The 56,956-nt window shown below is 69.3% G+C and carries 49 protein-coding genes (1 of these 49 cut by a window edge); 23 read left to right on the top strand and 26 right to left on the bottom strand.

Features of this window, described 5'->3' with window-relative positions; all coding sequences use genetic code 11:
• Window positions 1–175: 175 nt before the first annotated feature.
• Window positions 176–1,618: a CCA tRNA nucleotidyltransferase gene (locus ACZ5VD_RS13755; RefSeq protein ID WP_468682314.1), complete on the top strand. Its 1,443-nt coding sequence runs from the start codon at window positions 176–178 to the stop codon at window positions 1,616–1,618.
• Between the two features lie 117 nt (window positions 1,619–1,735).
• Here the strand turns inward: ACZ5VD_RS13755 and ACZ5VD_RS13750 are convergent, their stop codons facing one another.
• From ACZ5VD_RS13750 to ACZ5VD_RS13740, 3 genes are all read right to left on the bottom strand, one after another.
• Window positions 1,736–2,998, bottom strand: coding sequence for an MFS transporter (locus tag ACZ5VD_RS13750; RefSeq protein ID WP_468550074.1), 1,263 nt, complete (start codon window positions 2,996–2,998; stop codon window positions 1,736–1,738).
• A 94-nt stretch (window positions 2,999–3,092) separates the two neighbouring features.
• Window positions 3,093–4,175: an inositol-3-phosphate synthase gene (locus ACZ5VD_RS13745; protein ID WP_468550075.1), complete on the bottom strand. Its 1,083-nt coding sequence runs from the start codon at window positions 4,173–4,175 to the stop codon at window positions 3,093–3,095.
• Between the two features lie 44 nt (window positions 4,176–4,219).
• On the bottom strand, window positions 4,220–4,900 hold the full coding sequence (locus ACZ5VD_RS13740) for a PadR family transcriptional regulator (RefSeq protein WP_468682313.1): 681 nt from the start codon (window positions 4,898–4,900) through the stop codon (window positions 4,220–4,222).
• A gap of 385 nt (window positions 4,901–5,285) precedes the next feature.
• Between ACZ5VD_RS13740 and ACZ5VD_RS13735 the strand changes: the two genes are divergently transcribed.
• A complete protein-coding gene (locus ACZ5VD_RS13735) occupies window positions 5,286–7,988 on the top strand; it encodes a transglycosylase domain-containing protein (protein ID WP_468682312.1) in 2,703 nt (900 codons plus the stop codon).
• 110 nt (window positions 7,989–8,098) lie between these two features.
• Complete coding sequence (locus tag ACZ5VD_RS13730) at window positions 8,099–9,619, top strand: glycosyltransferase family 87 protein (RefSeq protein WP_468550078.1); 1,521 nt, start codon at window positions 8,099–8,101, stop codon at window positions 9,617–9,619.
• A gap of 102 nt (window positions 9,620–9,721) precedes the next feature.
• On the opposite strand, the gene ACZ5VD_RS13725 is transcribed toward ACZ5VD_RS13730, so the two are convergent.
• The 3 genes from ACZ5VD_RS13725 to ACZ5VD_RS13715 all read right to left on the bottom strand — a co-directional run bounded on the left by ACZ5VD_RS13725 (window position 9,722) and on the right by ACZ5VD_RS13715 (window position 12,443).
• A complete protein-coding gene (locus tag ACZ5VD_RS13725; protein ID WP_468550079.1) occupies window positions 9,722–10,753 on the bottom strand; it encodes an alanine racemase in 1,032 nt (343 codons plus the stop codon).
• Between the two features lie 74 nt (window positions 10,754–10,827).
• Complete coding sequence (femX, locus tag ACZ5VD_RS13720; RefSeq protein WP_468550080.1) at window positions 10,828–11,949, bottom strand: peptidoglycan bridge formation glycyltransferase FemX; 1,122 nt, start codon at window positions 11,947–11,949, stop codon at window positions 10,828–10,830.
• Window positions 11,950–12,128: 179 nt separating this feature from the next.
• A complete protein-coding gene (locus tag ACZ5VD_RS13715) occupies window positions 12,129–12,443 on the bottom strand; it encodes a hypothetical protein (protein WP_468550081.1) in 315 nt (104 codons plus the stop codon).
• Window positions 12,444–12,709: 266 nt separating this feature from the next.
• Here ACZ5VD_RS13715 and rpsF point away from each other — a divergent pair, with 266 nt between their 5' ends.
• From rpsF to rplI, 4 genes are all read left to right on the top strand, one after another.
• Complete coding sequence (gene rpsF, locus ACZ5VD_RS13710) at window positions 12,710–13,000, top strand: 30S ribosomal protein S6 (protein WP_007383258.1); 291 nt, start codon at window positions 12,710–12,712, stop codon at window positions 12,998–13,000.
• A gap of 78 nt (window positions 13,001–13,078) precedes the next feature.
• Complete coding sequence (locus ACZ5VD_RS13705; RefSeq protein WP_468682311.1) at window positions 13,079–13,690, top strand: single-stranded DNA-binding protein; 612 nt, start codon at window positions 13,079–13,081, stop codon at window positions 13,688–13,690.
• Window positions 13,691–13,748: 58 nt separating this feature from the next.
• Window positions 13,749–13,985, top strand: coding sequence for a 30S ribosomal protein S18 (gene rpsR, locus ACZ5VD_RS13700; RefSeq protein ID WP_006381652.1), 237 nt, complete (start codon window positions 13,749–13,751; stop codon window positions 13,983–13,985).
• Between the two features lie 18 nt (window positions 13,986–14,003).
• Window positions 14,004–14,450 (top strand): 50S ribosomal protein L9, encoded by a 447-nt coding sequence (gene rplI / locus ACZ5VD_RS13695; protein ID WP_286063466.1) that lies wholly within the window; start codon window positions 14,004–14,006, stop codon window positions 14,448–14,450.
• Between the two features lie 124 nt (window positions 14,451–14,574).
• Here the strand turns inward: rplI and ACZ5VD_RS13690 are convergent, their stop codons facing one another.
• Window positions 14,575–15,912 (bottom strand): MATE family efflux transporter, encoded by a 1,338-nt coding sequence (locus ACZ5VD_RS13690; RefSeq protein ID WP_468682310.1) that lies wholly within the window; start codon window positions 15,910–15,912, stop codon window positions 14,575–14,577.
• 459 nt (window positions 15,913–16,371) lie between these two features.
• Here ACZ5VD_RS13690 and dnaB point away from each other — a divergent pair, with 459 nt between their 5' ends.
• Window positions 16,372–17,853 carry a replicative DNA helicase gene (gene dnaB / locus ACZ5VD_RS13685; protein WP_468550084.1) on the top strand — a complete coding sequence of 494 codons (1,482 nt, stop codon included), beginning with the start codon at window positions 16,372–16,374 and terminating at the stop codon, window positions 17,851–17,853.
• A 61-nt stretch (window positions 17,854–17,914) separates the two neighbouring features.
• Window positions 17,915–19,300: a serine hydrolase domain-containing protein gene (locus ACZ5VD_RS13680; RefSeq protein WP_468682309.1), complete on the top strand. Its 1,386-nt coding sequence runs from the start codon at window positions 17,915–17,917 to the stop codon at window positions 19,298–19,300.
• 56 nt (window positions 19,301–19,356) lie between these two features.
• Here the strand turns inward: ACZ5VD_RS13680 and ACZ5VD_RS13675 are convergent, their stop codons facing one another.
• The gene (locus ACZ5VD_RS13675) at window positions 19,357–19,809 is read right to left on the bottom strand and encodes a GNAT family N-acetyltransferase (RefSeq protein WP_468682308.1); all 453 of its coding nucleotides are present in this window, start codon (window positions 19,807–19,809) and stop codon (window positions 19,357–19,359) included.
• Window positions 19,810–19,838: 29 nt separating this feature from the next.
• Window positions 19,839–20,297: a MarR family winged helix-turn-helix transcriptional regulator gene (locus ACZ5VD_RS13670; RefSeq protein ID WP_468550087.1), complete on the bottom strand. Its 459-nt coding sequence runs from the start codon at window positions 20,295–20,297 to the stop codon at window positions 19,839–19,841.
• A 144-nt stretch (window positions 20,298–20,441) separates the two neighbouring features.
• On the opposite strand from ACZ5VD_RS13670, the gene ACZ5VD_RS13665 reads away from it, so the two are divergent.
• Entirely contained in the window at window positions 20,442–21,647 is a 1,206-nt protein-coding gene (locus ACZ5VD_RS13665) for an MFS transporter (RefSeq protein WP_468550088.1), read from the top strand.
• Between the two features lie 97 nt (window positions 21,648–21,744).
• On the opposite strand, the gene ACZ5VD_RS13660 is transcribed toward ACZ5VD_RS13665, so the two are convergent.
• Complete coding sequence (locus ACZ5VD_RS13660; protein WP_468682307.1) at window positions 21,745–22,611, bottom strand: GNAT family N-acetyltransferase; 867 nt, start codon at window positions 22,609–22,611, stop codon at window positions 21,745–21,747.
• Between the two features lie 200 nt (window positions 22,612–22,811).
• On the opposite strand from ACZ5VD_RS13660, the gene ACZ5VD_RS13655 reads away from it, so the two are divergent.
• On the top strand, window positions 22,812–23,444 hold the full coding sequence (locus ACZ5VD_RS13655) for an HAD family hydrolase (protein ID WP_468682306.1): 633 nt from the start codon (window positions 22,812–22,814) through the stop codon (window positions 23,442–23,444).
• 419 nt (window positions 23,445–23,863) lie between these two features.
• Entirely contained in the window at window positions 23,864–25,582 is a 1,719-nt protein-coding gene (locus ACZ5VD_RS13650; protein ID WP_468682305.1) for a globin domain-containing protein, read from the top strand.
• Between the two features lie 46 nt (window positions 25,583–25,628).
• On the opposite strand, the gene ACZ5VD_RS13645 is transcribed toward ACZ5VD_RS13650, so the two are convergent.
• From ACZ5VD_RS13645 to ACZ5VD_RS13625, 5 genes are all read right to left on the bottom strand, one after another.
• On the bottom strand, window positions 25,629–26,111 hold the full coding sequence (locus ACZ5VD_RS13645; protein WP_468550092.1) for an NUDIX domain-containing protein: 483 nt from the start codon (window positions 26,109–26,111) through the stop codon (window positions 25,629–25,631).
• 156 nt (window positions 26,112–26,267) lie between these two features.
• Complete coding sequence (locus ACZ5VD_RS13640; protein WP_468682304.1) at window positions 26,268–27,317, bottom strand: LysR family transcriptional regulator; 1,050 nt, start codon at window positions 27,315–27,317, stop codon at window positions 26,268–26,270.
• Window positions 27,318–27,536: 219 nt separating this feature from the next.
• A complete protein-coding gene (locus tag ACZ5VD_RS13635; protein WP_468550094.1) occupies window positions 27,537–28,691 on the bottom strand; it encodes a cystathionine gamma-lyase in 1,155 nt (384 codons plus the stop codon).
• Window positions 28,688–29,179, bottom strand: coding sequence for a low molecular weight protein-tyrosine-phosphatase (locus tag ACZ5VD_RS13630; protein ID WP_468682303.1), 492 nt, complete (start codon window positions 29,177–29,179; stop codon window positions 28,688–28,690). Before ACZ5VD_RS13630 ends, ACZ5VD_RS13635 begins: the two co-directional genes overlap by 4 nt.
• Window positions 29,180–29,183: 4 nt before the next feature.
• The gene (locus ACZ5VD_RS13625) at window positions 29,184–29,561 is read right to left on the bottom strand and encodes a phage holin family protein (protein WP_468550096.1); all 378 of its coding nucleotides are present in this window, start codon (window positions 29,559–29,561) and stop codon (window positions 29,184–29,186) included.
• Window positions 29,562–29,618: 57 nt separating this feature from the next.
• Here ACZ5VD_RS13625 and ACZ5VD_RS13620 point away from each other — a divergent pair, with 57 nt between their 5' ends.
• The 4 genes from ACZ5VD_RS13620 (at window position 29,619) to ACZ5VD_RS13605 (ending at window position 31,997) form a co-directional block, all read left to right on the top strand.
• Entirely contained in the window at window positions 29,619–29,936 is a 318-nt protein-coding gene (locus tag ACZ5VD_RS13620) for a cupin domain-containing protein (protein WP_468550097.1), read from the top strand.
• 147 nt (window positions 29,937–30,083) lie between these two features.
• Entirely contained in the window at window positions 30,084–30,296 is a 213-nt protein-coding gene (locus ACZ5VD_RS13615) for a DUF5326 family protein (RefSeq protein ID WP_468550098.1), read from the top strand.
• 429 nt (window positions 30,297–30,725) lie between these two features.
• A complete protein-coding gene (locus ACZ5VD_RS13610; RefSeq protein ID WP_468550322.1) occupies window positions 30,726–31,460 on the top strand; it encodes an IclR family transcriptional regulator in 735 nt (244 codons plus the stop codon).
• 99 nt (window positions 31,461–31,559) lie between these two features.
• Window positions 31,560–31,997: an SsgA family sporulation/cell division regulator gene (locus ACZ5VD_RS13605; RefSeq protein WP_468550099.1), complete on the top strand. Its 438-nt coding sequence runs from the start codon at window positions 31,560–31,562 to the stop codon at window positions 31,995–31,997.
• 330 nt (window positions 31,998–32,327) lie between these two features.
• On the opposite strand, the gene ACZ5VD_RS13600 is transcribed toward ACZ5VD_RS13605, so the two are convergent.
• Window positions 32,328–34,061, bottom strand: a complete 1,734-nt coding sequence (locus tag ACZ5VD_RS13600) for a YibE/F family protein (RefSeq protein ID WP_468682302.1) — start codon at window positions 34,059–34,061, stop codon at window positions 32,328–32,330.
• A 253-nt stretch (window positions 34,062–34,314) separates the two neighbouring features.
• Between ACZ5VD_RS13600 and thiC the strand changes: the two genes are divergently transcribed.
• A complete protein-coding gene (gene thiC / locus ACZ5VD_RS13595; protein WP_468682301.1) occupies window positions 34,315–36,132 on the top strand; it encodes a phosphomethylpyrimidine synthase ThiC in 1,818 nt (605 codons plus the stop codon).
• Between the two features lie 195 nt (window positions 36,133–36,327).
• Here thiC and ACZ5VD_RS13590 read toward each other — a convergent pair whose 3' ends face one another.
• The 3 genes from ACZ5VD_RS13590 to ACZ5VD_RS13580 all read right to left on the bottom strand — a co-directional run bounded on the left by ACZ5VD_RS13590 (window position 36,328) and on the right by ACZ5VD_RS13580 (window position 39,819).
• Window positions 36,328–37,188: a hypothetical protein gene (locus tag ACZ5VD_RS13590; protein ID WP_468550102.1), complete on the bottom strand. Its 861-nt coding sequence runs from the start codon at window positions 37,186–37,188 to the stop codon at window positions 36,328–36,330.
• Window positions 37,189–37,380: 192 nt separating this feature from the next.
• A complete protein-coding gene (locus ACZ5VD_RS13585) occupies window positions 37,381–38,463 on the bottom strand; it encodes a metallophosphoesterase (protein WP_468550103.1) in 1,083 nt (360 codons plus the stop codon).
• Between the two features lie 243 nt (window positions 38,464–38,706).
• Window positions 38,707–39,819 carry a LacI family DNA-binding transcriptional regulator gene (locus ACZ5VD_RS13580; protein ID WP_468550104.1) on the bottom strand — a complete coding sequence of 371 codons (1,113 nt, stop codon included), beginning with the start codon at window positions 39,817–39,819 and terminating at the stop codon, window positions 38,707–38,709.
• 460 nt (window positions 39,820–40,279) lie between these two features.
• Between ACZ5VD_RS13580 and hisC the strand changes: the two genes are divergently transcribed.
• From hisC to ACZ5VD_RS13550, 6 genes are all read left to right on the top strand, one after another.
• On the top strand, window positions 40,280–41,359 hold the full coding sequence (gene hisC / locus ACZ5VD_RS13575; protein WP_468682300.1) for a histidinol-phosphate transaminase: 1,080 nt from the start codon (window positions 40,280–40,282) through the stop codon (window positions 41,357–41,359).
• A gap of 200 nt (window positions 41,360–41,559) precedes the next feature.
• Window positions 41,560–43,068, top strand: a complete 1,509-nt coding sequence (locus tag ACZ5VD_RS13570) for a cytochrome ubiquinol oxidase subunit I (RefSeq protein WP_468682299.1) — start codon at window positions 41,560–41,562, stop codon at window positions 43,066–43,068.
• An 18-nt stretch (window positions 43,069–43,086) separates the two neighbouring features.
• Window positions 43,087–44,091 carry a cytochrome d ubiquinol oxidase subunit II gene (cydB, locus tag ACZ5VD_RS13565; RefSeq protein ID WP_468550107.1) on the top strand — a complete coding sequence of 335 codons (1,005 nt, stop codon included), beginning with the start codon at window positions 43,087–43,089 and terminating at the stop codon, window positions 44,089–44,091.
• Window positions 44,092–44,172: 81 nt separating this feature from the next.
• On the top strand, window positions 44,173–47,757 hold the full coding sequence (gene cydD, locus ACZ5VD_RS13560) for a thiol reductant ABC exporter subunit CydD (protein WP_468682298.1): 3,585 nt from the start codon (window positions 44,173–44,175) through the stop codon (window positions 47,755–47,757).
• Window positions 47,758–47,822: 65 nt separating this feature from the next.
• Complete coding sequence (locus tag ACZ5VD_RS13555) at window positions 47,823–49,508, top strand: GAF domain-containing sensor histidine kinase (RefSeq protein WP_468682297.1); 1,686 nt, start codon at window positions 47,823–47,825, stop codon at window positions 49,506–49,508.
• Window positions 49,509–49,643: 135 nt separating this feature from the next.
• Entirely contained in the window at window positions 49,644–50,717 is a 1,074-nt protein-coding gene (locus tag ACZ5VD_RS13550; RefSeq protein ID WP_468682296.1) for a M23 family metallopeptidase, read from the top strand.
• A 34-nt stretch (window positions 50,718–50,751) separates the two neighbouring features.
• Here the strand turns inward: ACZ5VD_RS13550 and ACZ5VD_RS13545 are convergent, their stop codons facing one another.
• From ACZ5VD_RS13545 to ACZ5VD_RS13515, 7 genes are all read right to left on the bottom strand, one after another.
• Window positions 50,752–51,621, bottom strand: a complete 870-nt coding sequence (locus ACZ5VD_RS13545) for an HAD hydrolase family protein (protein WP_468550111.1) — start codon at window positions 51,619–51,621, stop codon at window positions 50,752–50,754.
• Window positions 51,622–51,765: 144 nt separating this feature from the next.
• The gene (locus ACZ5VD_RS13540) at window positions 51,766–52,677 is read right to left on the bottom strand and encodes an LLM class flavin-dependent oxidoreductase (protein WP_468682295.1); all 912 of its coding nucleotides are present in this window, start codon (window positions 52,675–52,677) and stop codon (window positions 51,766–51,768) included.
• 52 nt (window positions 52,678–52,729) lie between these two features.
• Window positions 52,730–53,188: a hypothetical protein gene (locus ACZ5VD_RS13535; RefSeq protein WP_468682294.1), complete on the bottom strand. Its 459-nt coding sequence runs from the start codon at window positions 53,186–53,188 to the stop codon at window positions 52,730–52,732.
• A 7-nt stretch (window positions 53,189–53,195) separates the two neighbouring features.
• The gene (locus ACZ5VD_RS13530) at window positions 53,196–53,744 is read right to left on the bottom strand and encodes an RNA 2'-phosphotransferase (protein ID WP_468550114.1); all 549 of its coding nucleotides are present in this window, start codon (window positions 53,742–53,744) and stop codon (window positions 53,196–53,198) included.
• Between the two features lie 122 nt (window positions 53,745–53,866).
• On the bottom strand, window positions 53,867–54,781 hold the full coding sequence (locus ACZ5VD_RS13525) for a MerR family transcriptional regulator (protein ID WP_468550323.1): 915 nt from the start codon (window positions 54,779–54,781) through the stop codon (window positions 53,867–53,869).
• Between the two features lie 86 nt (window positions 54,782–54,867).
• The gene (locus tag ACZ5VD_RS13520; protein WP_468682293.1) at window positions 54,868–55,737 is read right to left on the bottom strand and encodes a metal-dependent hydrolase; all 870 of its coding nucleotides are present in this window, start codon (window positions 55,735–55,737) and stop codon (window positions 54,868–54,870) included.
• Window positions 55,734–56,956, bottom strand: partial view of an SDR family oxidoreductase gene (locus ACZ5VD_RS13515; RefSeq protein ID WP_468682292.1) — the 3' portion only. Its footprint extends 538 nt past the window's final position; the window shows 1,223 of its 1,761 coding nt (coding positions 539–1,761); its start codon lies beyond the right edge, outside the window — the gene reads right to left on this strand; the stop codon is at window positions 55,734–55,736. Before ACZ5VD_RS13515 ends, ACZ5VD_RS13520 begins: the two co-directional genes overlap by 4 nt.

Here is a 56,956-nt window from a genome sequence, read left to right as displayed (position 1 = left end):
CCGCGGACTGCTCCACAAGATCGGCGAAGACTGCCGTGCTGTCCCGAATATGCGCGTATAGAGGGGACCGCCCCTGCGGAGCTCACCGTCAGGCCTTGCGCAGGCCGGAGTGGAGAGTCTGTGGGCGTTCAATGGAGGAGCCCCCGGGCGCCCGGGCCACGTACCCTCTTCTGTTGTGCCGAACGCCAACGAAGACAACTCCAGTACCCTGAATCAGGTGCAGCACCGCGCGGTGAGCGAACTGCTGCGCGTCGCTCCTGTGGCCGACGATCTCGCCCGCCGTTTCCAGGAGGCCGGGTTCTCGCTCGCCCTGGTCGGCGGCTCGGTCCGGGACGCGTTGCTCGGCCGGCTCGGCAACGATCTGGACTTCACGACCGACGCCCGCCCGCAGGACGTACTGAAGATCGTGCGGCCGTGGGCGGACGCGGTGTGGGAGGTCGGGATCGCCTTCGGCACGGTCGGGGCACAGAAGGACGGCTACCAGATCGAGGTCACCACCTACCGGTCGGAGGCGTACGACCGCACCTCGCGCAAGCCCGAGGTCTCGTACGGCGACTCCATCGAGCAGGACCTCGTCCGGCGCGACTTCACGGTGAACGCGATGGCCGTCGTGCTGCCGGAGAAGGAGTTCATCGACCCGCACGGCGGGCTCGAAGACCTCGCGGCGCGGGTGCTGAGCACCCCGGGCACTCCCGAGGAGTCCTTCTCCGACGATCCGCTGCGGATGATGCGCGCCGCGCGCTTCGCGGCGCAGCTCGACTTCGAGGTGGCTCCCGACGTGGTCACGGCCATGAAGGAGATGGCCGGACGCATCGAGATCGTCTCGGCCGAGCGGGTGCGGGACGAGCTGAACAAGCTCGTCCTGTCCGCGCACCCGCGCAAGGGCCTCACACTGCTGGTGGACACGGGGATCGCCGATCATGTCCTGCCGGAGCTGCCCGCCCTGCGGTTGGAGAGCGACGAGCACCACCGGCACAAGGACGTCTACGAGCACTCGCTGATCGTCCTGGAGCAGGCCGTCGCGCTGGAGGATGACGGTCCCGACCTCGTCCTCCGGCTGGCTGCCCTGCTGCACGACATCGGCAAGCCGCGCACCCGGCGCTTCGAGAAGGACGGCGGGGTCTCGTTCCACCACCACGAAGTGGTCGGAGCGAAGATGACCAAGAAGCGCATGACCGCGCTGAAGTACTCCAACGATCTGGTGCGGGATGTCTCGCGCCTGGTCGAACTTCACTTGCGCTTCCACGGGTACGGCACCGGAGAGTGGACCGATTCCGCGGTCCGTCGCTACGTCCGGGACGCGGGACCGCTTCTCGACCGTCTCCACAAGCTGACCCGGTCCGACTGCACGACCCGCAACAAGCGCAAGGCGACCGCGCTGTCACGGGCCTACGACGGTCTGGAAGAGCGGATCGAGCAACTCCAGGAGCAGGAGGAGTTGGACGCGATCCGTCCGGACCTCGACGGCAACCAGATCATGGAACTCCTCGGTGTCGGACCCGGGCCCGCCATCGGTCAGGCCTACAAGCACATGCTGGAGCTTCGTCTGGAGAACGGGCCGATGGGGCACGACGAGGCGGTGGCCGCGCTCAAGGAGTGGTGGGCCGAGCAGAGCTGAAGCCGTGAAACCGGGGTCATGTTTCACGTGAAACATGACCCCGGCGCGCGCGGAGAAACACTGTCGGGTGCTCCCACCCGGGTGCGGTGTTTCACGTGAAACATTGCGGACCGCGCCTCACCGGCGTTCACGGTGAGCCAGAGCGAAGGCGACCGCTCCGTAGATGACGGCGATGGTGATCACCAGCGGCACCGACCGGCCGTCCGGCGGCAGCATCAGGGCGGCGACCGCGGCGGCACCGACGAAGGCGACGTTGAAGAGCACGTCGTAGACCGAGAAGATCCGGCCTCGGAAACCGTCGTCGACCGAGGACTGGACGATCGTGTCCGTGGCGATCTTCGCGCCCTGGGTGGTCAGGCCGAGCACGAAGGCGGCGGCGAGCATCGGAGCCGTGGCGAACGGCAGGCCGAGCGAGGGCTCCAGGATCGCGGCGGACGCGGCGCACACGACGATCCAGTGGCGGGGCCCGATTCGCCCTGCGGCCCAGGGCGTCAGGACGGCCGCCATGAAGAAGCCGGCACCGGAGATCCCCAACGCCAGCCCCAGCAGGGCGAGTCCGTCGTCCGTGTTCGAGGAGAACTCGTACCGGCAGAGCATCAGGACCATGACCAGCAGGGCGCCGTAGCAGAACCGCATCAGCGTCATCGCGCCGAGCGCTCTGGCAGCCTCCCGGCGGGACGGGGCGGCGAGGTGGCGTACGCCGGCCATCAGGTCGCGAGCGGTGCCGGCGACGGCCGAGGAGAGCCGGGGCCGCACCAACGCCCGGTCGGGTCCCAGTAGTTCCGGTGCCATGCGCAGTGCCGCGAGTGCTCCGCACAGATACAGCACGGCTCCCAGCAGCACCACGGCCGCGTCGGAGTCCGAGACCACCAACCGCACCCCGAAGGCGAGGCCGCCGCCCGCGGTCGCGGCGAGTGTTCCGGCGGTCGGGGAAAGGGAGTTGGCGATCACCAGTCGCTCCCCGTCGACCACACGGGGCAGTGCGGCGGACAGGCCGGACAGGACGAAGCGGTTGACGGCGGTGACGCACAGCGCGGAGACGTAGAAGAGCCAGTCCGGGACCTGGCTGACCATCAGGACGGCGGTCAGCGAGGCCATCAGAGCGCGCAGCAGGTTGCCGTACAGGAAGACCTGGCGGCGGCGCCAGCGGTCCAGCAGGACGCCGGCGAAGGGACCCACCAAGGAGTACGGGAGCAGCAGGATGGCCATCGCGGAGGCGATCGCGGTGGCCGAGGTCTGCTTCTCCGGTGAGAAGACGACATAGGTGGCGAGCGCGACCTGGTAGACGCCGTCGGCGCCCTGTGAGAGCAGGCGTATCGCGAGGAGGCGTCGGAAGTCCCGGAAGCGGAGCAGGACCCGCAGGTCACGGACGACGGCCATGGGGCACAGCCTCACATACGGGAAAGGTCCCCGGGGTGGACACCCCGGGGACCTTCAAGCCCTGGCAGGAGCGGGCTCAGACATGCTGGTCGGGCTAGCGCTCGACCTCGCCCTTGATGAACTTCTCGACGTTGGCGTAGGCCTCGTCGTCGAAGTACTGAACCGGCGGGGACTTCATGAAGTACGACGACGCCGACAGGATCGGGCCGCCGATGCCACGGTCCTTTGCGATCTTCGCGGCGCGCAGTGCGTCGATGATGACGCCGGCGGAGTTCGGGGAGTCCCAGACCTCGAGCTTGTACTCCAGGTTCAGCGGGACGTCACCGAAGGCACGGCCTTCGAGGCGGACGTACGCCCACTTGCGGTCGTCGAGCCAGGCCACGTAGTCCGAGGGACCGATGTGGACGTTCTTCGATCCCATGTCGCGGTCGGGGATCTGCGAGGTGACGGCCTGCGTCTTCGAGATCTTCTTCGATTCGAGGCGGTCGCGCTCCAGCATGTTCTTGAAGTCCATGTTGCCGCCGACGTTGAGCTGCATGGTGCGCTCAAGACGGACACCGCGGTCCTCGAACAGCTTCGCCATCACCCGGTGCGTGATGGTCGCGCCGACCTGCGACTTGATGTCGTCGCCGACGATCGGGACACCCGCCTCGGTGAACTTGTCCGCCCACTCCTTGGTGCCGGCGATGAAGACCGGGAGAGCGTTGACGAAGGCGACCTTGGCGTCGATGGCGCACTGGGCGTAGAACTTCGCCGCGTCCTCGGAGCCGACGGGCAGGTAGCAGATGAGGACGTCGACCTGCTTGTCCTTGAGGATCTGGACGATGTCGACCGGGGCCTCGGCGGACTCCTCGATGGTCTCGCGGTAGTACTTGCCGAGGCCGTCGAGGGTGTGACCACGCTGAACCGTGATGCCCTTGTTCGGGACGTCGCAGATCTTGATGGTGTTGTTCTCGCTGGCACCGATGGCATCCGAGAGGTCGAGCCCGACCTTCTTCGCGTCGACGTCGAAGGCGGCGACGAACTCGACGTCACCGACGTGGTAGTCGCCGAACTGGACGTGCATCAGGCCGGGCACCTTCGACGCCGGGTCGGCGTCCTTGTAGTACTCGACTCCCTGCACAAGCGACGCGGCGCAGTTGCCCACGCCGACGATGGCTACGCGAACCGAACCCATTCCGGTTGCTCCCTGTGTGTACGAGTGAGGCCCTGGCAGGGGCCTCACGTGGTGGTGTCGCCGGGCGTATCCGGTCCGGGGACGTCCCCGGACCGGGGCAGAACGCCCGGCGCTCCCTCTGTGGTGTCGCGAGTGGACTCTCCGTGGCCGGGCCCTTTGAGGTCCCGGCCGGCCCGCTCGCTCTCGATGAGCTCGTTCAGCCAGCGCACTTCGCGCTCCACGGACTCCATCCCATGGCGCTGGAGCTCAAGCGTGTAGTCGTCGAGGCGCTCCCGGGTGCGTGCCAGAGAGGCACGCATCTTCTCCAGGCGCTCCTCCAGGCGGCTGCGGCGGCCCTCAAGGACGCGCATGCGCACATCACCGGAGGTCTGCCCGAAGAACGCGAAGCGAGCGGCGAAGTGCTCGTCCTCGTATGCGTCGGGCCCCGTCTGCGAGAGGAGCTCCTCGAAGTGCTCCTTACCTTCCGCCGTCAACCGATAGACGATCTTGGCGCGACGCCCTGCGAGTGGTGCGGCGAGGGCGTCCTCAGTGGTGTTCCCCGGTTCTTCGATCAACCAGCCGTTGGCGACCAGCGTCTTGAGGCAGGGGTACAGCGTTCCGTAGCTGAACGCACGGAACACGCCCAGTGACGTGTTGAGTCGTTTGCGCAGCTCGTACCCGTGCATCGGGGACTCGCGGAGCAGGCCGAGTACGGCGAACTCAAGGATGCCGGAACGCCGGCTCATCGTCGCCCCCTCTCTGCCGAGCCCCGCCGAGACGGGTGCCGTGACGGTCTTTATGCCGAGCTGATGTATCGACTCGATACATCCAGACGATAGAACGGCCTTCCGGATGCGGCAAGGGAGGAAACGGTGAACGGGATCACATCACTGATTCATGGGGAGCAAGTTGCCTGATTTGAGGTGAACTTCTGGACTAGGCAGGTTTTGACGGTGCGTAGTCTGTGCGCCATGCACACCACCGGGAACCGAGTGACGCCTGGGGGGCGTCATCGCCCTCGGTGCAGTACGGATGAATGCAGAACCGACCACATCCGTACTTCGGGGGGACCGGAAACCAGCTGCCGTTTCCAGGCGCGCAAGGTGCGCCTGCCCGAGGAGTAGTCGTTCGATGAGCGAGCACCGTCGCAAACTGCCGCCGCCGCAGGGAGGCGGACGTGCCGCAGCCCGACGCGGCCAGTCCGGCTCGTCCTCCGGCCGCCGCGCGGCACCGCGTGGCGCCACCGGGTCTTCTTCCGACTCCTATGGGACGAGTTCCCATGAGTCGGATTCCTACGGTTCGGGAGGCGAGGAGCGGCTGCCCGGCGGCCGTGCCGAGGCTCGCCGGGCGGCACAGAGAAGCAGTGGAGGCCGGCGCAGAGCAGCCGAGCCCACCGGCCGCGGTGGCGGACGGGGCGGTCCGAACGGCCCCGGCCGGGGCCGCGGTCGCGCAACGGCTCCCGACAAGAAACGGGTCATCGACTATCCGCGTGCCGGCAAGTACGGCGTGGCGCGCTGGGTGCCGTCGTGGAAGCTGGTGTCGGGCCTCTTCATCGGCTTCTTCGGAGGCATGGTGGCTGTCGCGGGCATCGCGTACGCCATGGTGGATGTTCCGGACGTCGCGCTGACCGCCAAGGCTCAGAACAACGTCTACTACTGGTCCAACGGCACCGAGATGGTCGCGACGGGTGGTGAGACGAACCGCCAGGAACTCAACCTCGCGCAGATTCCCAAGGCGATGCAGTACGCCGTCATCTCGCAGGAGAACAAGACCTTCGAGACCGACAGCGGCATCGACCCCAAGGGCATCGCCCGCGCCGTGTTCAACATGGCCAGGGGCGGCGAGACGCAGGGTGGCTCGACCATCACCCAGCAGTACGTGAAGAACGCGAGGCTCAACGACCAGTCCCAGACGATCTCGCGCAAGTTCCAGGAAATCTTCGTCTCCATCAAGGTCGGCGCCACGGTCCCGAAGAACGAGATCATGGAGGGCTACCTGAACTCCGCGTACTACGGACGCGGGGCCTACGGGATCCAGGCGGCCGCCCGCGCGTACTTCGACAAGGACGCCGTCAAGCTGAACGAGGGACAGTGCGCCTTCCTCGCGGCGACACTCAAGGGCGCCACGTACTACGACCCGGCGGGCGCGCAGTCCATCGACCCGACCAACGCCAGCCCCGAGGCCAACACCAAGCGGGCCACGAGGCAGATGCAGGACACGCTCAACAAGATGGTCGAGTACGGCCACCTGAGTCAGACGGAGCGGGCCAAGTACAGGACGCTTCCCAAGGTGCAGAACCCTCGCTCGAACAACGAGCTGAGCGGTCAGGTCGGCTACCTCGTCGACCTCGCCAAGGCGTACCTCATCAACAACAAGGTCATCAGTGCCGACCAGTTGCAGCAGGGCGGCCTCTCGATCTACACGACCTTCGACAAGAAGAAGGTCGACGAGCTGGAGAAGTCGGTAAAGAAGGTCCAGAAGGCGAACATCAAGCCCAAGCAACGCCCGGACACGGACAAGTACGTCCAGTTCGGCGGAGCTTCCGTGGACCCGACGACCGGCGCCATCAAGGCCATCTACGGCGGCGAGGACGCGACGAAGCACTTCACCAACAACGCCGACGCGACCGGTGCCCAGGTCGGATCGACGTTCAAGCCGTTCGTGCTCGCCGCGGCCATGAAGTGGGGTGTGCGGGATCCTGACGGCCCGGAGTCCCAGCCGCAGGACGAGCGCACGGTCGTGTCCCCGAAGAGCCTGTACAGCGGCGAGAACGATCTGAAGATCAAGACCTACGACGGGGCGATCTGGAAGAACGAGAAGGGCAAGGAGTGGCTCCAGGAGAACGACGGCCAGCAGTCGTACGGCAGCGCACCGAACTACGACATCGACCTGCGTGAGGCGATGCGGGAGTCGGTGAACTCCGCGTTCGTACAGCTCGGCATGGACGTCGGCCTGGACAAGGTGAAGGAGTCGGCCATGGACGCCGGCCTCAAGGAGAACAGCCTTGCGGGCACGAGCTTCCCGTCCTTCTCCATCGGTATCTCCGACCCGAGTGCGATCCGGATGGCGGGTGCGTACGCCACGTTCGCGGCCAGCGGCGAGCAGCGCGAGCCGTTCTCGGTCGAGAGGGTCACGAGCAAGGACGGCCAGATCTACGCCCACAAGGACGAGTCGGTCGAGGCGTTCGAGCCGGAGGTCGCCGACAACGTCACCGACGTCCTGAAGACCGTGGTCGAGGACGGCACGGGTACCAACGCACAGCTGACCGGCCGTGAGGTGGCGGGCAAGACCGGTACCACCGACGGCAACAAGTCGGCCTGGTTCGTGGGCTACACCCCGCAGCTGTCCACGTCGATCACGATGTTCCGGATGGACGACGACGAGACCAAGAAGAACCGTCAGTTCCTGGAGATGTTCGGAACGGGTGGTCAGGAGAAGATCCACGGTGCCTCGTTCCCGTCCGAGATCTGGCACGACTACATGGAACAGGCGCTGAAGGGACAGAAGGCGGAGAAGTTCCCGACTCCGGAGCCCATCGGCAAGATCATCAACGACGTTCCGAGCCCGACACCCACTCCCACGCCCAGTGACACCCCGTCCGCCACTCCGACGCCGAGTCCCTCGCCCAGCGAGTCGCAGACGTCCGCGTCCCCGACGCCCACCGACTCCTGCCGGTTCGACTTCCAGTGCGACGGTGACGACACGGGTGGGACGGACAGTGGGGGTACGGACGGAGGGGTGACGTCGACACCGACACCGACGGAGACGGACGGGAACGTCAGTAACGGGAACGGCAATGGCAATGGCGGCATCTTCGGAGGCCCAGCCGGTTAGCCGCCATATCGCCCGCCATGGGTGTTTCACGTGAAACATGGGGCCGCCGCATCCACCAGGGTGCGGCGGCCCTCGGCGTACACCTAGGCGCGTACGGCAGGATGTGCGGCATGCCCAGCGCAGAATCGACGCCAGCGAGCGTGCACGAGCCGGACGTGGTGCGGCCGACCAAGGACGACGAGATCGCCAGGAGCGGCAGTGAGCTGATCGGCGGTCCCGTCGGACGACGTGCTCTGCTCGGGACGTCCTGGTGGACTCCCGTCCGGATCATCGCTCTCGTGGCGATCGGCATGTTCGCCCTCGGCCTGATCCAGAAGGCGCCCTGCTACAACGGCGCCTGGTTCTTCGGTGCCAGTTCGCAGTACACGCACGCGTGTTACTCGGACATCCCGCACCTCTACCAGGGGCGCGGTTTCGCCGACGGACTCGTTCCGTACTTCGACAAGCTCCCCGGCGACATGCAGTACCTCGAATATCCGGTGCTGACCGGTGTGTTCATGGAGGTGGCCAGCTGGCTCACGCCCGGCAGCGGCAGTATCCAGCACCAGGAACAGTGGTACTGGATGGTCAACGCCGGGATGCTGATGGTGTGCGCCGCCGTCATCGCCGTCTGCGTGACCCGTACGCACGCCCGCCGGCCCTGGGACGGTCTGCTGGTCGCCCTGGCACCCGCCGCGGCGCTGACCGCCACCATCAACTGGGACCTGCTGGCGGTCGCTCTGACGGCCGCCGCGATGCTGATGTGGTCGCGGGGCCGCTCCCTCGCCTTCGGCGTCCTGCTGGGGCTTGCCACGGCCGCCAAGCTCTATCCCTTCCTGCTGCTCGGCCCGCTGCTCGTGCTGTGCTGGCGCGCCGGCCGATGGCGGGAGTACGGGATGGCGTTGGTGGGCGCGATCGTCGCCTGGCTGATCGTGAACCTGCCGGTGATGTTCTTCGCCTTCGACGGCTGGTCGAAGTTCTACACGTTCAGCCAGGAGCGGGGCGTCGACTTCGGTTCCTTCTGGCTCATCTGGTCCCAGAACTCGACCGACCCGCCCAGCACCGACACCGTCAACACGATGGCCACGCTGTTGATGCTGCTGTGCTGCGGTGGCATCGCGGTGCTCACGTTGACCGCCCCGCGCCGTCCGCGCTTCGCCCAGCTCGCCTTCCTGATCGTCGCGGTGTTCATCCTCACGAACAAGGTCTACTCGCCGCAGTACGTCCTGTGGTTGGTGCCGCTGGCCGTGCTGGCCCGGCCCAAGTGGCGGGACTTCCTGATCTGGCAGGCGTGCGAGGTGGCGTACTTCCTGGGCATCTGGTTCTACCTCGCGTACACGACCAGCGGAGACGCCCACAAGGGCCTGCCGACCGACGGATATCACTGGGCCATCGCCCTGCATCTGCTGGGCACGCTGTACCTGTGTGCGGTGATCGTGCGGGACATCTTCATGCCGGAGCGGGACGTGGTGCGCCGAGCGGGCGACGACGACCCCTCGGGCGGTGTGCTCGACGGCGCGGAGGACGTCTTCGTGTTCGGTCCGGCCGCCCATCCGCCGCGGCACGCGGCCCACTTCGACGTGCCTCAGGTCGAGTGGGGCAGCGGGACCACGGTGTCCTCTGCCGAGCCCCCCAAGGGCGGTTCGCTCTGAGCGAACACGCTGGAGGCGATCCGGACGAAAGGCCGTACACGGAGTTCCGTGTACGGCCTTCGGCTTGTTCCTGACCAGGCTCAGCGGGCGGCGATCCGGTGCTCAGCGGTCGACGATCCGGTCGAACTGCGTGGTGGTGTGCCGCAGGTGGGCCACCAGTTCCTCGCCCACCTTCGGTTCCGCGGCTTCGGTCGGCACGAACAGGATGGAGACCTGCATGTGCGGGGGCTCGGCGAACCAGCGCTGCTTGCCGGCCCAGACGAACGGGGCGAGGTTCCGGTTGACCGTGGCGAGGCCGGCCCGGGCGACGCCCTTGGCACGAGGCATGACGCCGTGCAGCGCCTTGGGGGCCTCCAGGCCCACCCCGTGTGACGTACCGCCCGCCACGACCACCAGGTAGCCGTCCGAGGCCGCCTTCTGCTGGCGGTAGCCGAAGCGGTCGCCCTTGGCGACGCGCGTGACGTCCAGGACGGCCCCGCGGTACTCGGTGGCCTCGTGGTCCCCCAGCCACAGCCGCGTGCCGATCCGGGCGCGGAACCGGGTCTGCGGGAACTGTTGCTGCAGCCGGGCCAGGTCCTCGGCCTTGAGATGGCTCACGAACATCGTGTGCAGCGGCAGGCGCGCCGCGCGTAGCCGGTCCATCCAGCCGATGACCTCCTCGACGGCGTCCGAGCCGTCGGTGCGGTCCAGCGGCAGGTGGATCGCGAAGCCCTCCAGCCGCACGTTCTCTATGGCGGCGTGCAGCTGCGGAAGGTCCTGCTCGCTGATGCCGTGCCGCTTCATCGAGGACATCACCTCGATGACCACGCGGGCGCCCACGAGCCCGTACACGCCGTCGATCGACGACACCGAGCGGATGACCCGGTCGGGCAGCGGGACGGGTTCCTCACCGCGCCGGTACGGCGTCAGCACCAGCAGGTCACCGCCGAACCAGTCCTTGATCCGGGCGGCCTCGTAGGTCGTGCCCACGGCGAGGACGTCCGAGCCGAGCCGAGTGGCCTCCTCCGCCAGCCGCTCGTGCCCGAAGCCGTAGCCGTTGCCCTTGCAGACCGGGACGAGTCCCGGGAACTGCTCCTGCACGTGCTTGTGGTGCGCCCGCCAGCGCGCGGTGTCGACGTAGAGGGTGAGCGCCATGGCCGGACCTGGAACCTTTCTCGTGGCTGCGGTGTATCAGAGGTATGAGGACTGTTGAAGCGAAGAACGCTTGGTCAGCGGCGCGACATGTAGATGTCGAGCGCCTTGTGGAGCAGCTTGTTCAGCGGGAAGTCCCACTCACCGAGGTACTCGGCGGCCTCACCGCCCGTGCCCACCTTGAACTGGATCAGGCCGAACAGGTGGTCGGTCTCGTCCAGCGAGTCGGAGATGCCCCGCAGGTCGTAGACCGTGCCGCCGAGCGCGTAGGCGTCGCGCAGCATCCGCCACTGCATCGCGTTCGAGGGCCGGACCTCACGGCCGATGTTGTCGGAGGCGCCGTAGGAGTACCAGACGTGTCCGCCGACGATGAGCATCGTCGCGGCCGACAGGTTCACGCCGTTGTGGCGGGCGAAGTAGAGCCGCATGCGGTTGGGGTCCTCGGTGTTGAGGGCCGTCCACATGCGCTGGAAGTACGCGAGCGGGCGCGGTCGGAAGTGGTCGCGCACCGCTGTGATCTCGTACAGACGCTGCCATTCCTCAAGGTCGTTGTAGCTGCCCTGGACGACCTCGACACCGGCCTTCTCGGCCTTCTTGATGTTGCGGCGCCACAGCTGGTTGAAGTTCTTGTGGACCTCTTCGAGCGAGCGGTTGGCCAGCGGCACCTGGAAGACGTAGCGGGGCTGTACGTCGCCGAAGCCGGCGCCCCCGTCCTCGCCCTGCTGCCAGCCCATGCGACGCAGCTTGTCGGCGACCTCGAAGGCCCGGGGTTCGATGAAGTCGGCCTCGATGTCACGCAGTCGCTTCACGTCCGGGTTCTGGATGCCCCCCTTGATGGAGGTGGCCTCCCAGCGCCGGATGATGACGGGCGGGCCCATCTTCACGGAGAAGGCGCCCTGGTGCTTGAGGTGCGCCAGCATCGGTTCCAGCCACTCGGTCAGATTCGGCGCGAACCAGTTGATGACCGGGCCCTCGGGCAGATAAGCGAGGTAGCGCTTGATCTTGGGCAGCTGACGGTAGAGGACGAGGCCCGCGCCGACCAGCTCGCCGGTGCGGTCGTCGAACCAGCCGAGGCTCTCGGAGCGCCACTCCGCCTTGACGTCGGCCCAGGCCGGAACCTGCATGTGGCTCGCCGACGGCAGGCTCTGGATGTACGCCAGATGCTGCTCGCGACTGATTGTCCTCAGGGTCAGGCTCATTCGGGGCGCTCCTCGGGCTGGTGTGTCCCCATGGGTACAGGGGCTCCGGCTCTCGCGCCGAAGCCTACTGCGCCTTTCGAGCGCCCCGACTGGGCGTACGGCACCTTCGCCCCGGCCTGTCGGCCGCCGAGGCGTTCCGCCGTGCTTTATGTGGTGTTCGGTGGACAGTGTCCGTGGCGTCAGCCGACGACCCCGCCGAAGAGACCGCCGTGTGCCATGCCGAGGAAGAAGCCGATCGCGGACGCTCCCAGGCCGAGGATCAGCCCGAAGCGCTCACGTGTCGTCTCCGAGATCCACTGCCCGTACGCGCCGGCGAGGATTCCCACCAGGCCGGTCCAGGAGCTGAGCAGATGCAGACTGTGGAACATCGCCGTGACGAACGACGTGATGCCCAGTACCAGTGTCACCGCGAGCAGCGTGTCCTGGACGGGGTGGGGCTTGCCGTCCGTGGCGAACAGGCCTCCGACGGTGTTGGGTCGCAATGCTTGTGCCATAGGGCACCTCCTGCGGAAGACGGCGCATCGTAGCGCCATGCACACCCGATGTGTACAGACTGACGGTCCTCGGGGCCGGATTTCAACCGGAAGCCGCTGTGCGGGTACTCTGTACCGTCTGCACCGGTGTCTGCCCATGTCACAACAGGCGACTTCCCTCGGGAAACCTCGATTGTCAGTGGCGGCGGATACCGTGGCGTACGCATAAACAACCCTCCTGCCACGGAACGACCGTGGCCGCTGAGTCCAAAGGAGGTGGGTTCCACATGCGTCACTACGAGGTGATGGTCATCCTCGACCCCGATCTGGAGGAGCGCGCTGTCGCCCCCCTGATCGAGAACTTCCTCTCCGTCGTCCGTGAGGGCAACGGAAAGGTCGAGAAGGTCGACACCTGGGGCCGTCGTCGTCTCTCGTACGAGATCAAGAAGAAGCCCGAGGGCATCTACTCGGTCATCGACCTGCAGGCCGAGCCTGCGGTCGTCAAGGAGCTCGACCGCCAGCTGAACCTGAACGAGTCGGTCCTCCGGACCAAGGTCCTCCGCCCCGAGACCCACTGAGCTCTCCCGCTCAGCTGATTTCGGGATCCGAGTAGCAGCACCAAGCAGCCAGCAGCAAACCCGCCGAGAGGTTCCCCCATGGCAGGCGAGACCGTCATCACGGTCGTCGGCAATCTTGTCGACGACCCCGAGCTGCGTTTCACCCCTTCCGGTGCGGCGGTCGCGAAGTTCCGTGTCGCGTCCACTCCCCGCACCTTCGACCGTCAGACCAACGAGTGGAAGGACGGCGAAAGCCTGTTCCTGACCTGCTCGGTCTGGCGTCAGGCGGCGGAGAACGTTGCCGAGTCGCTCCAGCGAGGCATGCGCGTCATCGTGCAGGGCCGGTTGAAGCAGCGGTCCTACGAGGACCGTGAGGGCGTCAAGCGCACGGTCTACGAACTGGACGTCGAGGAAGTCGGTGCCAGCCTGCGCAGTGCCACGGCCAAGGTCACCAAGACCGCCGGTCGCGGTGGTCAGGGTGGTTACAGCGGCGGTGGTGGCGGTGGCGGCGGCCAGGGTGGCGGCAGCTGGGGCGGAGGCTCCGGCGGCGGCCAGCAGGGCGGCGGCGGTGCTCCCGCTGACGACCCGTGGGCGACCGGCGCTCCCGCCGGTGGCAACCAGGGCGGCGGCGGTGGCGGCGGCTGGGGTGGAAACTCCGGCGGCGGTGGCGCTGCCAGCGGCGGCGGCTACTCGGACGAGCCCCCCTTCTAGGCCTTCGGGCCGAGGGACGGGTCGTACCCAAACTTCTTGATCACACAGGAGATACACCATGGCGAAGCCGCCTGTGCGCAAGCCGAAGAAGAAGGTCTGCGCATTCTGCAAGGACAAGGTCCAGTACGTGGACTACAAGGACACGAACATGCTGCGGAAGTTCATTTCCGACCGCGGCAAGATCCGTGCCCGCCGCGTGACCGGCAACTGCACGCAGCACCAGCGTGACGTCGCCACGGCTGTGAAGAACAGCCGTGAGATGGCGCTGCTGCCCTACACCTCCACCGCGCGATAAGGGAAGGGTGACCGAAAAATGAAGATCATCCTCACCCACGAGGTCTCCGGCCTCGGTGCCGCGGGCGACGTCGTCGACGTCAAGGACGGTTACGCTCGCAACTACCTGATCCCGCGGAAGTTCGCTATCCGCTGGACCAAGGGTGGCGAGAAGGACGTCGAGCAGATTCGTCGCGCTCGCAAGATCCACGAGATCCAGACCATCGAGCAGGCCAACTCTGTGAAGGCCCAGCTCGAAGGTGTCAAGGTTCGTCTGGCCGTTCGCTCCGGCGACGCCGGTCGTCTCTTCGGTTCCGTCACCCCGGCCGACATCGCTTCGGCGATCAAGGCTTCCGGTGGCCCCGAGGTCGACAAGCGCCGCATCGAGCTCGGTACGCCGATCAAGACGCTGGGCGCCCACGAGACGTCCGTGCGCCTGCACCCCGAGGTTGCCGCCAAGGTCAACATCGAGGTTGTCGCGGCCTGATCGCCGCACTCGGCCAGGACTGCTGAGAGGAGGGGCCGCACCCACTCGGGTGCGGCCCCTTCCGCGTGCCGGAGATCCGCCAGGGACCATGTTTCACGTGAAACGCCGGTTTCACGTGAAACAGTCAGCGCGTCGCCCCCGTCACCAGCCAGCGTCCGGAGCGGGTACGCAGCCACAACGTCACCATGCGCACGGTCATCATCAACGTCATGGCCAGCCAGAGCGCCGTGAGCCCGCCGCCGAGTGCCGGAACCAGGAGGGCGACGGGGATGAACACCGCCAGAGTGACCAGCATGGCCCCCGCCAGGTACGGCCCGTCGCCCGCGCCCATCAGGACTCCGTCCAGGACGAAGACCACGCCGCAGATCGGCTGCGACAGAGCGACGATCACGAGAGCGGGCAGGGCGGCGTCCTTCACCACGGAGTCACTGGTGAACAGGGACAGGAACACCGGGCGGCTGATCACGACCAGCACGCCGAGCACGATGCCGACCGCGATACCCCACTGCACCATCCGACGACAGACGCGGCGGGCGCCTTCCGGGTCGTCGGCACCGAGGTACCGGCCGATGATGGCCTGCCCGGCGATGGCGATGGCATCGAGCGCGAAGGCGAGCAGGCTCCAGAGCGACAGGATGATCTGGTGCGCGGCGATGTCGGCGTCACCGAGACGGGCAGCCACGGCGGTGGCGATCATCAGGATCGCCCGCAGCGAGAGCGTACGGACCAGCAGAGGGACGCCGGCCTGTGCGGAGGCCCGGATCCCGGCAAGGTCGGGGCGCAGTGAGGCATGGTGCCGACGGGCGCCGCGGACCACCACCACGAGGTAGGCGCCGGCCATACCGCACTGGGCGATCACCGTGCCCCAGGCGGATCCTGCGATGCCGAGGCCGGCGCCGTAGACGAGGATCACGTTGAGGACGGCGTTGGCGATGAAGCCGGCGCCGGCGACGTACAGCGGGGTCTTCGTGTCCTGCAATCCGCGCAGAACACCGGTGGCAGCGAGCACGACGAGCATGGCCGGGATGCCCAGGGTCGAGATCCGTAGATACGTGATCGCGTACGAGGCCGCGGCGTCGGAGGCGCCGAAGAGGTCCACGATGGTCGGTGCCGTCGGCACGACGACGGCGATGACGGCGATGCCGAGCAGCAGGGCCAGCCAGACACCGTCCATGCCCTGGCGGATGGCGGCCTGAAGGTCGCCCGCACCGACACGCCGGGCGACGGCCGCCGTGGTCGCGTAGGCGAGGAAGACGAAGATGCTGACGGCGGTCATGAGGACGGCCGAGGCGATGCCGAGTCCGGCGAGTTGGGCTGTGCCGAGATGGCCGACGATCGCGCTGTCGGCCATGACGAAGAGCGGCTCGGCGACCAGCGCGCCGAAGGCCGGAACGGCCAGCGCGACGATCTCACGGTCGTGTCGGCGGCGGGTGGCCTTGAGGGCCGCGGGAGCCTGTGTCATGAGCACCAATCTAATCGTCCACAGGTAAGAGATGCAATGACTTACTGACCCTTACTCGTTGTTGCGTGGTGCGCACGCTTGTGCACCGTTCGATGTGATCTTGGTCTGAGTGGGAAAGTTTTTCTTCTGCACAGCCGGTGGACGGGAAATTCGCAGGTCAGGGCATTTGTGCTGAGAGGAGTCCCAGCTTGTTCACAGGGCTGTCCACCGTGTCGTGCACAGGTTTTGCGGAGTTCTCCACAGCATCCGGGCCGTCGTCCACATGGCCTGTGGATAACCAGATTGGCTGACGGTGCCCGCGGGCCTACCGTGGACCGGCGCCCACTCCGTCCGTCGGCCTGGAAACCATCACAAAACCGACGCGCCTGAACCGGAGTTGGGCGCCTCATTTGTCAGTGCCGTGCCGTAGAAATGAGGGGCACGGCTAGGTCCGCTCTGCGGACGAGAGGAGGTGGCTCGGTGAGTATTTCCGAGCCTTTGGACGACCCCTGGGCCGACAGCGGTCCCAGTGATCGTCTGCCCTCCTCACGCCGACGCGGCGACGGAGCCCGGGGCCGCGACGAGCAGCACGACAGAGGCGGGGAGAACGGCGCCTGGGAGGGCGGCGGAGGTTCGTCCTTCGAACGCGTTCCGCCACAGGACCTCGATGCCGAACAGTCCGTCCTCGGCGGCATGCTTCTGTCCAAGGACGCCATCGCCGACGTCGTCGAGGTCCTCAAGGGCCACGACTTCTACAAGCCCGCCCATGAGACGGTCTTCCAGGCGATCCTCGACATCTATGCCAAGGGCGAGCCGGCCGACCCCATCACGATCGCCGCCGAGCTCACCAAGCGCGGCGAGATCAACAAGGTCGGCGGGGCCTCGTATCTGCACACTCTCGTCCAGACCGTGCCGACGGCGGCGAACGCGGAGTACTACGCGGAGATCGTTCATGAGCGCGCCGTGCTGCGCCGCCTGGTCGAGGCCGGCACCCGCATCACACAGATGGGGTACGCGGCCGAGGACGACGTCGACGAGATCGTCAACCGGGCCCAGGCGGAGATCTACGCGGTCACCGAGCAGCGCACCAGCGAGGACTACCTGCCGCTGGGCGACATCATGGAGGGCGCGCTCGACGAGATCGAGGCGATCGGCTCGCGCAGTGGCGAGATGACCGGTGTGCCCACCGGCTTCACGGACCTCGACTCGCTCACCAACGGCCTGCACCCGGGCCAGATGATCGTCATCGCGGCCCGCCCCGCCATGGGCAAGTCCACGCTCGCGCTGGACTTCGCGCGGGCCGCGTCCATCAAGCACAACCTGCCGAGCGTCATCTTCTCCCTCGAAATGGGCCGCAACGAGATCGCGATGCGTCTGCTGTCGGCGGAGGCGAGAGTGGCCCTGCACCACATGCGCTCCGGCACGATGACGGACGACGACTGGACCCGCCTGGCGCGCCGGATGCCCGAGGTGTCGTCCGCGCCGCTCTACATCGACGACTCCCCGAACCTGTCGATGATGGAGATCCGCGCGAAGTGTCGTCGGCTGAAGCAGCGCAACGACATCAAGCTCGTGATCATCGACTATCTGCAGCTGATGCAGGGCGGTGGCTCCAAGCGTTCCGAGAGCCGTCAGCAGGAGGTCTCGGACATGTCCCGTAACCTCAAGCTCCTGGCCAAGGAGATCGAGGTCCCGGTGATCGCGCTCTCGCAGCTCAACCGTGGTCCCGAACAGCGCACCGACAAGAAGCCGATGGTGTCCGACCTGCGTGAGTCCGGCTCCATCGAGCAGGACGCGGACATGGTGATCCTGCTGCACCGCGAGGACGCCTACGAGAAGGAGTCGCCGCGCGCGGGCGAGGCGGACATCATCGTGGGCAAGCACCGTAACGGCCCGACGGCGACGATCACGGTCGCCTTCCAGGGCCACTACTCGCGCTTCGTGGACATGGCGCAGACCTGAACCACTCCCACCGGGTCTTATGCGTTCGACGCCCGGGCTTCCCGCGGGATGAACTGGGGTCATGACGACACCTCAGGAAGAGTTGCTTCCCGGTACCCGCCGGGCGCTGTTGCACCGGATTGCCGTGGCCCAGGCCGAAGGACGTGCGCCGTCGCTGGTCGCCGCGGTCGTCCGGGGTGGGCGGGCGGTGTGGCACGGTTCGCGGACCTCGGTGGAGGGGCACGGTCCCGACGAGGACGTGCAGTACCGGATCGGGTCGATCACCAAGACCTTCACCGCTGTTCTGGTGCTGCGGCTGCGCGACGAGGGCGTGCTCGACCTGAGTGACCCGTTGGAGAAGCACGTGCCGGACACCGGTGCGGGGGAGGCCACGATCGCCGAGCTGCTCGCCCACACGAGCGGTCTGGCGGCCGAGTCACCTGCGCCGTGGTGGGAGCGGACTCCGGGCTCCCTACGCCCCGAACTCGCCGACGTGCTGGGGGAGCGACCCTTCCGGCATCCGGTCGGCCGCCGCTTCCACTACTCCAACCCCGGCTACACCCTCCTGGGCGCGCTGGTCGAGAGGCTGCGCGGGGCCCCGTGGGAGGAGGTTCTGCGGCGAGAAGTGCTCGCACCCCTGGGGCTCGACCGTACGAGTACGCAGGCGCGGTCCCCTCATGCCGGTGGCTGGGCCGTGCACCCCTGGGCCGACGCGATGCTGCCGGAGCCCGTCGAGGACCTCGGACTGATGGCGCCCGCCGGTCAACTCTGGTCGACCACCGGGGACTTGGCGAGGTTCGCCGTCTTCCTGGCGAAGGGGGACGATCGGGTGCTGAGCGCCGAGACCCTGCGGGAGATGCGGACGCCCGCGGCGCCGGCCGAGACCGCGGATGTCATGGACGGCGCCGCGTACGGTCTCGGGCTGCAGATCCAGCAGCGGGACGGACGCCTGCTCGTGGGGCATTCGGGGTCGTTGCCGGGCTTCCTCGCCAACCTCACCCTCGGTGTGGCGGACGACGTGGCGGCCGTGGTGCTCGCCAACTGCACCTCCGGCCCGTCGCTGTCGGTCGTGGGCGCCGATCTCGTACGGATCGTGGCCGAGGCCGAGCCGCGCATCCCCGATCCGTGGCGGCCCTTGGCCGAAGTCGACGCAGCCGTACTTGAGTTGGCGGGTCAGTGGTACTGGGGGACGCATGCCTTCGCCCTGCGGCTGACAGCCGACGGGCTCCTCTCGCTGGAGCCCCTCTCCGGCAAGGGCCGCCGTTCGCGGTTCCGGGCGAACGGCGACGGTACCTGGACGGGACTGGAGGGCTACTACGCCGGGGAGCTCCTGAAGGCCGTACGGAGCCCGGAGGGGATCGTGAGCCATGTGGACCTCGGGTCCTTCGTCTTCACGCGTCAGCCGTACGGAGAGGAGGCTTCCCTGCCCGGTGGGGTGGATCCCGAGGGCTGGCGAGGCATCGGCTAGCCGTGCTCGCGTGGAAGCGGTCTGTTTCACGTGAAACAGACCGCCGCGTCGTCATGTCACAGCTGGAGCTTGAAGCCCGTGTGTGAGGCCGTGAAGCCGAGCCGTTCATAGAAGCGGTGGGCGTCCGTGCGGGTGTTGTCCGAGGTCAGCTGGACCAACTGGCAGTCCTGGCGACGGGATTCCTGGATCGCCCACTCGATGAGCAGCGTCCCCAGGCCGCTGCCTCGTTCGTCCGCGTGGATACGCACGCCCTCGATGATCGACCGGGTGGAGCCGCGTCGGGACAGCCCGGGAATGATCGTGAGCTGAAGCGTGCCGACGACGCGGCCTTCGCGGACGGCGACCACCAGATGCTGGTGCGGATCGTTCGTCAGACGTTCCAGTGCCGCCAGGTACGGCGTCAGGTCGTCCGGCGACTCACGCCGGGCACCCAGGGGGTCGTCGGCGAGCAGGGCGACGATCGCGGGAACGTCGTCCGCGGTGGTGGGCCGTATCTCAAGATCTCCCATGCCCGCACCCTACGCAGTGGCGCCCTTGCCTAAGCGGGGGTGTGGAGGGTTTCGACGGCTTGCACGAGGGGGGTGAGCTGGGGGTTGTCGGCGGCGTTGTCGAGGGCTTGGCGCAGGGCAGTCTCGTTGGTGGGGCGGGCTTGTTCGAGGAGGGCGAGACCTGCGGGGGTGACGTTGGTGTAGATGCCGCGGCGGTCGGTGGGGCAGAGGTAGCGCGTGAGCAGGCCACGGTCCTCGAGGCGGGTGACGAGGCGGGTGGTGGCGCTCTGGCTGAGGACGACGGCGTCGGCGACCTGCTTCATCTGGAGGTGGCCGCCTTCGCCGTCGTGCTGGCGGCTGAGGACGTCGAGGAGGGAGTACTCGCGCACGCTGAGGTCGTGCCCGCTCTGCAGGGCCCGCTCGATGTGGGCCTCGATACTGCCGTGCAGCAGGGAGAGGGCGCACCAGCCCTGGGCGAGGGCGGTGAGTGCAGGGTCTGTGGCGGTCATCGACGTTCTCCTCCGTCCGGGAGTGGCTGTCATCAGGGTATAACGACATCGAAATAGTCAGCGTTTGCATATATAGAGCGTCTGCAACTAATGTGTCTGTGCGTAACGCGCTCCTGCAATCGTCTGGGAAGGTGTCATCCCCCTATGCCGCTCGCTCTTCTCGCCCTCGCGATCGGGGCCTTCGGAATCGGAACGACCGAGTTCGTGATCATGGGTCTGCTGCCCGAGGTCGCGGGCGACTTCGGTGTCTCCATTCCCACCGCCGGGTTCCTGGTGACCGGATACGCCCTCGGCGTCATGTTCGGCGCCCCGCTGATGACCGTGCTCGGCACCAAGATCTCCCGCAAGCGGATGCTGATGCTGCTGATGGGGCTGTTCATCGCCGGCAACCTGCTGTCCGCCCTCGCCCCCGCCTTCAGCGTCATGCTGATAGGCCGGGTCGTCGCCTCACTCGCCCATGGGGCCTTCTTCGGCATCGGCTCGGTCGTCGCTGCCGACCTGGTAGCCCCCGGTAAGAGGGCCGGGGCCATCGCGATGATGTTCACCGGTCTGACCGTCGCCAACGTGGTCGGCGTTCCGCTGGGCACGCTCGTCGGGCAGTCCGTCGGCTGGCGCGTCACCTTCGCGATCGTCGCCGCCCTGGGCGTGATCGGTCTGCTCGGCATCGCCAGGCTCGTCCCCGAGATGCCCCGGGCGGAGGGCGTGAGCCTGCGCCATGAACTGGCCGCCTTCAAGAACGCGCAGGTCCTGCTCGCGATGGCGATGACCGTCCTCGGCTTCGGCGGCGTCTTCGCGGCCATCACCTACATCGCGCCGATGATGACGCATGTCGCCGGTTTCGCCGACGGCTCGGTCACCTGGCTGCTGGTCCTCTTCGGCCTCGGTATGGTCGCCGGCAACCTCGTCGGCGGCAAGTACGCCGACCGCGCCTTGATGCCCCTTCTCTACGTCTCGCTGGGCGCGCTCGCCGTCGTTCTCGCCCTCTTCACGCTCACTGCCCACCACAAGGTTCTGGCGGCCGTCACGATCGTGTTGATCGGTGCCCTGGGCTTCGCGACCGTCCCGCCCCTCCAGAAGCGTGTCCTCGACCAGGCGCACGGTGCCCCGACCCTGGCCTCGGCCGTGAACATCGGCGCCTTCAACCTCGGCAACGCGCTCTCCGCCTGGCTCGGCGGTCTCGTCATCTCGGCCGGCCACGGATACACCGCACCCAACTGGGTCGGCGCCGCCCTCGCCGCGGGCGCCCTGCTCCTGGCCTTCCTGTCGGCCGCTCTGGAACGCCGGAACGGCGTGCCCGCGGTGGTCGCGGAGGCCCTGCCGACGGACCGGAGGGCGGCCGTTCACCACTGAGGCGTACGGCTTTCCCGGCACGGGCCACACACGGCGGCGCCCGTTCCCGCATCCCCGGGAACGGGCGCCGCCGTGACGTCGTCCTGGCTCTCGAACCTCAGCCCGCCGCCACCGTCAGCGGCGCGAAGCGGCGCGTCCAGTCCCCGGGGAGTTCCGCGACGCCGTAGGTCATGACGGCGTTGAAGGCGGCGGACGAGAGACCGTGCTCCTTCGCCCACGCCACCAACTCCTCGTGGCGCACGTCGATGTCGGTCCGCAGCGGGCGGTCGGTGTGGGCGGCGAGTGAGGCGATCAGCGCCTTGGCCGTCTGCGTGTCGCGGGCGATCAGCGGGCCCACGACGTGGGTGTCCATGTTGGGCCAGGCCGCCGCGTAACCGATGATCCGGCCGCTCTCCTCGGCGACACGCAACTGGTCGGCGAAGGCGGGCAGCCGGGTGACGACGTGTGTGCGGTCGGCGCCGAACACCTCCTCGTCGAGCCGCAGAATGTCGGCGATGTCCTCCGCGGTCGCCGCACGGGTGGCCACGTCGGGAAGCGAGCCGCCCGGGGAGAAGCGGCCGCGCAGCATCTCGGCCCGGCCGGTGACCTTGAAGCCGAGTTCCTCGTAGAGCGGCCGGCCGTTCGGTGTCGCGTGCAGGGTCAGCGGCGTGGTGCCCATCGCGGAGAGGATGTGCTGCATCAGCCGGCGTCCGACGCCCTGGCGGGCATGCCGCTCGGCGACCAGCACCATGCCGATCGCCCCGAGATCGGGCTGGTCCAGCGATCCGTACTCGGTGACCACGCAGGCGCTGACGAGTCCGCCCTCGGGGTCGTCGATGCCGTATCCCTTCCCGGCCGAGAGGAGGAGGCCCCACTTGTGCTCCTCGCGTGGCCACCCCCGGTCCTCGGACAAGTCGGCACAGGCGCTGAGGTCGCGCCGCGTCAGACGGCGGATGGGCAGGTCAGTGGAGGAAGGAGTCGGCACGCAGGTCAGGCTGTCTGACCGGCACCCTCGGCGTCCACCTGTTTCCCGAGCGACGTACGAGCTTTTGGCCATGTCGTGGCCGAGCACACAGCCCACGAACAGACGCTGGTCGTTTCACGTGAAACATCGGCGAACGATGACTGTCCGACCGCCGACCGCCGACCGAGAGGCCGGACAGGAGTCCCGCTAGCCTCGGCGACATGGCCAGACTTCACCTCTTCGACCTCGACGGCACGTTGCTGCACGGAAGTACCGCGCCTGTGGAGATTTCACGGCAACTCGGCTTGGAGGCCGAGGCGGTGGCGCTCGACCAGGCGATCGGAGCGGGGCTGATAGGGCCGCCCGAGTATGCGGCGGAGGTGCACAGGCTCTGGGCCGAACTCACCGACGCCCATGTGACAGCGGCCTTCGAAGCCGCCCCCTGGCTGGCACGCATCCGTGAGGTCTGGGCGGAAATCAGGGCCGACGGTGACTACTGCGCCGTGGTGTCGCTCTCCCCCTCGTTCTTCGTGGAGCGTCTCATCGGTTGGGGCGCTCACGCGGCGCACGGATCCCGTTTTCCCGCGCTGCCGTTCGTCCAGCCCCTGGACCCGGCCGGGGTGCTCAACGCGGCGGCCAAAGTCGTGATCGCCGACCGGCTGTGCGAGGAGTTCGGCGTGGTGCGGGCCGACTGCGTCGCGTACGGGGACTCGCTGTCGGACAAGGACCTGTTCGGGGTGGTGCCGATCTCCGTCGCGGTCAATGCGGACAGCTATCTCGCCGGTCTCTCGACCCACTCCTACACGGGGCGTGATCTGTGGGAAGCCTATGAATTGGTGCGGCACGCCCGGTAGTTGAGGGAATTGATGGTTCGCCACCCCGTCGTGTTCGTGGCGGAGGAGGCGGGACTTGTCTGGGCGGCGGCGGCCGGTAGGGTCGACTCCGGTTCGTGTCCGGCCGGGAATCCTTCTGTAGGCCCTGAGCGGGCCGAGAGCAGGGCAATGCAGCCTAACGGGACGGAGAGATCGAAGAACCGAATTTCCGGTTATGCGGCCCGGGCATCCAGAGCGGGTGTGACGCTGCGATGAGAGCACTGCGGCCAATGTCACACTCTCGCCTTACTTGTCCGTACGGAGCCGGAACACGGGTTGAATGTGGCCGCATTGGCCGCGACGCCGGACACGAGAGCAAGCCGTCTGCGGGGGAAAGCAGGCACCTTCCGAACCGAGGAAGTGCGCAGACCGACCGAAAGATGTTCGAGGCGAGGCACATCATGGACGCTCCGACCACCACGTCGGCCGACAACGGCACTTCCGGCGGCGGGAGCGGCTGGTTCACGCCGCGCACGCAGCCGGAGACGACAGCGGGCGGCGAACAGGAAACCGCCGACGGAAGCCGGCTGGCAGCGATGCGCCCGGTGGGCAGGACCGAGACAGGCACCGGCACGCACACGCCGACACAGGAGACCGCCCCGCCCGCCACCACAACCGGCGCTGTACCGACCCTCGGTGCGACCGCGGACGACACACCGCCCACAGAGGCGACAGCGACGGCAGCAGACGTACCGCCCGTCACAGCGTCCGACATACCGGCCGCCACCACCACGGGCACCACTGCCACCGGCAGGCCGGCCGCGCTACAGGCTCCCGAGGCATCACCACCGCCTCCCCCGGCAGCCCCTCTACCGGCTCCCACCCCGGATCCGCCCGCCCAGGCCCCGCTGATCCACGCTCCCCTCGCCCAGGCCGCGCGCGAAGAGGCCCCCTTCCTCACCCGGACCGCTGCCCCCGAAGCACCGCCCGCCCAACAGCGCGTGCCCGCTCAGCGCTTCGCCGCACAGCAGGACGCCTCCGCGGCAGCCACCCCGGCCCAGGCAGCCTCTCCGGACGCCGTCCTCGTCCGCCGGACCATGGCCGAGGTCGGCCCCGTGGCCGAGAAGGTCACCTCGTACTTCTACGCGTTGCTCTTCGTACGCCACCCGGACCTGCGGTCGTTGTTCCCGGCCGCGATGGACACCCAGCGGGACCGGCTGCTCAAGGCGCTCCTCACCGCGGCCGAGCACATCGACAACACCGCTGTCCTCGTCGACTACCTGCAGAACCTCGGCCGCGGCCATCGCAAGTACGGCACCCGGGCCGAGCACTACCCGGCCGTCGGCGAATGTCTGATCGGCGCCCTCAGCAAGTACGCCGCCGCCATCTGGAACCCCGAGCTGGAAGCGGCCTGGGTCCGGACCTACACGACGATCTCGCAGGTCATGATCGACGCGGCGGCGGCGGACGAACTCCGGGCCCCCGCCTGGTGGTACGCGGAAGTCGTCGCGCACGACCTCAGAACGCCCGACGTCGCCGTCGTCACCGTCCGCCCCGACCAGCCCTATCCCTTCCTCGCAGGCCAGTACACGAGCGTGGAAACGCCCTGGTGGCCAAGGATCTGGCGGCACTACTCCTTCGCTTCGGCGCCCCGCTCCGACGGTCTGCTGTCGTTCCACGTGAAGGCCGTCCCCGCGGGCTGGGTCTCCAACGCCCTGGTGCACCGAGCCCGGCCCGGCGACATCATCCGGCTCGGCCCGCCCGCCGGTTCGATGACCGTCGACCACACCACCGACAGCGGGTTGCTCTGCCTCGGCGGTGGCACCGGCATAGCCCCCATCAAGGCACTCGTCGAGGATGTCGCCGAACACGGTGAACGGCGACCGGTCGAGGTGTTCTACGGCGCCCGTACCGATCACGACCTCTATGACATCGACACGATGCTCAGGCTCCAGCAGTCCCACCCCTGGCTCTCGGTTCGCGCGGTCATCGACCAGCAGGCGCACCTTCACCTCCCGGACGCGATACGCGAGTACGGCCCGTGGAACGAGTACGACGCCTATCTCTCCGGTCCGCCCGGAATGATCCGCAGTGGTGTGGACGCGCTCAGGGACATCGGCATGCCGTCGGAACGCATCCGCCACGACTCGGTGGAGGAGCTTGTGGCCGCCGCTCAGTGACCCGTCCGGGGCCCAGCCGGGTGGGGTCGGACTCAGGCCGGGGGCGTCAGCCGAGATCCGGGGCGTGCATGGCGAGTACGCCCTCGATGTTGCCGTCCAGGTAGTGCCGTAGAGACAGCGGTACGAGGTGCACGGTGGCGATCCCGACGCGAGTGAACGGCACCCGGACGATCTCGTACTCGCCGACGGGTTCGTCCATCTCGGGCCCGTGCCGCAGCGACGGGTCCATGGACTCCAGGTGGCAGACGAAGAAGTGCTGCACCTTCACGCCGGTCGAGGCGGCGTCCTCGCCGATGTGCTCGACGGTGTCGACGAAGCAGGGCACCACATCGGTGATCTTGGCGCCGAGTTCCTCGTACACCTCGCGGTGCAGGGCGTCGACGACGGTGGTGTCGTCCGGCTCGACCCCGCCGCCGGGAGTGAGCCAGTAGGAATCCATGCCGGGCTTGGTGCGCTTGATCAGAATCAGGTCGGCGCCGTCCAGCAGAACAGCACGGGCGGTGCGCTTGACCACAGGTCGGACGGTCATGGGAGGAATGTGGCCCGGCTGGTTCCACGTGAAACATCGCGAGACGTCATCGCTCTGGATCACCGGGGGATCGGTTCGGGGCGAGGGAGGGACGGGCCGACGAACGAGCCCGTGACCGGGCGCGGAGCAAGGTCGTGACCAGCGGATTTACGGGGCTCAGCTCCACTCGCCCGCAGCCCGCAGCAGCCACTCGTGGGCCCGGGTGATGTGCGGCATGGCGAGCGTGCCGGTGCGGACCACCAGAAAGTACGTACGCAGGGGTGGCACCGCCGGATCGCGCAGCGCGACGACCTCGCCCCGTTCCAGGGCCGCTGCGCACAGATAGCGGGGCAGCACGGCGAGCCCCGCCCCTGCCACCGCACAGGCGAGAACCGCGCGCAGGTCGGGGACGATCACGGTGCCCGGCGCGGCCGGGAGGGAGTCGAAGACCGAAACCCAGTAACGGGAGACGAAGGGCAGCGACTCGTGCACCTCGATCACCGGGATGTTCTCCAGCGCGGGTGCGGATCCAGGTGGGGAGACGTCGTGCGATGCCCGCTCTCCCCTGGCCGCGGAGACGCCCTCCGCTACACGCCTCTCCCGGGTCCTGGGCACCCCCTCCGGCCCCCGCCCTCCCTTCACCGAGGTGACGTTCTCCAGGACCCGCGCTTCCCTGTGGCCCGGTTTTCCCGAGCCGGGCCGTTCGGCCCAGCTCGGGGCGGCGACCAGGACGTGCTCCTCGTCGCAGAGCGCAGTCGCCGTGAGCAGGGCGCCGCGTGGACGGGCCGTACAGATGGCCAGATCGTGATGCCCGGCGGCCAGTCCTTCCAGGACTTCCTCGGCGTTGCCGAAGGAGGCGCGCAGGGCGAAGCCCTGGCCGTCCTCGCCGGTCAGCTCGGTGAGCGCGGGCAGCGCGCGCTCCGCGGTGAACTCGGGAGGGCCGGCCAGATGCAGCGTCCGTAAGGACGACTCGTCGTCGAGGCCGGTCTCGGTGATCTCGACCAGGGCGTCGAGATGCGGCGCGGCCTTGTGGGCGAGTTCGTCGCCGATGCTGGTGGGCGTCACTCCACGGGCCTGCCTGAGGAACAGGGGGCGCCCCAACTGCCGCTCCAGCGTGCGGATCTGCGAGGTGACGGCAGGCTGGGACAGGCCGAGCAGGGCGGCGGCGCGAGTGAAGGAACCGGCCCGGTGCACCGTCACAAAGGTGCGCAGCAAGGCCAGATCCATGGCGACGCCCTTCCCTTCCCTGCCCTTCTTCCGGCCGAGGCAGGGCCCAACTATAAATATGTCGATAGGTCTCTGTCGCTACGGTGATTGGACACTGACACAGAGTCAACTAGCCTTGCTTGCGCGGTTCTTCGCGCGCAGAACCGAGGACGGTCCGAGCCACGAGGGGGGAGGCTCGGACCGTCCGTCGTCCGTGGACGGGTCCCGCCCGCCCAGCCGTCAGCCGGCCGATTCGTCCAGCGCGCGCAGCACATCCGCCACCAGGTCCTCGGGGTCCTCGGCACCCACCGAGAAGCGGATGAAACCGTCCGGCACGGCATCCCCGCCCCAGCGTCCGCGGCGTTCGGCCGTCGAGCGCACCCCGCCGAAACTGGTCGCGTCGTCGACGAGCCGCAGCGCGTCGAGAAAACGGTCGGCACGCGCGCGCGTGGGCAGCGTGAAGGAGACCACGCACCCGTAGCGCCGCATCTGCTGCGAGGCGACCCGGTGGGAGGGGTCGTCGGGAAGCCCCGGATAGCGCAGCCAGGTCACTTCCGGGTGTTTCCGCAGCGCCTCAGCGAGCACCAGGGCGGTCGCGTTCTGCCGGTCGACCCGCAACTGGAGCGTGGCGATCGAACGGTGGGCGAGCCAGGCCTCCATGGGGCCCGCGATGGCGCCGACGATCTTCCGCCAGCGGCGTACGGCGTCCATGGCCTCGCCGGCGCGGCCGGTGACGTACCCCAGGAGGATGTCCCCGTGCCCGGTGAGCTGCTTGGTGCCGCTGGCCACGGAGAGGTCGGCGCCGAGCTCCAGCGGGCGCTGTCCGAGCGGCGTCGCGAGCGTGTTGTCGACGGCTACCAGGGCGCCACGCGCGTGTGCCGCCTCGGCGAGCCTGCGGATGTCGCACACGTCGAGCCCGGGGTTCGAGGGCGTCTCGATCCATAGCAGCTTCGCCCCGTCGAGGACGTCGAGCTGGGCGTCGCCGCCGGTGGGCGCGGTCCTCACCTCGATGCCGTACGCCTCCAACTGGGTACGGACCAGGGGCAGCACCTGGTAGCCGTCGCCGGGCAGGACGACCGCGTCCCCGGCCCGCAGCTGTGAGAACAGCACCGAGGAGATGGCGGCCATGCCCGAGGCGAACACGAGCGTCTCGACGCCGTCCTGCCCGGGCGCCTCCAGCTCGCCGATCGCGCGCTCCAACAGGGTCCAGGTCGGGTTGTCGTCACGGCCGTAGCCGTACGGACCCGTCACCTCGCCCGGCAGATGGAAGTGGGCGGCGAACACCGGACCGGGCAGGGTCGGCTCGTGCTTGACCGGCTCGGGCAGCCCCGCCCGCACCGCGCGCGTGCCGTCACCGCTGTCCACAGGGAGCCCCTGCCCACTCGTAGCGCTCATGCCGCCCGTCCCTCCACGTTCTCGCGTACCGCCGCGAGCAGCCCCTCGCTCGCCGCCTCCACCATCTCAAGGCACTCCTCGAAGCCGTCCGTGCCCCCGTAGTACGGGTCCGGTACGTCGAGGTCGGCGCCCGCGGCGGGATCGTAGGAACGCAGCAGCCGAACCTTCTCCGCGTCCTGCGGGGTGGGCGCGAGGCGGCGCAGCGCCTTGAGGTGGCCGGTGTCGAGGGCGATGACGAGGTCGAGGCGGGCGAACCACGACGGCTGGAACTGCCGGGCCCTGTGTACGCCGTCGTAGCCGCTGTTCTCAAGGACGGTGACGGTGCGCGGGTCGGCACTGTCACCCTCGTGCCAGCCGCCCGTGCCGGCGCTGTCGACCTCCACGCGCCCGTCGAGCCCGGCCTCCCGCACGCGGACCCGGAAGACCGACTCGGCCATCGGCGAGCGGCAGATGTTGCCCGTGCAGACGAAACAGACGCGGTAGGCCATCGGTCTAGTCCTCGTCGGGCAGCACGACGTTCAGCGCCCAGGACACGATCGAGATGATCAGGCCGCCCAGGACGGCGGTCCAGAAGCCGTCGACGTGGAAGCTCAGGTCGAGCTGGTCGGCCAGCCACGAGGTGAGCAGCAGCATCAGGGCGTTGACCACCAGGGTGATCAGGCCGAGAGTCAGGATGAACAGCGGGAAGGTGAGCACCTTCACGATGGGCTTGACCAGGAAGTTCACCACGCCGAAGACCAGGGCGACGAGGAGGAGCGTCCAGATCTTCTTGCCGGTGCTGTCGCCGGTCAGGGTGATCTTGTCGAGCAGCCATACGGCAACCGCCAGGGCGCCCGCGTTGGCGATCGTCTTGACTACGAAATTCTTCATGTGTCTGATCGTGGCAGACGAGATCGGTAACGAGCACGGCGAGGGCGGACTAAGTCGATGAAGGCATTCCGGTTGGACGAGCTGGAGGCGGAGCGCGCCGCCAATGACGGCGCCTACCTGCAGTTCCTGCGGGAGCGGACCATGTCGGTCGGCCTGTACGCGCTCGACGCGGGTGATCACGACCCGCAGCAGCCGCACCACCAGGACGAGGTCTACTTCGTCGTGAGCGGTCGCGCGGCGATCACCGTCGGCATGGAGACCACCCAGGTGGCGCGCGGCAGCGTGGTGTACGTGCCCGCGGGCGTCGCGCACAAGTTCCACCACATCAGCGAGGACCTCAGGGTCATGGTGGTGTTCTCTCCGCCCGAGAGCTGACCTGCGACCTCGGGGTTCCCTAGGGGATCAGTCAGGGGCGGACAAGGGCTGCGAGGCCCCCGTTCGCCCCGTCCCGGCCCTAGCATCGAACGCAGGACACCAGAAGATCCGGCACCACAGGCGCCGGACACCAGGGAGGCAAAGGCGATGCGAGAGATCTTCACGGGAATGCCGTGGTGGGTGAAGTGGGTCGCGGTGCCGGTCATCGCCCTCGTCGTGTTCGGCGGGCTGATAGCCAGTGTCGTCGGCTTCGTCATCGGCCTGCTCTTCAAGCTGCTGGTCTTCGTCGCCCTGGTCGGCGGACTGATCTACGTCGTAAGGAAGTTCACGACGAGCTCCTCGTCACGCAGCGAGTGGTGAGCGGTCACCTCGGGGCAACCGGTGATCGGTGACAGGAATCACCGGTTCCCTCGGGCGGGGGAAGTTTCCCGGGGAGACCGTCTGCGAGCGGTGACAGGCGGTTAGAGTCCGGAACTCGACGCGGGGACGACCCCGCGAGCGGCGTACACCCCCTCCCGTGTTCCCCGCACGGGCTGCCCCCTCGCGCTTCGGGAGTGACCCTTGGCCACGGTTGACACCGCACCCGTCCCATCCCCCCTACCCACCGCCCCCACCCAGCCCCACGGCCCCACCGCGGCCGGCCGGGCCTCTTTTCCGACTCCGGGAGCCCGCATCCGGCCCCCCGAGCAGCCCGTCGCACCGCCACAGCCGCCACCGCGACCTCGCCCGGGAACGCCTCCGACACAGCGCCAGGCAGCCCCGACCGCGCCACCCCACCCCGCGACCCTCATCGGGTCCGTGCAGCGCGCGATGCGCCTGCTGGAAGCCGTCGCCGAGCACGAACACGGAGCTCCCGCCAAGCAACTGGCCCGCGAGACGGGCCTGGCGCTCCCCACGGCGTACCACCTGCTGCGCACCCTCGTGTACGAGGGCTATCTGCGCCGCGACAAGGGACTGTTCTTCCTCGGCGAGGCGGCCGAGCGGCTGAGCAGCAGGGGAGCCCAGCAGAAACGTCGCAGCACGGTCGCGGAGACGCTCGCGCAGTGGCGCGACGCGATCGGCGCCCCCGTCTACTACGCCGTGTACCGCGACGGCGAGATCGAGGTCATGTGCGTCTCCGACACCCCGGGAAACCCGGCGGTCGAGGAGTGGGCCGACTTCCGGGAGACCGCGCACGCGCACGCCATCGGCCAGTGTCTGCTGGCCCAGTTGGACGACGACGCACGCCGAGACCACCTCGACCGCTACCCCGTGCAGTCCATCACCCCGTACACGGTGCGCGACCACCACTCCATGCTGCGCCGGCTCGAACGCATGCGCCGATCGGAACCGGTGACGGAGCGACAGGAGTACGCGCTCGGGACGGTGTGCGCGGCCATCCCGATCACTGTGGGCAACATGGCGGCGACCGTGGCCATCTCTCTGCCCGCCCATCAGGCCGACCGACTGCAGGCGTCGACCCAGCAATTGCAGGGTGCGCTGGGGTTGTTCCTCGGGTCGCTAGCGATCTCTATCAGTATCTGAAAACTCACTCCTTGTGATCTGCCGTGTACTTTAAGCAAGATTTCCCCAGTGTCAGAGGGATGATTCCCAGCCAGTCGACGTCAAGTGACGGGGTAGGCGATGCGCGAGTCCGTGCAGGCAGAGGTCATGATGAGTTTTCTCGTCTCCGAGGAGCTCTCCTTCCGGATTCCGGTGGAGCTGCGCTACGAGACTCTCGATCCTTACGCCATCCGGCTGACCTTCCATTTGCCGGGCGATGCCCCGGTGACCTGGACTTTCGGCCGTGAGCTGCTGATCGACGGGGTGGGGCGGCCGTGCGGGGACGGGGATGTGCGGGTCTCGCCCGCCGAGCCCGACGTCCTGGGTGATGTGCTGATCCGCCTTCAGGTCGGCAGCGACCAGGCGCTGTTCCGTTCGTCCACGGCTCCGCTCATCGCCTTCCTCGACCGCACCGACAAACTGGTGCCGCTGGGCCAGGAAGGCGCGCACGCCGACTTCGACGCCCACCTCGACGAGGCGCTGGACCGCATCCTGGCGGAGGAACAGAGCACGGGCTGAAGGGTTTCGGCGGCCGGGTGGTGGAGCGCTCCGACGCGGACGCGGGGTTGTGCAGGAACGCTCCTGCGCGGTGTGGCAGGGGCGGAGAGGGAAGTGCGGTGGGATGGCCGGGAATCGCTGGGAGTTCAGCGCTCGCGGTGGTGCTGAGAGCTCAGCACCCGTGCTGGGGCTTCCCCCGGCGGTCAGCTCCGGCTCGGTGTCAGCGTCGGCTGACACCGCTTGGTGCCGCCTCGGACCCGGCTGCGCCTCCTGCCCGGCTCCGCCTCGGACCCGGCTGCCTCTTGCCCGGCTCCGCCCCAGCCCCGGCTGCGCCTCAGACCTCGTTCCGCCTCAGCGCCTGCGGCGTCGGCCCTTGCCGCCGCGCGGCGGAGTCGGTCGGGAACCGGTCGCTGCCGCTTCCCCTCCCGGCGCTCCTGCCGGTACCCCGGCCGTCGCCGGCTTCCCCGCTCCCGTCCGGTCGGCCGAGACGACCAGTGCCGCGAGAGCCGTGGTGACCGGCACCGAGGCGACCAGTCCGATCGAGCCCACCAGCGTGCGCACGATCTCCTCCGCTACCAGCTCGCTGTTGGCGACCGTCCCCACGCTGCTCTGCGCGATCGAGAAGAGCAGCAGCAGCGGCAGCGCGGCACCGGCGTAGGCGAGGACGAGTGTGTTGACGACGGACGCGATGTGGTCGCGGCCGATGCGGATGCCCGCGCGGTACAGCCCGCGCCAGCTCATCGTCGGATTGGCCTCGTGCAGCTCCCAGACCGCCGACGTCTGGGTGACCGTCACATCGTCTAGGACACCGAGCGAACCGATGATGACGCCGGCGAGCAGCAGACCGCTCATGTCGATCGTCGGATACAGGCCGTGGATCAGACCGGTGTTGTCGTCCGTGTTGCCGGTGAGCGCGGCCCAGCCGATGAACAGCGAGCCGAGGACACCGATCAGCAGCAGCGAGATCAGCGTGCCGAGCACCGCCACGGACGTGCGGGCCGACAGGCCGTGGCACAGGTACAGCGCGATCAGCATGATGGCGCTGGCCCCGACCACGGCCACGACCAGCGGATTCGAGCCTTGCAGGATCGCGGGCAGGACGAAGAAGTTGAGCACCAGGAAGCTGATGGCCAGCGCGACCAGGGCCATGACACCCCGCAGCCGTCCCACGACGATGACGGCGAGGGCGAAGATCCCGGCGAGCAGGGCCATCGGGAGGCGGCGGTTGACGTCGGTGACCGAGTACTGCAGGTCCTTCGGCGCGGAGGGTTCGTAGGCGACCACGACCTTCTCGCCCTCGTCCAACTGCCGTGACTGGTCCGGCTGGACGATCTCGGTGAACGTGCGGCCCTTGTCCTTGCCGGTGTCGACCCGGATCGTCGCCTTCTTGCAGGTGCCGTTCGCCTGCTGCTGCGCGGACGAGCCCTCGGCGGTGGAGGTGTCGCCGGTCGGGGTCTCCCCCGAGGCGTTCACCGACGAGCAACTCAGCCTGACGACCTTGGTGACCGTGGCCTGCTGGGTCTGCCGGTCGAAGCCGACGCCCGTGCGCTCGTGGGCCGGCGCGCCACCGGGCCACAGCACCACGAGCCCGACCAGGACGGCCGCGCCGAACGGGATCAGGATCGCCGCGATGACCTTGCGCAGGTGCCGGGAGACGGGTGCCGCCGGCCCGTGGCTGTGCGAGTGGCCGTGGCCGCCGCCGGACGCGGGACCTTCGTGCCCGTGCCCGCCCCCCGAACCGTTGCCGCCGTCACCGCCGTTGCCGTCACCCTGCCCGCCGCCGGAACCGTGTCCCGGACCGCCACCAGAGCCGTGACCCTGCCCGGCGTCGTGTCTGTCGTCATGGCCGTGCCCGTCGGCGACTCCGGCGCCGTGAGTCCGCCCGCCCCGGGCGGCGAAGAAGTCGTGGCCGCCTCTGTGGTCGCCGCTTCCCGGACCCCTGCCTCCGTGGCCGCCCCCAGGGCTGTCACCACGGGCATCCCCACGACCGTCCCCACGTCCGCCGTCGTCTCCGTCGCCGTTCCTGCCGCCCGGTCCGCGGGGCGGCTCGGATGGCGGGAACGGGAACTGCTGTGTCGTGGTCACCGACCGATCATCGCAAGAACGACAGGGGCCCCCTGTTCACCGCGCCCGAATTGACGCTAGCGTGGAGGCACCTTTGAACACGCGGGAGCTCGGAGCACCGGGCTGAGAGGGCGCTGACCTCCGTCCCAGTCATGTTTCACATGAAACATCGCCACAAGCGAGTGATGTTTCACACGAGACATCGGCAGACGGACATCGCTGCGTCGACCGCCGAACCTGTTACCGGGTAATGCCGGCGTAGGGAGTAGGTCTCATGACCAACAAGGACGCACGCACGCCTGCCTCCACGCAGGACACGAGGATTCCGGCGGCGGCGCCGACGGAGACCGTGTCGAGCGAGGAGACCGGAACGTCCATCGGCTGGCACAAGGCGTACGTCGAGGGCACACGCCCCGATCTGCGGGTGCCGGTCCGTCAGGTGCACCTCACCAACGGGCAGTCGGTCACGCTGTACGACACATCGGGCCCGTACACCGATCCCCACACCCCGACCGATGTCCGCAGGGGCCTGTCGCCGCTGCGGGAGAACTGGATCGTCGCGCGCGGCGACACCGAGGAGTACGCGGGCCGTCCCGTCCGCCCCGAGGACGACGGGGTCAAGCACACCTCGCCGCGGGGTGGACTGCGCAATCTCGACGCGGTCTTCCCGGGGCGACCGCGCCTCCCACGACGCAGCCGCGACGGCGACGCGGTCACGCAGCTCGCGTACGCCCGCCGGGGCGAGATCACACCGGAGATGGAGTACGTCGCCCTCCGGGAGAACGTTCCGCCGGAGGTCGTCCGCGAGGAGATCGCGGCAGGCCGGGCCGTGTTGCCGGCCAACGTCAACCACCCGGAGATCGAGCCGATGATCATCGGCAAGCGGTTCCTGGTGAAGGTCAACGCCAACATCGGCAACTCCGCGGTGACGTCCTCCATCGAGGAGGAGGTCGAGAAGATGACCTGGGCGACCCGATGGGGCGCCGATACGGTCATGGACCTGTCCACCGGCCGCAACATCCACACCACCCGTGAGTGGGTGCTGCGCAACTCCCCCGTCCCCATCGGCACGGTGCCGCTCTACCAGGCGCTGGAGAAGGTCGACGGTCGGGCCGAGGAGCTGACCTGGGAGATCTACAAGGACACGGTCGTCGAACAGGCCGAGCAGGGCGTGGACTACATGACGGTCCACGCGGGCGTGCGCCTGCCGTATGTGCCGTTGACCGCGAACCGCAAGACCGGCATCGTCTCCCGCGGCGGCTCGATCATGGCCGCGTGGTGCCTCGCGCACCACAAGGAGAGCTTCCTGTACGAGAACTTCGAGGAACTGTGCGAGATTCTCGCCGCCTACGACGTCACGTACTCCCTCGGTGACGGCCTGCGGCCGGGCTCGATCGCGGACGCCAACGACGAGGCGCAGTTCGCGGAGTTGCGCACGCTCGGGGAACTCAACCGGATCGCGAAGCGTTTCAACGTACAGACCATGATCGAGGGCCCGGGACATGTCCCGATGCACAAGATCAAGGAGAACATCGACCTTCAGCAGGAGATCTGCGATGAAGCTCCGTTCTATACGCTCGGCCCGCTGACGACGGACATCGCTCCGGCGTACGACCACATCACCTCAGGCATAGGCGCCGCGATGATCGCGTGGTGGGGCACTGCGATGCTCTGCTACGTCACGCCCAAGGAGCACTTGGGCCTGCCCAACCGTGACGACGTCAAGACGGGCGTCATCACCTACAAGATCGCGGCCCATGCGGCGGACCTCGCCAAGGGACACCCTGGCGCACAGGAGTGGGACGACGCGTTGTCGGACGCCCGCTTCGAGTTCCGCTGGGAGGACCAGTTCAACCTGGCTCTCGACCCGGACACGGCACGGGAGTTCCATGACGAGACGCTGCCGGCCGAGCCCGCCAAGACGGCACACTTCTGCTCGATGTGCGGGCCGAAGTTCTGCTCGATGAAGATCTCCCAGGACATCCGCCGTCGGCACGGCGGCAGTCAGATGGAGATCGAGGAGGGCATGGCACAGAAGTCGCAGGAGTTCGCGGCGGCGGGCAACCGCGTGTACCTGCCCATCGCCGACTGACGGAACCGGGCCGTACCTTTTCCTGCTGTCCTGCTGTCCTGCTGTCCTGCTGTCCTGCTGTTCGGCGACGACCGGGTCGCGCTCGGTCGGTCGGGCGGCGGCCGGACGGCGGTCGGGCAGCCGGAGCACGGCCGGATCTCCGGCTTGCGCTCCCCTCGTCGGGGGCGCAAGCCGAGGGGCCGCGCCGGACCGGCCCTAGTCCGGCTGGTGTTCCGGCCCCCCGAAGTCCGGACTGGAGTAGTCCGGGCTGGAGAAGCTGGGGCGGGGACCGCGGGAGCCCTCGTCCGGGCTGCTGAAGCCCGGGCGGCCGTAGCCGAGGTTCGGCATGCGGCTGGTCGGCGCCGGGGGTGGCGTACGGTGCAGGGCGGTGCTGCCGGGGTCGGCGAGCGCCTCCCTGAGGAACGGCAGGACACCGCGTTCCAGAAGTGCTTCGCACCAGGCCTCCCTGGCCCGGTTCACCTCCTCGCTCATCACGCCGTACGGCCCGGCTTCGAGCGAGGGCCGGTTGCGCAGCGCGGTGAGCAGCAGTCCGACGGCGGCAACGAGGATCGCGGCCGCGGTCATCGCGCCGAACACCCATCCGGTGGTGAGCATGGTCTGGGCGATCGCCGGCTCGGGACTGAGCATCTTCAGGATGTAGCCCACGAGCAGGAAGAGCGCCGCGGCCGTGCCGGCGAGGACAGGCGCCAGGACCGCGGCGACGGCGACGGCGCCCGCACCGGTCTCGGCGACCTCTCCCATGGTGGTGGCGAGCCCCATCGTGCTCGTGCCCGGCTCAGGGGAACCGGTTTCACGCGTGGACGACGGGGTGGACGGCGCCGGATGGCGCAGTTCCTCGCGGACCTTCACATAGTGCTGGTACTCGGTCGCCGCGGCCGCCGTGACGAGAGCGGTGGCGTTGAGCGCCATGGTGCGCAGCTGTTCGGGGTTGAGTCGCTGGCCGACCTCGGCCAGTTCAGGGCGGTGTGGGGCGGAGCGCAGCGCCTCATCGAGGATCCGCTCGTACTCCTGGCGGTCCTCGCTCAGCAGGTGCTGCGGAACGCTGTTCATGTGCATCCCCCGATGCTCCGTAGGGCTTGGGGCTCGCACGCTGACGAGCCGTCGGGCAGAAACGGAGGGGAGCCTGCTACGGATAAGCCGATGGTAGAGCGATGAAGGCACGCCGTGACAGGGGGTTTACCGAAAATGGCCACTGGCCGGAGCTGCCATCGACCGGTCCATTGCCAGGAACGCCTGCCCTGGGAACGTTCAGATATCCAGGGGAAGTTGCTGGACCAGTAGCTTTCCGGCCATGGTCACGCCGCCGTCCATCGCGATGGCGAGTCCGTCGGCGTAGAGGTGCGGCCCTTCGACCAGCGGAGTTGCCGGATCCTCGCCCTCTTCGGAGCCGACCTCGCCGAGGAGATACGGAATGGGACTGTGACCGTGAACGATACGGGTGCCGCCATACGTATCGAGCAGCGAGCGCACGGCGTCCGCGCCGCCCTCGTCGCGGAAGGAGAAGCGCTTGGTGAACTTGCGGAACAGATCCCACACTTCGTCCGCGTCGTTGCGCGTGATCGTCTCGCGGACGGTGTCGTTGACCTCTTCGATGGACCGGCCGTAGTCGAGGTACGCGGTGGTGTCGGAGTGGACGAGCAGATGCCCGTCGACCTCCTCCACGGCGTCCAGGCGGGCCATCCACTGGAGGTGGTGGTCCTGGAGTCGGTCCATGTCGCTCTTCTGGCCGCCGTTGAGCAGCCAGGCGGCCTGGAAGGTGGCGGTGCCCGCACCGGAGTTGACGGGGGTGTCGCCGAACCGCTTGGCGCCGAGCAGCAGCAGCTCGTGGTTGCCCATGAGGGCCTTGCAGTAGCCGCCGGCCGCGGCGGCCTCCGCGGACAGCCGCATCACGAGGTCGATGACGCCGATGCCGTCGGGGCCGCGGTCGGTGAAGTCGCCGAGGAACCAGAGCCGGGCGGTGCCCGCGCACCAGTTGGCCGCGGAGTCGATGAGGCCCTTCTCCTGGAGGGCGGCCACCAACTCGTCGATGTAGCCGTGCACGTCTCCGACGACGTACAGCGGTCCGGGGCCGGCCGTCCCCTGCGGATCCGTCGCCACCGCGGGGTCGATGTGCACCTGGAGCGTGTCACCCCGGTTGATGACGGGCAGGTCGCGCTCGGTCGGCGTGTACCCCTCGGGGAGGTCCACCGTCTCCTCGACCGGCTCGACGGCCTCGCCGACGGGCGCGGCGTGGGGTGACGGACCGGTCTCGTGGACGTACGCGGGCACCCGGAAGTCGCGCAACGTAGCCGTCCGCTCCACCGCGGGTCCCTGACCGGCCCCCTGAGTCATCAGACCCCTCCACCATCACGCCGCATCTGCACCGCTTCGGACTGCCTGGTCGCAGCGGCCCGCGGTGTCGTGGGCCCATCATAGGAATGCGGATCGCGCCATGTGATGACCCAGGGGTGGTGAATCGGAGCAAGAGTCCAGTTCACCGCGGCTTTCGCCCCGATTGGGCAGGGCTTCGACCTCCTGACGATCGTTGCCGCCCTGCCCCTGGGAACGCGCTTTCCCGCTCCGGCCGCCCTCGTTCTACTTCTCCTCGGGTGAGCGCGGCGGGCTGACGGTCGTACGCGGAGGACGTCGCTGGGACGAGGTACGCACGATCAGTTCGGTCGGTATCACCTGCTCGACCGGTTGGTCCGATTCGAGCCCCTCGATGGCGTCGATGAGGAGCTGGACCACCGCGGTGCCGATGCGACGCGGCTTCAGGGAGAGTGTGGTGACGGGCGGCTCGGTGCTGGCGTACACGGTGGACTCGCTGCAGCAGACCAGAAGCAGGTCCTCCGGTACGCGGAGTCCGTAGCGGCGGGCGGCGGCGAGCAGGTCGGTGCCGTTCGGGTCGAACAGTCCGTACACGGCGTCGGGACGGTCGGGGCGGGCGAGCAGCCGGTCGGCTGCGACGGCGCCCGCGCACGGATCGTGCGCCGGATAGGCCTCGTACACCGGATCCTGGCCGACACGCTCGCACCAGCGCAGGTACGCGGTGGTGGACAGATGGGTGTACGTGTCGGTCGTCGTGCCCGTGAGCAGGCCGATGCGGCGGGCGCCGGCGTCGGCCAGATGGTCGAGGATGCCGAGTACGGCGGCCTCGTGGTCGTTGTCGACCCACGCGGTGACCGGAAGCGAGCCGGCCGGGCGGCCGTCGGAGACGACCGGTAAGCCCTGGCGGACCAGTTCACTGACGACCGGGTCCTGGTCGGACGGGTCGATGACGACCGTGCCGTCCAGGGCGACGTTCGACCACACGTCGTGGCGGGAGGTCGCCGGGAGGATGACGAGGGCGTAGCCGCGGGCGAGCGCGGCCGAGGTGGCGGCGCGCGCCATCTCGGCGAAGTACGCGAACTCGGTGAAGGTGAAAGGTTCATCCCCGTACGTCGTCACGGTCAGGCCGATGAGGCCGGACTTGCCGGTACGGAGGGTTCGGGCGGCGGCCGACGGGCGGTAGCCCAGCCGGTCGGCGACTTCGCGGACATGGCGTCGGGTGGCGTCCGGGAGCCGCCCCTTGCCGTTGAGGGCGTCGGAGACGGTCGTGATGGAGACTCCGGCGGCGGCGGCCACGTCTCTGATGCCTGCCCGTCCCGGCCGACTTCCTCGGCGTGCGGTCTCCGCGCGGCTCACCTGGTGCTTCCCTGCTGCTGTCATGGCGAGCCGATAGTAGGGCTCATGCGGTGGGGTAGGGCGGACGCATATGCACGCGTTGACAGGCACGTTTCTGCAAGGTCACCAACCGTCAAATGCCTTGGAAAGCAAGGGGTTTGAACCATTCAATGGCAAGACGTGACTTGTCGGCCCGTGCAAGCCTGCCAAGTGGTCCATGTTTCGAAGAGGTCTCAACTCACCTCTACGAGGGATGCGCGCCAGGGCGTGAGCCACCGGCGCGTAGATATATGTGACAGCGCCCCCTGATTCGTACGCCTTCGTGTGGTGATGCCCCTGATGCGGGTGTGACGGACGAGGCCGACTGCCACGGCGGACGAGGCCGACTCCTGTGACGGACGAGGCCGACCCCGACCTGTACGCAGCCGCGCGGAATCCTCATAGGGTGAGGAGCATGGAAGCCGGCGGTGATGACGGGCCGCCGGTGGTCGCGAGGAGGACTGCGGTGAGCGAGACGAGCCCCAAGCTGCGCGCCGAGCTGGAGGGGATCCCCACCTACAAGCCGGGGCGGCCCGCGGCGGCCGGCGGCCCGGTGGCCTACAAGCTGTCCTCCAACGAGAACCCCTATCCGCCGCTGCCCGGTGTGATGGAGTCCGTGACGGCCGCCGCCTCCTCGTTCAACCGCTACCCGGACATGGCGTGCACGGGTCTGATGAACGAGCTGTCCGAGCGCTTCGCCGTCCCGCTCTCCCACCTGGCCACCGGCACCGGCTCGGTCGGCGTGGCGCAGCAGCTGATCCAGGCGACCTCCGGCCCCGGCGACGAGGTGATCTACGCCTGGCGTTCCTTCGAGGCCTACCCGATCATCGCGCAGGTCAGCGGGGCGACGTCGGTGCAGGTGCCGCTGACGCCGGCCGATGTGCACGACCTGGACGCCATGGCGGACGCGATCACCGACTGGACCCGGCTGATCTTCGTCTGCAACCCCAACAACCCGACCGGCACGGTCGTGCGGCGGGCCGAGCTGGAGCGTTTCCTCGATCGGGTGCCGGGCGATGTGCTGGTGGTGCTGGACGAGGCGTACCGCGAGTTCATCCGCGATGCCGAGGTCCCGGACGGCGTGGAGCTGTACCGCGACCGGCCGAACGTATGCGTGCTGCGTACCTTCTCGAAGGCGTACGGGCTGGCCGGCCTCCGTGTCGGATTCGCCATCGCCCACGAGCCGGTGGCGGCGGCGCTGCGCAAGACGGCCGTGCCCTTCGGTGTGAGCCAGCTCGCGCAGGAGGCGGCGGTCGCCTCACTGCGGGCCGAGGACGAGCTGCTCGGCCGGGTCGGCTCGCTGGTGGGCGAGCGGGTGCGTGTGGTCGAGGCGCTGCGCGGCCAGGGCTGGACCGTGCCCGAGACGCAGGCCAACTTCGTGTGGCTGCGGCTGGGGGAGCACGCGGCCGGGTTCGCGGCGGCGTGTGAGCAGGCGGGTGTGGTGGTCCGGCCGTTCCCGGGGGAGGGCGTGCGCGTGACGGTCGGGGAGACCGAGGCGAACGACATCTTCCTGAAGGCGGCGGAAGGGTTCCGCAAGGAGCTGTAGCGGCTTGAGGGGTTTCCAGGTGCCGGTGTGGTGAGGGGGGTCCCCCAAGGGGGACCCCCCTTGGCATGTCGAAAATCGGTAGGTCATAATTGCTTGTGAATGTGAACGCGTTCACAAGCGTGTCCCGGTTGCTCCCATGACGCGTGTGACAAAAGGGGCAAACTGCCGCTGTACCACGGCGACATAAGGAGGCTGACGACGTGGAATTGGCTCTGGCGCCGGAGACATTGGCGCGCTGGCAGTTCGGCATCACCACCGTCTACCACTTCCTGTTCGTTCCCCTGACGATCTCGCTCGCCGCCCTCACGGCCGGCCTGCAGACCGCATGGGTGCGCACGGAGAAGGAGAAGTACCTCAGGGCCACCAAGTTCTGGGGCAAGCTCTTCCTGATCAACATCGCGATGGGTGTCGTCACCGGCATCGTCCAGGAGTTCCAGTTCGGTATGAACTGGTCCGACTACTCGCGCTTCGTCGGTGACGTCTTCGGCGCCCCGCTCGCCTTCGAGGCCCTGATCGCCTTCTTCTTCGAGTCGACGTTCATCGGGCTGTGGATCTTCGGCTGGGACAAGCTGCCGAAGAGGATCCACCTGGCCTGCATCTGGATGGTCTCGATCGGCACGATCCTGTCGGCCTACTTCATCCTCGCGGCCAACTCGTGGATGCAGCACCCGGTCGGCTACCGGATCAACGAGGCCAAGGGCCGCGCCGAGCTCACCGACTTCTGGCTGGTCCTGACCCAGAACACCGCGCTCGCCCAGGCCTTCCACACCCTCACCGCGGCCTTCCTCACCGGCGGCGCCTTCATGGTGGGCATCTCCGCCTTCCATCTGCTGCGCAAGAAGCACATCCGCGAGATGAAGACCTCGCTGCGGCTCGGCCTGGTCACCGTCGCCGTCGGCGGCCTGCTCACCGCGGTCAGCGGCGACACGCTCGGCAAGATCATGTACGAGCAGCAGCCGATGAAGATGGCCGCCGCCGAGGCGCTGTGGGACGGCGAGGCGCCCGCGCCCTTCTCCGTCTTCGCCTACGGCGACGTCGACGCCGGCCACAACAAGGTCGCCATAGAGATCCCGGGCCTGCTGTCCTTCCTGGCCAAGGACGACTTCAGCTCGTACGTCCCCGGCATCAACGACGTCAACAGGTCCGAGCAGGAGAAGTTCGGTCCCGGCGACTACCGGCCCAACATCCCGGTCGCCTACTGGGGCTTCCGCTGGATGATCGGCTTCGGCATGACGTCCTTCGCCATCGGACTGGCCGGGCTCTGGCTGACCCGCAAGAAGTTCCTGCTGCCGCGGCACCTCAGGGTCGGCGACGACGAAGTGCCGCATCTCGTCCTCTTCGGGAAGAAGCCCCTCGGCCCGAAGCTCACCACCTGGTACTGGCGCATCGCCATCTGGACCCTGGGCTTCCCGCTGATCGCCAGCTCCTGGGGCTGGATCTTCACCGAGATGGGCCGCCAGCCATGGGTCGTCTACGGCGTCCTGCAGACCCGGGACGCGGTCTCCCCCGGCGTCTCCCAGGGCGAGATCATCACCTCGATGATCGTCTTCACCAGCCTGTACGCCGTCCTCGCCGTCATCGAGGTCAAGCTGCTCGCGAAGTACGTCAAGGCCGGTCCACCCGAGCTCACCGAGGCCGACCTCAACCCGCCCAAGAAGATCGGCGGCGACTCCCGTGACGCCGACAAGCCGATGGCCTTCTCGTACTAGGCCCAGGGAGCTCAAGTCATGGAACTTCACGACGTCTGGTTCGTCCTCATCGCCGTCCTGTGGACCGGCTACTTCTTCCTGGAGGGCTTCGACTTCGGAGTCGGCATCCTCACCAAGCTGTTGGCCCGCGACCGGACCGAGAAGCGGGTGCTGATCAACACCATCGGCCCCGTCTGGGACGGCAACGAGGTCTGGCTGCTGTCGGCCGGCGGTGCGACCTTCGCCGCCTTCCCCGAGTGGTACGCCACGCTCTTCTCGGGCTTCTACCTGCCCCTGCTGCTCATCCTGGTCTCCTTGATCGTCCGTGGCGTGGCCTTCGAGTACCGGGCGAAGCGGCCCGAGGAGAACTGGCAGCGCAACTGGGAGCACGCGATCTTCTGGACCTCGTTGCTCCCCGCGTTCCTGTGGGGCGTCGCCTTCGGCAACATCGTGCGCGGCGTGAAGATCGACCAGAACTTCGAGTACGTCGGCACCTTCTGGGACCTGCTCAACCCGTACGCGCTGCTCGGCGGCCTGGTGACGCTGACGCTGTTCACCTTCCACGGTGCGGTGTTCACGGCGCTCAAGACCGTCGGTGACATCCGGACACGGGCGCGGAGGCTGGCGACCGGAGTCGGTCTCGCCACGGCCGTGCTGGCACTGGTCTTCCTGCTGTGGACGCAGGCCGAGAGCGGTGACGGCAAGAGCCTGGTCGCGCTCGTCGTGGCGGTCGCGGCTCTGGTCGCGGCACTCGTGGCGAACCAGCTCGGGCGCGAGGGCTGGTCGTTCGCGCTGTCCGGGGTCACCATCGTGGCCGCGGTGGCGATGCTCTTCCTGACGCTCTTCCCGAACGTCATGCCGTCCTCGCTCAACGCCGACTGGAGCCTCACGGTCACCAACGCCTCGTCCAGTCCCTACACCCTGAGGATCATGACCTGGTGCGCGGCGATCGCCACCCCGGTCGTCATGCTCTACCAGGGCTGGACCTACTGGGTGTTCCGCAAGCGGATCGGCACGCAGCACATCGCCGAAGCCGCTCACTGAGTCCGACCGGGGGTGCGGGTCATCGTGGTGCGCGATGTTTCACGTGAAACACGGTGAACCGGACCCCTTGGACCGAAGGGCATGTTTCACGTGAAACCGATCGATCCGCGTCTCCTCCGCTACGCCCGTGCCACCCGGCTCTTCCTGGTGGCAGTCGTCGGCCTGGGTGTCGTCGGCGCCGGGCTCGTCATCGCGCAGGCCATGCTCATCGCCGACGTGGTGGTGGGTGCCTTCCAGCACGGCATGGCGGTCGGTGAACTCAGGACTCCGCTGCTGCTGTTGACAGCCGTGGCCCTCGGCCGCGCGTTCGTCGCCTGGCTCACCGAGCTGGCCGCGCACCGGGCTAGCGCCGCGGTGAAGTCGGAGCTGCGCGGGCGGCTGCTGGAGCGGGCCGTCGCGCTGGGCCCCGGCTGGCTGAGCGGACAGCGGACCGGCTCGCTGGTCACCCTCGCCACGCGGGGCGTCGACGCCCTCGACGACTACTTCTCGCGCTATCTCCCGCAGTTGGGGCTCGCGGTGGTCGTGCCGGTGGCGGTGCTGGCCCGGATCGTCACCGAGGACTGGGTCTCGGCGGCCATCATCGTCGGCACCCTGCCGCTCATTCCCGTCTTCATGGTGCTCATCGGCTGGGCCACGCAGTCCCGGATGGACCGGCAGTGGGAGCTGCTGTCCCGGCTCTCCGGTCACTTCCTCGACGTGGTCGCCGGGTTGCCCACCCTGAAGGTGTTCGGCCGGGCCAAGGCGCAGGCCGAGTCGATCCGGCGCATCACCGGCGAGTACCGGCAGGCGACCATGCGGACGCTGCGGATCGCCTTCATCTCCTCCTTCGCCCTGGAGTTGCTCGCCACGCTGTCGGTGGCCCTCGTCGCCGTGACGATCGGCATGCGGCTCGTCCACGGCGAGATGGATCTGTACATCGGTCTGGTCATCCTCGTCCTGGCGCCGGAGGCATACCTGCCGCTGCGCCAGGTGGGGGCGCAGTACCACGCGGCGGCGGAGGGACTCGCCGCCGCCGAGGAGATCTTCTCGGTGCTGGAGACTCCGGTACCGCAGACGGGTGCCGCGGCCGTACCGCCCGGGGGTCTGTCCTTCGAGGGGGTTTCGGTGCGCTACCCCGGGCGGTCCGGGGACGTCGTGGCGGACGTGTCGTTCCGTGTCGAGCCCGGGGAGACGGTCGCGCTGGTCGGGCCGAGCGGTGCGGGCAAGTCGACGTTGCTGAATGTGCTGCTGGGTTTTGTGCGGCCCATCGAAGGACGGGTTCTGGCCGGGGGAGTCGATCTCGCCGACGCCGACCTGGAGCGCTGGCGGGCACGGATCGCGTGGGTGCCGCAGCGGCCCCATCTGTTCGCCGGGACGATCGCCGAGAACGTCCGCCTCGCCCGGCCCGACGCCGACGGCAACGCCGTCCGGCGGGCGTTGGGGGACGCGGGCGCGCTGGAGTTCGTGGACGCGCTGTCCCAGGGCGCCGACACCGTGCTCGGTGAGGACGGGGCCGGACTGTCCGCCGGGCAGCGGCAGCGGCTCGCACTGGCCCGGGCCTTCCTCGCCGACCGGCCCGTGCTGCTGCTCGACGAGCCGACGGCCGCGCTGGACGGGGCCACCGAGGCCGAGGTCGTCGAGGCGGTACGGCGGCTCGCGGTGGGCCGGACGGTGCTGCTGGTCGTGCACCGGCCGGCGTTGCTGTCGGTCGCGGACCGCGTGGTGCGGCTGGCGCAGCCCGTGTCCCCCACCGTGCCCACCGAGCCGGACGGTTCGACATCTGGGGCCGCTGGTTCGGTCTCCGAGCCCGCTCGCCCGGTCTCCGAGACCGCCGAGACGGAAGAGCCGGTTGTCACCAGAGCGCCTGAACAGGGCGACTTGGGCGCGGTCCCGTCGGAGAAGGACCGCGGACGTACGCCGGACGCGGCCCACGTCCTGGCCCGCGTCCGGGCCATGTCCGGCGCCCGGCGCGGTCGGCTCGCGCTCGCCCTGCTGCTCGGGAGCCTCGCGCTCGGCAGTGCCGTGGGGCTGATGGCCACCTCCGGCTGGCTCATCTCGCGGGCCTCGCAGCAGCCGCCCGTGCTCTACCTGATGGTGGCCGTGACGGCGACGCGGGCCTTCGGGATCGGGCGGGCCGTCTTCCGGTACGGGGAGCGGCTCGTGTCGCACGACGCCGTACTGCGGATGCTCGCCGACACCCGGGTCGCGGTGTACCGGCGCCTTGAGCGACTCGCGCCCGCGGGGCTGCGGCAGACCCGCCGGGGCGATCTGCTGTCGAGGCTGGTCGCCGACGTGGACGCCCTGCAGGACTACTGGCTGCGCTGGCTGTTGCCCGCGGGTGCCGCCGTGGCCGTGTCCACCGGGGCCGTGGGCTTCGCGACCTGGCTGCTGCCGGAGGCCGGCGCGGTGCTCGCCGTCGGACTGCTGGTGGCAGGCGCCGGCGTCCCGCTGGTCACCGGTGCGGTGGCCCGGCGGGCCGAGCGCAGGCTGGCCCCCGCCCGAGGTGTACTGGCCACCCGCGTGACCGATCTGCTCACCGGGACCGCCGAGTTGACCGTCGCGGGCGCTCTGCCCGGACGCGCCGCCGAAGCGCGGCGGGCCGACGGGACGCTGACCCGGATCGCCTCCCGCGCCGCCACCGCCACCGCCCTCGGCGACGGCCTCACCACGCTGCTCTCCGGCCTGACCGTCACCGCCAGCGCCCTCGTGGGCGCCCAGGGGGTCGCCGACGGCAGGCTGAGCGGCGTGGCGATGGCCGTCGTCGTCCTCACCCCGCTGGCCGCCTTCGAGGCCGTACTGGGCCTGCCGCCGGCCGTGCGGTACCGGCAGCGGGTGCGCAGGAGCGCGGAGCGCGTGTACGAGGTGCTGGACGCACCCGAGCCCGTACGGGAGCCGGAACGGCCCCGACAGGCGCCCGTGTCGCCGTTCCCGGTCGTGGTCAAGGGGCTTGCCGCCCGGCACGCCGGACAGGACCGGGACGCGCTCGCCGGGCTGGACCTGACTCTGGAGCAGGGCCGCCGGGTCGCGGTGGTCGGGCCGTCCGGGTCCGGCAAGTCGACGCTCGCGCAGGTGCTCCTGCGCTTCCTGGACACCGAGGCGGGCTCCTACACGCTGGGCGGGGTGGACGCGTACGCGCTGGACGGCGACGACGTACGGCGGCTCGTCGGACTGTGCGCGCAGGACGCGCACCTCTTCGACAGCTCGGTGCGCGAGAACCTCCTGCTGGCCAGGAAGGACGCCACCGAGGACGAACTGCGCGACGCGCTGCGGCGGGCCCGGTTGCTCGACTGGGCCGACTCACTGCCCGACGGACTCGACACGCTGGTCGGCGAGCACGGGGCACGGCTGTCCGGCGGGCAGCGGCAGCGGCTCGCGCTGGCCCGGGCGCTGCTGGCCGACTTCCCCGTCCTCGTCCTCGACGAGCCCGCCGAGCATCTCGACCTGCCCACCGCGGACGCGCTGACCGCCGATCTGCTGGCCGCCACCGAGGGCCGTACGACACTGCTCATCACCCACCGGCTGGCCGGCCTGGAAGCGGTGGACGAGGTGGTCGTCCTGGAGGCGGGACGTGTGGTGCAGCGAGGTTCGTACGGAGAGCTGGTCGCGGTGGAAGGGCCGTTGCGGGGGATGGTGGAACGGGAGACGGCGGCGGACCTGTGGGTGAGCGGGGGTGCGGTGGTCGGCTGAGCCGCACGTCTTCGCCGGGAGCGGCTCGACTTTCTGTATCAAAGCGGACTAATTAGGCTCGGTGCATGTCCGCCGCATCCCTTCCCGGTCCCGCGTCGCCCGCCCATGGTCTGTCGGCCGAACTGGCCGCCCGGCTGCCGCAACTGCTGGAGGCGATGCGGGCCGTCGGCAGCGGCCTGGAACTGCACTCCACTCTGGAGCGGATCTGTGAGACCGCGGCGGCCCTGACCGGTGCCCGGTACGCGGCGATCGGCGTGGTCGCCGAGGACGGCGTGGGACTCGTCGACTTCGTCTTCGTGGGCGCCGACACGGCGACCGCCCGGCGGATCGGACGGCTGCCGGACGGGCGCAGAGGGCTGCTGGGAGCCCTCATCCGCGAGCCGGAGCCGGTCCGGGTCGCGGACCTGACCGCCGACCCGCGCTCCTGCGGCTTCCCCGAACACCATCCGCCGATGCGGGGCTTCCTCGGCGTCCCACTGCGCGTCCAGGGCGAGATCTTCGGGAACCTGTACCTGACGGAGAAGGACGGACGGGCGCCGTTCGACGACGACGACCTCAACGTGGTCCGCGTACTGGCCACGGAGGCCGGCATCGCCATCGGCAACGCCCGGCTGTACGAGGCAGCCGGGCAGCGCGAACGCTGGATCGACGGATCGGTCGCCGTCACCACCGCCCTGCTGTCCGGCGGTGACACCGACGACGCCCTTCAGGTGGTCGCCGAACAGGCCCGTCGGCTGTCGGGTTCGGCGGCCGGGATCGTTCTGCTGCCCGCCGACGAGGGCGGTCTGGAGATCGTCGCGGTGGCCGCGGACCGGCCGTCGGACGAACTGGGGAGGGTCATCCCGCCCGAGAGCGAGATCGTCGCCGACCTCCTCGACGGGCAGGCCGTGTTCGTGGAGGACGCGGCGGTGGATCCGCGCATGCTCAGCCGTCTCGCACGGGACTACGGGCCGATCATGATGCTGCCGCTGCGGAGCGACGGCCGGGTCATGGGCGGTCTCGTCATGCCCCGCGCACGGGGGGAGCGTCCGTTCTCGGAGGCGGAGCGCGGTCTCGCGGTCCAGTTCGCCGCGCAGGCGGCGCTGGCGCTGGTGATGGCGGAGGCGCAGCGCGACCGGGAACGGCTCGCGGTGTACGAGGACCGCGACCGTATCGCCCGCGACCTGCACGATCTCGTCATCCAGCGGCTGTTCGCCACCGGGATGATGCTGGAGAGCGCGCAGCGCCGGTCGGGGGTCCCCGAGGTGCGGCGCGGGGTCGGCAAGGCCGTCGACGCCCTCGACGTCACCATCCAGGAGATCCGCACCGCGATCTTCGCGCTCCAGCGGGATCCCGGCGAGCCGCCGTCCGGGCTGAGCACGGCCGTGCTGCGGGAGATCAAGACGGCCGCCGTCCCGCTGGGGTTCAGGCCCTCCCACCGTTTCGTCGGTCCGGTCGACACCGTGGTCGGCGAGCTGACCGGCAAGAACCTGATCGCGGCCTTGCGCGAGGCGCTCTCCAACGCCTTCCGGCACGCCGGGGCTTCCCGGATCGACCTCGTCGTCGACGCGACCGTGACCCTGCCGGACGGGCGACCCGGCGTACGGCTGACCGTCGCGGACGACGGCGTCGGCATCCCCGAGAACGGCCGGCGCAGCGGTCTGCGGAACCTCGAACGGCGCGCGGAATCCCTCGGCGGCGACAGCCGGCACGGCCCTGGTATCGGCGAGAACGGTGCCGGTACGACCGTGGTGTGGCAGGCGCCGCACTGAGCTCCGGGTGCGCCGCACGAGGCGCGGGGAAATGCCTGTCCGACGGCACGGAACCAACCCGTCTGCGCCACCATGTCCCCCAGCTGTACGACTTGAACAGGACCGCGGCCCTGGACCGGGGTCAGGATCGCTGACATGCGCTCATCTCGCCGCCACCCGCTGCTCGTTCCGGCGCTGCTGTGTGCGCTGGCCGTGCTCGCGGCCGGTCCCACCGACACCTCCGACGCCGCCGACGACGGCGAGGCCACGCACGGTGTCGCCGACGTGGGGATCAGCGCACAGGTGGACCGGCTGTACGAGGACGCGGCCGTGGCGAGCCGGCAGTACGAGGCGGGCCGGCAGGAGGCCGAGGTGCAGCGGGCGCAGGCCGAGCGCTTCGAGGCGCTGCTGGAACGGGAGCGGCAGGGGATCGCCGTTCTGCACGAGGGCCTGGGCCGGATCGCCCGCGCCCAGTACCGGAGTGGCGGTGGCCTCCCGATCACCGCGCAGATGATCCTGGCGGACAGCCCCGACGACCTGATGCGCGGTCAGCGGGCCGTGTGGCGGGCGGATCTCGCCGTCAACAACGCGATCGACAAGAGCCGCCGGGCGGAGGCGCGGCTCACCTCGGACGAGGCGAAGGCCGCGGCGGCCTGGCAGCAACTGGACCGGCGGAGCACCGAACTCGCCGCTCTGAAGAAGGACATCGAGGCCAAGCTCGAACAGGCCCGGTGGCAGTTGCAGGGGCAGGCGGACGCCTCCGTCGCGGCCGGCGCCTGCCGTGGTGCCGTCCGGCTGGACCAGACGCAGGCCGGCCTCACGAGCACCTGGGTCGCGCCGGTGCAGCACTACGAGCTGTCCGCGGGGTTCGGCAGCGGCGGTGCGCGGTGGGCGAACCGGCACACCGGGCAGGACTTCGCGGTGCCGATCGGTACGCCGGTGGGAGCGGTGGGCGCCGGGCGGGTGGTGAAGGTGTCGTGCGGGGGCGCCTTCGGCATCGAGGTCGTGCTCCAGCACGAGAGCGGCTACTACACGCAGTACGCCCATCTCGCCGCCGTCACCGTCGACCAGGGCCAGCAGGTGGGGCCCGGACAGTGGATCGGGCAGTCCGGCACGAGCGGCAACTCCACCGGCCCGCACCTGCACTTCGAGGTGCGGGTCACTCCGGAGATGGGCTCGGCGGTGGACCCGGTGCCGTGGCTCTCGGCGCGAGGGGTGCCCCTGGGGTAGGAGCGTGGGGTGGCAGCCGCCGCCACGGCAGCGGCTATGCGCGCCCGGTCAGCAGCTGCTCGATCACGACCGCCACCCCGTCCTCGTTGTTGGCGACCGTGCGCCCCGACGCCGCCGCCAGCACGTCCGGGTGGGCGTTGCCCATCGCGTACGACCGTCCCGCCCAGGTGAGCATCTCCACGTCGTTCGGCATGTCCCCGAAGGCGACGACCTGCTCGTGCGAGATACCGCGCTCGGCACAGCACAGGGCGAGTGTGCTGGCCTTGGAGACGCCGGGGCCGCTGATCTCCAGCAGGGCGCTGGGGCTGGAGCGGGTGACATTGGCCTGGTCGCCGATCGCGAGCCGGGCCAGGGTGAGGAAGGCGTCCGGGTCGATGTCCGGGTGGTAGGCGAGGATCTTGAGCACCGGCTCGCCGGCCCCGGGGGCGTCCGGCGCCAGCAGGTCCTCGGCGGGCGCGAGCGAGTCCGGGACCTCCATGTGCAGCTTCGGATAGTCCGGCTCCTGGTAGAAGCCGTACGTCTGCTCGACCGCGTACACCGTGCCCGGCGCCGCGTCACGCAGCAGCCCTACGGCGTCCAGCGCGTTCTGCCGGGCCAGCTCCCGCACCTTCACGAACCGGTGGGCGCCGGGGCCGCCGTGCAGGTCGACCACCGCGGCGCCGTTGCCGCAGATCGCCAGGCCGTGCCCGTGGACGTGCTCGCTGACCACGTCCATCCAGCGGGCCGGGCGGCCGGTGACGAAGAAGACCTCGATACCCGCCTCCTCGGCGGCGGCCAGGGCCGCGACCGTGCGTGGGGACACCGACTTGTCGTCGCGCAGCAGGGTGCCGTCGAGGTCGGTGGCGATCAGCCGGGGCGGGAGGGCTGCGGCCGGGGTCTCGGGCTCTCTAGTCGCTGAGGTCACCCGGCCATTCTCCCGCAGGCGCCCGCACGCCCGTGCGGCGGCCCGCACGGATGAGACGCGGGCGAGGCGCGGAAGAGGGGCGGGCGGGACGCAGACGGGCCCCTGGTCCGGCGCGGACGGGGCACGGGCGACGGTGGGTCCGGGTCAGCCCAGCTGACGTGGGGCCTCCATGGCGATCTGCTCGAAGACCTTCTCGTCCGCGGCGAAGTCCGAGTCGGGGATGGGCCAGTGGATCACGATCTCGGTGAAGCCCAGCTCCCGGTGGCGGCCCGCGAAGTCCACGAACGCGTCCACGGACTGGAGCGGGCGGGCGCGGTCCGGGGTGAAACCGGTGAGCAGGATCTTGTCGATCGTGGTCGCGTCACGGCCGATCGCGGCGCAGGCGTCGGCCAGTTTCTCCGCCTGTCCGCGAAGGGCCTGAACCGACTGTTCCGGGGTGCCGTTCTCGTACAGCTTGGGGTCGCCGGTGGTCACCCATGCCTGCCCGTGGCGGGCGGCGAGCCCGAGTCCGCGAGGCCCGGTCGCGGCCACCGCGAAGGGCAGTCGGGGCCGCTGCACACAGCCCGGGATGTTGCGTGCCTGGTGCGCCGAGTAGTGATCGCCCTCGTACGAGACACCACGCGGGCCGTCCTCGACGAGGAGCCGGTCCAGGAGCTGGAGGAACTCGGCGAAGCGGTCTGCGCGCTCGCGCGGGGTCCACGGATCCTGTCCGAGCACGGTCGCGTCGAAGCCGGTGCCGCCCGCGCCGATGCCGAGTGTCACCCGTCCGCCGGAGATGTCGTCGAGGGAGATCAGTTCCTTGGCGAGGGTCACCGGGTGCCGGAAGTTCGGCGAGGTCACCAGAGTGCCCAGGCGAAGCTCGTCGGTGACGGCCGCGGCGGCGGTCAGCGTCGGGACGGCACCGAACCAGGGGCCGTCCCGGAAACTGCGCCAGGACAGGTGGTCGTACGTGTACGCGGCGTGGAAGCCGAGCTGCTCGGCGCGCGTCCAGGTCGAACGGCCGCCTTCGTGCCAGCGGCGGTGAGGGAGGATCACAGTGCTCAGACGCAGACTCATGTGTCCGAGCGTATGCGGATGACCGTGTTTCACGTGAAACAGTCACCGACCGTCATCGCACCCGGCCGCTCAGCCAGGGGCTGAGGTGGAGCATCGGCACGTACTCCTTGTGGGTGCGGTCGCCGGGCAGCGGCACGATCAGGAAGTAGCCGGGCGGAAAGCGACGGCCCCGGACATGTGCGAGGCCGCCGAAGACGGAGCGGAGGAAGGCCGGCACGTCGTCACGCGCGATGTCGGGGCACGCGACGCCCTCGACCTCGATCAGCGCGTCGTCCTCCGGGTAGAGCCGCACGCTCACGCGGGGGAGCCCGCCGAACTCGACGAAGGCCTCGTGGGGCAGGGATCCGTCCTCGTCCGTGGTGACGCCGACTCCCGCGGCGCTGCGGCGGGAGGTCCGGTCCGCGCCGATGTCGTGGGTGACCTCGATCTCGCGTGCGTACTCCGCGGCGAGGGCGCGCAGGGCGGTGACGGCGGCCTCGGTGCTGGGCAAGTGGTCCATACCACCGATCATGCAAGGGTCAGCGGGGTTCGGGGAACCGCAGGTACGTCGGCGGGACCGTCTTCGTCAGCCACACGCCGTTGGCGCTGACGTGGAAGACATGGCCGTCGTGGTGCATGGCGCCCGCGTCCACCGACAGGACGACGGGTCGGCCGCGGCGGGCGCCGACGCGCGTCGCGGTCTCCCGGTCGGACGAGAGGTGCACGTCGTGCCGGTTCATGGGCCGCAGCCCCTCGGTACGGATCGCGTCCAGGGACTGGGCCACGGTCCCGTGGTAGAGGTACGACGGCGGGGTCGCCGGCGGCAGGCCGAGGTCCACCTCGACGCTGTGGCCCTGGCTGGCGCGGATCCGGGTGCCGTCGATCGCGAAGCGCCGCTTGTCGTTGGCGGCGACCACGTGGTCCAGCTCGTCCCGGGTGAACCGGAACCCGTGCGTGGCGGCGGCGCCGATCAGCACGTCGATCTCGACCCAGCCGGCCTCGTCGAGGGAGAGCCCGATCCGTTCGGGCTGGTGGCGCAGGTGCTTCGAGAGGTACTTCGACACCTTCACGGTGCGTCTTTCATCCATGCTCCCAGGGTGCCGGGAGAGACGTGGATCACGCGATTGATTTTGTTCGCGATGTTTGATCCACAACCAAGTCCAGTTATCCACAGGGGAATTGGCAATTCTGTGGACAACCACCCGTCGATTCAGGGACTTTCGTCAAGATCGACTGACGGGGAGTGAGTTGAGGAGAGATGGTCCAAAGCCCTTGCCCGCACCTCGCGTTCGGCGGCCAGGGTGATGAACTCGGCGGCCCGCTCCGATCCCACCAGCCTTTCCACCGCCCGCATCGTCTCCGCCGGGATCGGCACGGAACGCGTCCGATCCGGTGCCGACGAAGGTTCCTCCGCCCCGAGGTGCTCCCGCAGCTGCCGCACGGCCAACAGCCGCATCGCCCGGGCGAGTTCCGCGTCCACCGTCTGCTGCGCGAGTGGCCGCAGTCGTCGTACGAGAGAGGCCGCTTCCGCCGCGTCCGCCTCCGTCGGCCGGTGCGGTCCGTCCAGGTAGCGGGCGAAGACGTGCTCGGTCGTGAACTCCAGGAAACGGGCGGCGATGTGCTCGACCCGCCCCCTCAACTCCCGCAGATGGCCCGAGATCGCGGACAGCGGAACCCCGGCGGCATGCAACTCGGCGGCCACCGCCAGTTCTTGGGGGCTCGGCACGAGAAAGGACTCGTCGTCGCCGGGCACCGGCTCCAGCACGCCCAGCTGCACGGCCTCCGCGACCGCGGTGTCGTCGGGGACGCCGCCGAACCGCTCGTGCAGTTCGGCGCGGGAGATCCGTACCGCCTCCTCGTCGGTCCACGGGCCGTCGACCTCGGCGGCCAGCCCGAGCACCCCGCCCAGACCCCGGCCCGCGTCCCACGCCTCCAGGAGCTCCTTGATGGAGGCCAGGGTGTAGCCGCGGTCGAGGAGATCGGCGATCTGGCGCAACCGGACGAGATGGGTGTCCGCGTACACGTTGGCCCGGCCACGGCGTTCCGGGCGGGGGAGCAGCCCGCGGTCCTGGTAGGCGCGGATCGTGCGGACCGTGGCGCCGCTGAGGTGCGCCAGGTCCTCGATGCGATGGGCGGGACGGTGGGCCCCGCTGCCTCCGGCCTCACCGCCGGTCCCCCTGACCCCGCCCCCGGACCTCCCGCCCCCGTCCGTCACGAGGCCTCCCTGGCCGCCGGTGACCTGCTCAGGTACTCCACCGCCCGGCTCAACGACCCTTCCCGCGAGGGGTGGTAGGACCGCCGGAGGTACCGGGGTATCGCCGCGCCCAGATCCCGCCACGCGGGCAGCAGCCCTTTGCGTACGGCCTTCTCGTGCTCGGCGAGGGAGTAGCGCAGGCGGCCGGCGAGGTGGGGGTCGTGGCGCATGAGGTAGGCCGTGCCCCATGTCCACAGGTACAGCATCACGGGGGCGGTGACCGCCATGCCCGCGATACGGCGCGCGTAGCGGTGTGTGCCGGTACCGCCGCAGTGCTGGTACATGTCGAAGGCGACCGCGCGGTGTTCGACCTCCTCGGCGCCGTGCCAGCGCAGCAGGTCGAGCATGACCTCGTCGGCGCCGGCCCGGTCCAGGTCCTCGGCGGCCAGGATCCAGTCACCGAGGACGGCCGTGAACTGTTCGATCGCCGCGACGACCGCGAGCCGGAAACGCAGCCACTCCCGCTCGGGTATCGGCACACCGAGCGGCGGTCGTTCGCCCAGCAGCCGCTCGAAGAGGAAGTCGACATACCGGGTGAACTCCGCGGTGTCGAGCCGCTGCGCCCTGAGATGGTCCAGCACGTGCGCGTGCTGGACGCTGTGCGTGGCCTCCTGGCCCATGAAGCCCTTGACCTGGGCCAGCAGTTCGGGGTCCCGGACCAGGGGCAGGCCCTCCTTGAAGACCTGCACGAACCACCGCTCCCCCGCCGGCAGCAACAGGTGCAGCACATTGATCACATGGGTGGCCGTCGGCTCGCCGGGGATCCAGTGCAGCGGTGTGCGCGACCAGTCGAAGGAGACCCGGCGCGGGACGATCCGCGCGCTCACAGCGGCGGCTCCATCCGCGCGATCACCCGCAGCGCCCTGGGGGCGAACCGGGACATGAGGTGGGCGCCGCGTGCCTCGGGCGTCACCGGGACCACCGCCTGACCCCGCACCACCGCCCGCAGGATGGCGTCGGCGACCTTCTCCGGCGGGTAGTTCCGCAGCCCGTACAGGCGCGAGGAGCGCTTCTGGCGCCGTTTCTCCTCGGCGGCGTCGACCCCGGCGAAGCGCGCGGTCGAGGTGATGTTGGTGTTCACGATGCCGGGGCACACGGCGGTCACGCCGATGCCCTGCCCGGCCAGCTCCGCGCGCAGGCACTCGCTCAGCATCAGCACGGCGGCCTTGGAGGTGCTGTAGGCGGGCAGCACCTTGGAGGGCTGGTAGGCCGCCGCCGACGCGGTGTTGACGATGTGGCCGCCCTGCCCGCGGTCGGCCATCTGCTTCCCGAAGAGCCGGCAGCCGTGGATCACGCCCCACAGGTTGACGTCGAGGACCCTCTTCCAGTCCTCCGGGGTGGTGTCGAAGAAGGACCCGGACAGGCCGATGCCGGCGTTGTTCACCAGGACGTCCACCACGCCGTACTCGGCGGCGACCTTCTCGGCGAGCTTCTCCATGGCCTGCTCGTCGGAGACGTCGACCGTCTCCGCCCAGGCCTTCGGAGCGCCGAGCAGCCGGGACAGCTCGGCGGTGCGGACCGCCGCCTCCCCGTCCCGGTCGACGGCGACCACGCGCGCGCCGGCCTCGGCGAACGCGAACGCCGTGGCCCGCCCGATGCCGCTGCCCGCACCGGTGACCAGCACCAGCTGCCCGCCGAAGCGTTCGGCGTACTTCCCGGTCGCCTGCACCGCGGCGGGCCTTCCGCCCTCCACGGAGGTCACGAACTCCGAGATCCAGGAAGCCAGTTGGTCGGGCCGGGAGCGGGGGACCCAGTGCTTCGCCGCGATGGTGCGCCGGGTCAACCGCGGCGCCCACAGTTCCAGTCCGTCGTAGAGCTTCTCCGAGAGGAACGCGTCCCCCAGGGGCGTGATGAGCTGCACGGGCGCGTGCGCGTAGGCGTCCGGACGAGGGCGGCGCAGCCGCGCGCGGACGTTGTCCCGGTACAGCCATGCTCCGTGCGCCGCGTCCGTCGGCAGTGACGAGGTCGGGTAGCCCTCACCGGGGACCTTCTCGACGCGCTCCAGGAGCTTTGGCCACAGCGTGCCGAGAGGGCCGCGCCAGGCCA

It is taken from the genome of Streptomyces sp. NPDC032822, assembly GCF_055578825.1.
This window is presented reverse-complemented; position numbering and strand designations above follow the sequence as displayed.

Coding starts and splice junctions, on each gene's coding strand:
- ACZ5VD_RS13535 (WP_468682294.1), bottom strand. CDS start 53,188: ATGATCGGTGGTATGGACCACTTGCCCAGCACCGAGGCCGCCGTCACC.
- rpsR (WP_006381652.1), top strand. CDS start 13,749: ATGGCGAAGCCGCCTGTGCGCAAGCCGAAGAAGAAGGTCTGCGCATTC.
- rplI (WP_286063466.1), top strand. CDS start 14,004: ATGAAGATCATCCTCACCCACGAGGTCTCCGGCCTCGGTGCCGCGGGC.
- thiC (WP_468682301.1), top strand. CDS start 34,315: ATGACCAACAAGGACGCACGCACGCCTGCCTCCACGCAGGACACGAGG.
- ACZ5VD_RS13680 (WP_468682309.1), top strand. CDS start 17,915: ATGACGACACCTCAGGAAGAGTTGCTTCCCGGTACCCGCCGGGCGCTG.
- ACZ5VD_RS13635 (WP_468550094.1), bottom strand. CDS start 28,691: ATGAGCGCTACGAGTGGGCAGGGGCTCCCTGTGGACAGCGGTGACGGC.
- ACZ5VD_RS13625 (WP_468550096.1), bottom strand. CDS start 29,561: ATGAAGAATTTCGTAGTCAAGACGATCGCCAACGCGGGCGCCCTGGCG.
- femX (WP_468550080.1), bottom strand. CDS start 11,949: ATGAGCCTGACCCTGAGGACAATCAGTCGCGAGCAGCATCTGGCGTAC.
- ACZ5VD_RS13670 (WP_468550087.1), bottom strand. CDS start 20,297: ATGACCGCCACAGACCCTGCACTCACCGCCCTCGCCCAGGGCTGGTGC.
- ACZ5VD_RS13740 (WP_468682313.1), bottom strand. CDS start 4,900: ATGAGCCGGCGTTCCGGCATCCTTGAGTTCGCCGTACTCGGCCTGCTC.
- ACZ5VD_RS13750 (WP_468550074.1), bottom strand. CDS start 2,998: ATGGCCGTCGTCCGTGACCTGCGGGTCCTGCTCCGCTTCCGGGACTTC.
- ACZ5VD_RS13735 (WP_468682312.1), top strand. CDS start 5,286: ATGAGCGAGCACCGTCGCAAACTGCCGCCGCCGCAGGGAGGCGGACGT.
- rpsF (WP_007383258.1), top strand. CDS start 12,710: ATGCGTCACTACGAGGTGATGGTCATCCTCGACCCCGATCTGGAGGAG.
- ACZ5VD_RS13550 (WP_468682296.1), top strand. CDS start 49,644: ATGCGCTCATCTCGCCGCCACCCGCTGCTCGTTCCGGCGCTGCTGTGT.
- cydB (WP_468550107.1), top strand. CDS start 43,087: ATGGAACTTCACGACGTCTGGTTCGTCCTCATCGCCGTCCTGTGGACC.
- ACZ5VD_RS13630 (WP_468682303.1), bottom strand. CDS start 29,179: ATGGCCTACCGCGTCTGTTTCGTCTGCACGGGCAACATCTGCCGCTCG.
- ACZ5VD_RS13725 (WP_468550079.1), bottom strand. CDS start 10,753: ATGGCGCTCACCCTCTACGTCGACACCGCGCGCTGGCGGGCGCACCAC.
- ACZ5VD_RS13665 (WP_468550088.1), top strand. CDS start 20,442: ATGCCGCTCGCTCTTCTCGCCCTCGCGATCGGGGCCTTCGGAATCGGA.
- ACZ5VD_RS13605 (WP_468550099.1), top strand. CDS start 31,560: ATGCGCGAGTCCGTGCAGGCAGAGGTCATGATGAGTTTTCTCGTCTCC.
- cydD (WP_468682298.1), top strand. CDS start 44,173: ATGTTTCACGTGAAACCGATCGATCCGCGTCTCCTCCGCTACGCCCGT.
- ACZ5VD_RS13640 (WP_468682304.1), bottom strand. CDS start 27,317: ATGGATCTGGCCTTGCTGCGCACCTTTGTGACGGTGCACCGGGCCGGT.
- ACZ5VD_RS13620 (WP_468550097.1), top strand. CDS start 29,619: ATGAAGGCATTCCGGTTGGACGAGCTGGAGGCGGAGCGCGCCGCCAAT.
- ACZ5VD_RS13580 (WP_468550104.1), bottom strand. CDS start 39,819: ATGACAGCAGCAGGGAAGCACCAGGTGAGCCGCGCGGAGACCGCACGC.
- ACZ5VD_RS13730 (WP_468550078.1), top strand. CDS start 8,099: ATGCCCAGCGCAGAATCGACGCCAGCGAGCGTGCACGAGCCGGACGTG.
- ACZ5VD_RS13540 (WP_468682295.1), bottom strand. CDS start 52,677: ATGAGTCTGCGTCTGAGCACTGTGATCCTCCCTCACCGCCGCTGGCAC.
- ACZ5VD_RS13655 (WP_468682306.1), top strand. CDS start 22,812: ATGGCCAGACTTCACCTCTTCGACCTCGACGGCACGTTGCTGCACGGA.
- ACZ5VD_RS13705 (WP_468682311.1), top strand. CDS start 13,079: ATGGCAGGCGAGACCGTCATCACGGTCGTCGGCAATCTTGTCGACGAC.
- ACZ5VD_RS13650 (WP_468682305.1), top strand. CDS start 23,864: ATGGACGCTCCGACCACCACGTCGGCCGACAACGGCACTTCCGGCGGC.
- ACZ5VD_RS13645 (WP_468550092.1), bottom strand. CDS start 26,111: ATGACCGTCCGACCTGTGGTCAAGCGCACCGCCCGTGCTGTTCTGCTG.
- ACZ5VD_RS13675 (WP_468682308.1), bottom strand. CDS start 19,809: ATGGGAGATCTTGAGATACGGCCCACCACCGCGGACGACGTTCCCGCG.
- ACZ5VD_RS13615 (WP_468550098.1), top strand. CDS start 30,084: ATGCGAGAGATCTTCACGGGAATGCCGTGGTGGGTGAAGTGGGTCGCG.
- ACZ5VD_RS13590 (WP_468550102.1), bottom strand. CDS start 37,188: ATGCACATGAACAGCGTTCCGCAGCACCTGCTGAGCGAGGACCGCCAG.
- ACZ5VD_RS13530 (WP_468550114.1), bottom strand. CDS start 53,744: ATGGATGAAAGACGCACCGTGAAGGTGTCGAAGTACCTCTCGAAGCAC.
- ACZ5VD_RS13745 (WP_468550075.1), bottom strand. CDS start 4,175: ATGGGTTCGGTTCGCGTAGCCATCGTCGGCGTGGGCAACTGCGCCGCG.
- ACZ5VD_RS13690 (WP_468682310.1), bottom strand. CDS start 15,912: ATGACACAGGCTCCCGCGGCCCTCAAGGCCACCCGCCGCCGACACGAC.
- ACZ5VD_RS13555 (WP_468682297.1), top strand. CDS start 47,823: ATGTCCGCCGCATCCCTTCCCGGTCCCGCGTCGCCCGCCCATGGTCTG.
- ACZ5VD_RS13585 (WP_468550103.1), bottom strand. CDS start 38,463: ATGACTCAGGGGGCCGGTCAGGGACCCGCGGTGGAGCGGACGGCTACG.
- ACZ5VD_RS13715 (WP_468550081.1), bottom strand. CDS start 12,443: ATGGCACAAGCATTGCGACCCAACACCGTCGGAGGCCTGTTCGCCACG.